Raw genomic sequence first — 57,671 nt, 5'->3', positions numbered from 1 at the left:
CTGGACGGTCAGCGCGAGGGTGCGGGCCTGCTTCGAGGCGACGTCGAGCAGCCGGGTGTTCACCGCCGGAATGACCGCGTAGTACGCGGCGCCGAACAGGAAGAGGAACGCCACGGCCGGCACCTTGACGGACGCCGTGGCGCCGAGCAGCAGCAGCGAGGCGCCCAGTGCCGCCACGGACACGGACACCGCGCCGAGCACCGAGCGGTCGGTGAGCCTGCCGCCGACGAGGTTGCCCACGGTGCCGCCGACGCCGAAGAGGAGCAGGAGCACGGTCACCGCGGACTCGCTGAAGCCGACGGTGCCGGTGAGCAGCGGGGTGACATAGGTGTACGCGGTGAAGGAGGCGGCCGCGGCGAGCGCGGTGATCCCGGTGACGACCTGCACCCTGCGGTCGCCCAGGACGCGCAGTTCACCGAGGCGTCCCCGGTCGTCCTCGGGGGAGAGGCCGGGAGTGTCCGGGGCGAGGGCGGCCACCGGGACCGTGACCGCGAGGGTCAGCACCGCCACGGCCCAGAAGGTGGCGCGCCAGTCGAGCCACTGGCCCAGGGCGGTGCCGATCGGCAGGCCCGCGATCATGGCCAGGCTGAAGCCGAGCGAGACCCGGGCGACCGCCGAGCCGCGCCGCTCCGGCGGGACGATGTCCGCGGCGATGCCGAAGAACAGGGGCATCAGGGCCGAGTGGGCGAGCGCCGCGACGATCCGGCCCGCGGCGAGCGGCAGGAACGACGGTGCGACGGCGGACAGGATGTTGCCCACGGCGTAGCAGGCCATGAGCGCGCCGAGCAGCCGCCTGCGCCGGGCCCGCCCGGTGGTCAGCGCGAGCACCGGGCCGCCCAGGACGACGGTCATGGCGAAGGAGCTGACCAGCAGGCCGGCGGTGGACAGGGACACGTCGGCGTCCGACGCGATGCCGGGCAGCAGACCGGCGATCATGATCTCGCCCGTGCCGAGGGTGAAGGAGCACAGGGTCAGCACGGCCAGTGCCCAGCTGGTGGCGCGGTCGGAGCGCGAGGGGGTGCGGTGGTCCGAAGTCTGCATGTCGTAGAGGGTCAACCTTCACGCCGGGGTCAAGGTCAAGTCGACGTCGCCGTGGGACGCCTGCGGAGCGGCGTCCCGGGGCGACCGGGACACCAGGGGGATCTCCGCGTCGACGCAGGTGCGTTCGTGCCGGCGGATCGTCACGGACACGTGGTCGGTGCCCGTCCGCCCGGCGCGGACCGGGCACGGCGCGTCGGACTCGGCGCACCGCGCGAAGCGGGGGCGCATCGCCACGGCCCGTACCGGGTGCGGCACGGGTGTCCACGGCGACATCGCGTGGTCCCGGGCGTTCCGGGGCACGGTCCCTCCCTGTGGTGACTTCCGGCGCGGCCCCGGGGCGGTGCCGCCGGACAGGGCCCGGACAGCCGGCCGACCGACATCCGGCATAATATAAAAAATGGTTGTTTTGTTTTTGTGAATCGGGCTGGACGAGGGAGACGGTGCGGTGGGGCGGCCCAGGCGGTGCGGACGCGGGAGGAGAGCAGGGCCCGCGGCGAACTGCTGCCCCAGGTCGACGCCGAGGAGTTCGCCCGTGTCCTGGTGGCCTCCTGCACCGGCACCCAGCTGATGTCCCGGCTGGAGTCCGACCGCCGCGACCTGCCCCGGCGCGTCGCCGTGCTGTGGTCCTACCTGCTGCCCGGCATCGCCACCCCCGCGGCCCTGGCGCGACTGATCGTCGACCCCGGACGCGGGGAGAAACCGGCGTGACCGGCCCGCCTCCCCGGTGAGCGGACCGGGGCGTCAGGGCTTGCGGGCCACCCCCGCGTACACCGGCACGATGCCCTCCGCCTGGACCGCCACGTCCTCGGGGTCCGGCCGCCACCCGGTCACCGGGATCACGCCGGGGCCCAGGAGTTCCAGGCCGTCGAAGAAGCGGGAGAACTCGGCGAGGGTGCGCGGGAAGAAGGGGGTGCCGCTGCGGGCGAACAGCCCGGCGGCCTTCTCCACGGCCTCGGGGTTCAGGTCGGCCGTGACCTGGGAGAGGATCAGATGACTGCCGGGGGCGAGGGCGTCGACGTACCGCTTCAGCAGGCCGTGGACGTCGTCGCCGTCCGCCGCGTCGCCGAGGTAGTGCGTGAGCGCCACCAGCGACAGCGCGACCGGCCGGCCGAGGTCCAGCACCTCGGCCGCCGACCGCAGGACGGCGTCGGGGTCGCGGACGTCGGCGTAGACGTAGTCGGTGGCGCCCTCGGGGGTGCCGCGCAGCAGCGCCTCGGCGTGCCGCAGCACGATCGGGTCGTTGTCCGCGTACACCACCCGGGCCTCGGGCGCGATCCGCTGGGCCACCTGGTGCAGGTTGGGCTCGGTGGGGATGCCCGTGCCGATGTCCAGGAACTGGCGCACCCCGGCCTCGGCGACGGTCCGCACGGCCCGGTGCATGAACCGGCGGTTGGCACGCGCCCCGCGCACCGCGGTCTCGTCCACGGCGAGGATCCTGCGGGCCAGCTCCTCGTCCACCGGGTAGTTGTCCTTGCCGCCCAGCCACCAGTCGTACACCCGCGCCGGATGCGGCCGGCTGGTGTCGACGGCGGGGGACGCGGCGTCGGATCCGGTCATGCGGTGTCGTCTCCTCGGGTACGGGAAGGGGGCGTCGGCGGGAGCGGGATCAGAGGGTCTCCCGATACTCCCGCAGGATCTTCTCGGTGCGCCGGGCGGAGGCGGCGCGTGCCGTCATGTGGTCCAGGACCTCCAGGTGCGTGGAGACCTCCGTGCGGGAGTCCAGGTACAGCGCACCGGTCAGGTACTCGGTGAACACCAGGTCGGGCAGCTCCGGTTCGGCGAAGCGGAACAGGGTGAACGGCGCGTACGTCCCCGGGTGCGGGCCGTCGGCGAACTCGGCGACCTGGAGCGTGACCCGCTCGCGGGAGGTGAGCTCCAGCAGCTTGTCGAGCTGACCGCGCATCACCTCGGCGTCGGCGCCCACCGGCCGCCGCAGCACCGTCTCGTCCATCACCACCCACAGGTGGGGCGGGTCCGGGCGCTGGAGGAGCCGCTGCCGCTCCATGCGCAGCGCCACGTGCCGCTCGACGGCCTGCGCGCCCGCGGTGCCGACCGTCCCGGCCGCCAGCACGGCCCGGGCGTACTCCTCGGTCTGCAGCAGCCCCGGTACGAAGTGCGGCTCGTAGGACCGGATGATGCGGGCGGCGCCCTCCAGGCTCACGTACAGGCTGAACCAGTCCGGCAGCACGTCGTGGTACCGCTGCCACCAGCCCGGCCGGTTGGCCTCCTCGGCCAGCGCGACCAGCGTGGCCGCCTCGTCCTCGGGCACGCCGTACGCCGTCAGCAGGACCTGCACGTACGGGATCTTCAGCGTGACCTCGGCCGTCTCCATCCGGCGGACGGTCGCGGGGGCGACCCGGAGCACCCCGGCGGCCTCCTCGCGCCGAAGCCCCGCGGCCTCCCGCAGTTCCCGCAGCCGCCTTCCGAGCACCACCTGGCCCACGGTGGGCGCGGCCCGCCGCTCACTCACGCCACGCCTCCCCAACGCGCCGAAGCATGTGAGCAGTGTGTCATGTTCCGCTTCGGCTCTCACGGGTTTCGCGGTACGGGGATCACCGGGCGGGACGCCGGGCGGCCGCCGCCCATGACCTCGCGGGTAATCGACCGGCCGGCCGGGGGAGGGGATCGTGGACGCACCGGGTTCCGGGGCGGCGCACTCCGCCGCGGGACCCGGCCCCGGCCCCGGCCGCGTCCCGATCCCGACGGAGGGTGATTCGTCATGTCCGCGATCCAGCTTGCCGCGCTCGCCCGGACCGCCGAGCCGCAGTCGATGCTGCGCCGGTTCCTGGCCCTCGACGCCGTCGTGACCGGCGTCAACGCACTCGCCTACCTCGCCCTGTCCGGCCCGCTCGGGCGGCTGCTCGGGGTCGGCTCCGGACTGCTGCTCGCCCTCGGCGCGTTCCTCGCGGTGTACGCGGCGGGCGTGGGCCTGCTGGCGGCCCGGCGACGGCCGCCGGCGCTCGGCGTACGGGCCGTGGTCGAACTCAACCTCGCCTGGTCGGCCGTCAGTTGCGTCGCCCTCGCCCTGTGGCTCACGCCCTCCGCGGCCGGCGCGGTGTGGGCCGTGCTGCAGGCGGTCGTGGTGGCCGCCTTCGCGCTGCTGCAGTACGGCGCCCTGAAAGCCCGTCAGGCCAGGAACGACTGAAGGTACTTGACCGTCGCCGGGTCGGCCGGGAGGAGCGTCTCGACGGCCAGCTCGGCGACGGTCACGTCCATCGGCGTGTTGAAGGTGGAGATCGAGGAGACGAACGACAGCGTGTGTCCCCCGTGCTCGATCCGCAGCGGCAGCGCGAAGTACGGCACGGGCTCGGCCGGCTCCTCGCCCGGCGCGGCCTCGGGCGCCGGGTACGCCGCCACCTCCTCGTACAGCGCGCGCAGCGGCCCGGAGCGGTGCAGGGCGAGCTGCCGTTCCATCTGGGCGAGCAGGTGGCCGCGCCACTCGCGCAGGTTGCGGATGCGCGGCGCCAGGCCCTCCGGGTGCAGGGTGAGCCGCATCGCGTTCAGCGGCGGCGCGAGCAGGTGCTCCGGGACGCCGTCGAGCAGCATGTGGACGCCCCGGTTGGCGGCCACCACGTCGTAGACGGCGTCCACCACCAGCGCCGGGTAGGGCTCGTAGCCCTGGATCAGCCGTTCGATTCCCGTGCGCAGGGCGTCCAGCGCCGGGTCGTCCAGCGGGGTCTGCGGGTAGCGCGGGGCGTAACCGGCCGCCAGCAGCAGCGCGTTGCGTTCCCGGACGGGCACGTCCAGGTGCTCGGCCAGCCGCAGCACCAGTTCCTCGCTCGGCCGGGAGCGGCCCGTCTCGACGAAGCTGATGTGCCGGGCGGAGGAGCCGGCGCGCAGCGCCAGCTCCAGCTGGCTGAGCCGCCGCCGCTCCCGCCAGATCCGCAGCAGCGGACCGGCGCCCTGGGCGGTGGAGGCGGTGCCGGAGGAGGGAGGGGTCATACGAGGACCGTAGCCGACGGGGCCGTACGGCGGGCGGGCGCACGTGCCGGACTAGAGCCGCGGCGGCCGTGCTGTGGCAGGCTGAGGACACGACCCCCCACGTACTCGCCCCTCACGGAAGGAGCGCGGCCCATGCCCGTCGAACCGCTGTCGCAGAAGGAGATCGAGGACCGGCTGGCCGGGCTGCCGGGCTGGTCGCTCGACGGGGACCGCCTCGCCCGCTCCTACCGGCTCGGCTCGCACTTCGCGGCGACGGCGATGGTCGTCCACATCGCCCAGGTGCAGGAGGAGCTCGACCACCACTCCGACCTGACCCTCGGCTACCGCACCGTCTCCCTCTCCGTGCACACGCACAGCGTGGGCGGCGCCGTCACCGAGAAGGACTTCGAGCTCGCCCGCAGGGTGGAGGACCTGGCCGCCGGGCACGGGGCACACTGACGCGCGTGCTCGACTACGACAAGGAAGCGGAGCGGTACGACGCCTTGCGCGGCGGCGAGCCCCGGGCCGCGGCCGCCGCCGGGGCCGTCCTCGGCCTCGTGCCGCCCCGGGCGCGCAGCCTCCTCGACGTCGCCTGCGGCACCGGCATCGTGACCCGCCGGCTCGCGGCCGGCCGGCCCGGTCTGCGGGTGACCGGCGTCGATCTCACCCCCGGCATGGCCCGGCGGGCCGCCGCCCGGCTGCCCGGCGCCGTCGTGCTGGCCGACAGCCGCCGGCTGCCGTTCCGGGACCGGGAGTTCGACGCCGTGAGCAGTGTGTGGCTGCTGCACCTGGCGCGGAGCGCCGAGGAGGCGCGGACCGTCGTCGGCGAGTGCGCCCGGGTGCTGCGGCCGGGCGGCGTGTACGTCACCACCGTCGACAAGGCCGCCGCCCACAACGTCGGCAGCGACATCGACGCCGTGCTCGCCGCCCGCCCCCGCCGGGCCGCCCGGGACGCCGCCGAAGTCGTCGACTCCTATGCCCTCGGTCACGGCCTCGTCCCCGCCGGGCAGGCCCGGTTCACCGGCCGCGGGCAGGGCCGCAGCCCTCGCCGCACCATCGCGGACCTGCGCCGGGGCTGGTTCATGACGCTGCCGCCCGGCAGCCCGCTCGCCGAGGAGTTCGCCGCCCGGCTCGCCGCCCTGCCCGACCAGGACCGGCCCCGGCCCGACCCGGTGTTCACCCTCCGGGCGTACCGGAAGCCGCCGGAACCCCCGGCCCCGCGGACCCCGTGACGCGGCCGGCCGGGCCCTCCCGCCCCGGGCGCCGCCGGGCCCGGGAGGTCCGGGCCCGCGCGCGGGCGTCGAGGCGGGCGGGCCGCCGGTACCGGCCGTGCCGTGCGGGCGGGCCGCCCGCACCGTCACCGAACCCGCGGCCGGGACGCGGCAACCCCCGCGCCCCCGGCGGCGACTGACGGACGCAATTCCCCCGTCCCCCTCCCAGGAGGTCCCTCCGTGAAGCACCCGCGCAGGCACCGCAGACGCCGCGTCTGGATCCCGGCCGTCGCCGCCGCGGCGGCCCTGGCCGGCGCCGCGGCGACCACCCTCGTCCCCGACACCGCCGAGGCCGCCACCGCCCGCCAGGCCGAGAAGCTCGACCGGGGCGTGGTCAGCGTCCACACCGGCAGCGGCAACCTGGTCAGCTGGCGCTGGCTGGGCACCGACCCGGACGACGTCTCCTTCAACGTCTACCGGGCCGGCACCAAGGTCAACTCCTCCCCGGTCACCGGCTCCACCAACTTCTTCCACTCCGGCGCGCCCGCCACGGCCGACTACACCGTGCGCGCGGTCGTCGATGGCGTGGAGCAAGGCGACTCGGTGCACGCCGTCCAGTTCCGCACCGGCTACAAGGACGTCCCCCTCAGCCCGCCCGCCGGCGGCACCACCCCGGACGGCGTCGCGTACACCTACGAGGCCAACGACGCCTCCGTCGGCGACCTCGACGGCGACGGCGCCCTCGACATCGTCCTGAAGTGGCAGCCCACCAACGCCAAGGACAACTCCCAGGCCGGCTACACCGGCAACACGATCGTCGACGGCGTCAAGCTCGACGGCACCCGGCTGTGGCGCGTCGACCTCGGCAGGAACATCCGCTCGGGCGCCCACTACACCCAGTTCCAGGTGTACGACTACGACGGCGACGGCAGGGCCGAGGTCGCCATGAAGACCGCCGACGGCACCAAGGACGGCACGGGCGCGGTGATCGGCAGCTCCTCCGCCGACCACCGCAACTCCAGCGGCTACGTCCTGACCGGCCCCGAGTACCTGACCATGTTCGACGGCCGGACCGGCAAGGCGATGGGCAGCGTCGACTACGTCCCGGCCCGCGGCACGGTCTCCTCCTGGGGCGACTCCTACGGCAACCGCGTCGACCGCTTCCTGGCCGGCACGGCGTACCTGGACGGCTCGCGCCCCTCGCTCATCATGGCGCGCGGCTACTACACCCGCACCGTCATCGCCGCCTGGGACTGGCGGAACGGCTCCTTCACCCGCCGCTGGACCTTCGACACCAGCTCCTCCACCAACAGCGGCAAGGGCTACGACGCGCAGGGCAACCACCAGCTGTCCGTGGCGGACGTCGACGCCGACGGCCGGGACGAGATCGTGTACGGCTCGATGGCCGTGGACGACAACGGCAGCGGCCTGTGGACCACGAGGAACGGCCACGGCGACGCGATGCACGTCGGCGACCTCGACCCGTCCCGCGCGGGACTGGAGGAGTTCAAGGTCGACGAGGACTCCGCCAAGCCGTCGTCGTGGATGGCGGACGCCAGGACCGGCCGGATCATCTGGTCCACGCCCGCCGGCGGCGACAACGGCCGCGGCGTGTCCGGCGACATCTGGTCCGGCAGCGCGGGCGCCGAGTCGTGGTCGTCGGCCGAGAGCGGCATCCGCGACCCCAAGGGCACCGTCGTCGCGAGCCGCAAGCCCTCCAGCGCCAACTTCCTGTCCTGGTGGGACGGCGACACCGTCCGCGAACTCCTGGACGGCACCCGCATCGACAAGTACGGCACCTCCGGCGACACCCGCCTGCTCACCGGCTCCGGGGTCTCCGCCAACAACGGCACCAAGGCCACCCCGGTCCTGTCCGGCGACATCCTCGGCGACTGGCGCGAGGAGGTCGTCTGGCGCACCAGCGACAACAAGAACCTGCGCATCTACTCGACCCCGGCCGAGACCGGCACGAAGATCACCACCCTGCTCCACGACACCCAGTACCGCACGGCCCTGGCCTGGCAGAATTCCGGCTACAACCAGCCGCCGCACCCGAGCTTCTTCATCGGCAGCGGCATGAGCACGGCGCCGCGCCCGGCGGTCTACACGCCGTAGGGCCCCGGCGGGAGAACACCTCCCGGCGTCCCCGTACACGGCCGGCCGCCGTCTCCGCACGCGGCCGGCCACCCGGCGTCTCCCCCCGGCCGGGGGCCGGCCGCTGTCCCCGCGGCCCCGTCGTCGCCGCACGTGACCGGTGTTGACCTTCAAGCCGGTCGAAGCCCCACGATGGCGGGGTGCCGAACTCCGAACTGATGCCGATCGGGATCTTCGCCCAGCGCACCGGTCTGACCTCCAGCGCGCTGCGGTTCTACGCCGACTCCGGGCTGCTGCCCCCCGCGGAGGTCGACCCGGTCTCGGGCTACCGCTACTACAGCGCCGACCAGGTGGCGCGGGCGACCGGGCTTCGCCGGCTCCGTGGGATCGCCATGCCCCTCACCGCTGTCGAGGCGGTCCTCGACGCCACGCCCGAGGAGGCGTCCCGGCTGATCGACGAGCACGTCGCGAAGGTCCTCGAGGACGCGGCGGCGGTGCGGCGGAGGGCCGCTTCGATCAAGGCGTCGCTCGCCGGCGTGCCGAGCCTGCCGGTCGCCGTGCTGAAGGGCCCCGTCCTGGCCGACGCCATCGAGCAGGTCCTGACCGCGACCGCACGGGATCCGGGGACACCGGTGCTCGGCGGACTGCGGGTGGAGGTGACCGGTGAGGCGGTCACGCTGACCGCGACCGACCGGTACCGGCTCTCGACACGCACCCTGGTCCCCGTCGAACCGGTGGTCACGGCGTGGGCCGCCACGGTCGACGGCGACGAACTGCGGGCGGCGGTCGCCGAGGTCCGCCGCAGCGTGCTGGTGCGGGTCGAGGCGACGCCGCACGGGATGCGGCTGCGCATGGCGGACCGGGAGGACCGGCACTGCCGGCTGCTGACGGGGGAGTTCCCCGACCACCGGCTGATGCTCGCGTCGCTGCCCGAGGCCACGACTCGTGTGACCGTCTCGAAGGGCCTCCTCCTGCGGGCTCTGGAGGACCGCCTGAGCGAGCGGGTCTCGCTGCGGGTGACCCGGCGCGGCCTGACCGTCCGGACCGCGGACGAGCACCCCGGCTTCCCGCTCCCGGCCACCGTGACGGGGCGGCGTCTGCGGATCTCCTTCGAACCGACCACGCTCTATCCGGCCGTCAGCACGGCCATCGGTCCCGACGTGATGCTCGACCTGCGCGGACTCGACCAGCCCGTCACGATCCGCTCCGCCGGCCGCGGCGATCTCACCACATGGGCCATGCCCGTCAGCCCCACCCCCTCCGCTTGACCAGAAGGACGAGGACTGCTCCCATGACCGCCACCCCCACCGGCCCCGACCCGACCATGGAAGCCATCGGCCGGGCCGTCGCCCGTCCAGCCCCACTGGTGGGCGTCGTCGTTGACGCGGGTCCAGCTCGCGCCCCGGTCCGTGGAGCGGAAGGTGCCGCGCACGCCGCCGCCGTCGATCCGGGCGTTCTTCCAGGTGCAGGTGTCGGCGGCGATCGAGACCTCGGCCCGTTCGGCGGCCGGGGCCGGCGGGGCGCCCGAGAGCAGGCCGCCGGCGCCGGCCCGGCCGTGAGGATGCGGGTCTTCGCACGGCGGGGGACCTTCCTTCCGCCGGGCGTGCGACGACCGGGCGGCCCCCCAGTGCGGAGGGGGGACCGCCCGGCGCGGTACGCGGAGAGCGGGGACTATTCGAGGAGCTCCGCGTACGAGCCCATGGCGGTGGCGATGTCCACCTGGGCCCAGAACCGGTGGTACGTGAAGACGGGCGCGGCGCCGCCCGCGAGGTAGCTCTCGATCTTCGACCAGGCCGGGTCGTCCTGGTAGAACGAGCGGATCGAGTCGAAGGTCGACGAGGAGTTGATCACGTCGCCGTTCGGCATGGTGCCGGTCCAGCCGCTCGGGACGTGGACCGGGTCGTCGAAGCGGTCGTAGTCGGCGCGGGTCTCCGGGACGGCGATGCCGAGGTCGTCCTGGTGGTGCTCCCACATGCCGTCCAGCAGCGCCTTCGCCGTGTTCGCGGCCTCGGTGTCACCGGAGCGGTCGGCGTAGTACGTCAGGGTCTTGGCGTACGCGCCCGCCACACCGACGTCGTTGGTGTAGTCGGCGACCGTGACGTGCAGTCCGCTGTTGCCGCCCGGGTTCGACGCGTTCCAGGTGTCGGGCTGCCCCGACCACTGCAGCGTCGAGGGGATGCGGAAGGTGCCGTCCGGGTTGATGGTGGTGTGCTCCAGCGCCCAGTCGACCCACTTGTCGAGGACCGTCTTGGCCTGCGCGTTCCCCGTCTGCTGGTACAGCTCGGCGACCCGCTCCATGGACCACGCCTGGAAGCCGAACCACTGGTTGGACGGCGGGTCGTGGTACACGGGCTTCTCGTCGTAGTACATGCCGTAGAACGTGGACTTCCCGGCCGGCGGGCTCGCGTACCGGCCCGCCCAGCTGTTGGTCGCGCCGCCCGCGATGGCGCCCTCGGCGGACTGCAGCCAGCGGTAGAACTCCAGCTGCCGGTCCATCGACTTGGCCCAGTCCGCCTGGCCGGTCGCCGACTTCGGCTTCAGCGGGGCGTAGGCGCCGAGCGCGTAGGCGGCCAGCGGGTTCTGGTAGCCGCCGTGCGCGTGGCTGGAGCCGATGCGCCAGGCCCAGCCCGCGGAGGTGTCCACCGCGCCGCCCCAGGCGTAGTACCAGGACAGCAGGTAGTGCGAGGCGTCCTTGCCGGTGCCCGCCGGGCACGACGGACTCGTGCAGTTGCCGATCTTCTTGAAGTACTTGTCGAACATGGCGTAGCGCAGGTAGTCGCCCATCTTGGCCGCCTTGGCGACCGTCGCGGAGACGTCGGAGCCCTTGCCCTGCTGCTTCGCCCAGATGTCCGCCCAGTACGCGGCCTGCACGGCCCGCGCGTCGGCGTCCGGGGCGTTGGTGAACTTCCACTGCTTGGCGTAGGAGGAGTCGCCGGTGAACAGGTCCAGGTACCCGTTCCTCCCGCCGTACTTGAAGGCGTCGCAGGTCGGTTGCGGCACCGTCTCCCACACCGATTCCTGCGGCCCGCGCTGGAAGGTGTTGATGTACGACGGCCCGGTGTCCGACGGGCCCGCCTCGCACTTGCCGGGCGAGTTGCCGTAGCCGTAGACGTTGTCGACGTCCTGCAGCCAGTGCATGCCGTAGACGTCGTCCGTGCCGTAGGCGCTCCTCAGCTCACCGGCGATCGGGTCCGGGCCGACCGGGACCCCGGTGTCGAGCCGGGAGGGGTACTGCTCGGGGGTGTCGTACTCGGGCGCGTAGGTCGCCGGCTTGGCGGGGTTGTAGGAGGAGTTGGTCGGCTGGTCGGCGTGGGTGGGGATCATGTACTTCTCCATGAGCTCCCACGCGCCGTTGAACTTCGACCAGTCGCCGGTCACCCTGCCGTACATCGCCTGGAGCCACAGCAGGTAGCTGTAGGCCTCCGAGGTGGTCTCGTGGCCGTGGTCCGGCGCCTCGACGATCAGCGTCTCGACCGAGTGGTAGGGGATGCCCTCGGGCGAGAAGTAGCCGTTCGCCGGGTTGGTGATCTTGCCGTAGAGCTCCAGGAAGCGGGCGTCGTACGCCTTGGTCGCCCCCAGCTGCGTCACGGTGACCGCGGCCTTGGCGTGTCCCGGGGCGGTCGACTCGAAGACGGCCGAGCCCGTGCCGGAGGAGTCGGCGGCGACGGTCACCTTCTGCGCGGTGTTCCAGTTCTGCGGGGTGAAGGTGAGGGTCGCGCCGCCGCTCACGGACAGGCCCGGGTTGCCGCTCGCGCGGGCCGTCGTCACGGTCACGTTCGCGGACGGCTGCTTCGACAGCCTCACCTCGTACGTGCCCGTCTTGCCCTGCTGGACGCCCAGCTGGGTCGGCGAGGCCACCACGGTGGGGCCGGAGGAGACGGTGATGCCGACCGGCGTGGACTCCCCGGAGGCGCCGAGGCTGTCGTACGCCTTCGCCACCAGGGAATGACTGCCCACGGTCAAGTCTGAGACGGAGAGCGCGTAGGGGGCGCTCGTGTCCGTGCCCAGCAGCCGGGTGTCGTCGTAGAACTCGACCTTGGTGATCGTGGCGTCGTCGGCGGCCGCGGCGGTGGCCGCCAGCGGGACCGCCTCGCCCTGCGTGTAGACCGCGCCCGCCGCGGGGCTGGTCAGCACGGTGATCGGCGGCTGGTGCGCGCCGGTGCAGGGGGTGCCGTTGATCGAGAAGGACGTCGGCGCGGTGTTGCTGCCGCTGTAGGTGAACTGCGCGCCGGTGGTGACCGCCTTGCCGGCGGCGATCGTCCCGTTGTACGCGGCGTTCTTCACGGTGACCGACCGGCCGGACTGGGACCAGGTGCCGTTCCAGCCGTTGGTGAGCTTCTGGTTGCCCGCGTAGCTGTACGTCAGGGTCCAGCCGTCGATGGTGTCCGTGCCGCGGTTGGTGAGGGACAGTTCCGCGGTGAAGCCCGAACCCCAGTCGTTGGTGCGGTAGTCGACGCTGCACTGGACCGCCGCCGCCTGCGCGGGCGCCGATCCCAGCGAGAGCGTCGTCAGCAGAAGCGCGGGGGCCGCCACGGCCGCGGTCCACAACCGCCGTACGGCTCCGCGTCTTCGGGGAGGGGGATGCATGGTGCTGGTTCCTCCTTGCGGCTCGGAGAAGTCAAGGCACGAACCAGTGGGAGCGCTCCCATAGTGGAGAGGGTGTGGTGAGGGGTCAAGGTGCGGGAGGGGTCGAAAAGATTCGACGCGGGGCGCCGGGCCAAAGTCGGTGACTCCCCTGTTCTTCACCGTCACTTGGCGCTAGCTTCGTGAACACCAGTGGGAGCGGTTCCATCGGTCGGCCACGTGTGTCACCGTGCGCCCGTACTGCAAGGAGTCGCTCATGCGACACCCCCCGCGTTCACGTCTTTGAGCCGCCGGCACGGCCCCGCCCTGCCGGACGCACGGGCGAAGGCCGCCTTCGCCGGCACCACCCGCACCCCTCGTCCCTGACGACGGCGTCGTGCCCCGACGCCGTACGGAACCGGGCCGCGCCACCCCCCGCGCGCGCCTTCGACGGACAGAAAGAGGAAAACCGCACTCATGAGCCGCAGCAGAACAGCGTTACTCGCCGCGCTGGCGCTCGTCGCCGGCGCATCGGGCACGGCGTTCGCCGTCCAGCCCGCGGACGTCGGCCCCGCCGCCGTCCCCTGCACCGTGGACTACAAGGTGCAGAACCAGTGGAGCACCGGCTTCACCGCCGCCGTCACCGTCACCAACCACGGCGCCGCCAAGTCGGGCTGGACGCTGAAGTGGTCGTACGCCGGGAACCAGAAGGTCACCAGCGGCTGGAACGCGAAGATCAGCCAGAGCGGTACCGGCGTCACCGTGACCAACGAGTCCTACAACGGCTCCCTGGCGACCGGCGGTTCGGCCGGCTTCGGCTTCCAGGCCTCCTACAGCGGCACCAACGCCGTCCCCGCCACCTTCACCCTCGACGGCGTGACCTGCAACGTCGACGACGGCAGCGGCGGCGGCCCCGGCCCCGGCCCGGACCCGGTCGGACCGCGCGTCGACAACCCCTACTCCGGCGCCAAGGTCTACGTGAACCCGGAGTGGTCCGCGAATGCCGCGGCGGAGCCCGGCGGCAGCCGGATCGCCAACCAGCCCACCGGTGTGTGGCTGGACCGGACCGCCGCCATCAACGGCGTGAACGGCGGCATGGGCCTGCGCGACCACCTCGACGAGGCACTGGAGCAGAAGGGCTCCGGCGAGCTGGTCGTCCAGCTCGTCATCTACAACCTGCCCGGACGCGACTGCTCGGCCCTCGCCTCCAACGGCGAGCTCAAGCCGGACGAGATCGACAAGTACAAGACGCAGTACATCGACCCGATCGCCGCGATCCTCGCCGACCCGAAGTACGCCTCGCTGCGGATCGTGACCACCGTCGAGATCGACTCGCTGCCCAACCTCGTCACCAACGCCGGCAGCCGGGCCACGGCCACCCCGCAGTGCGACACGATGCTCGCCAACGGCAACTACGTGAAGGGCGTCGGCTACGCGCTGAACAAGCTCGGTGACGTGCCCAACGTCTACAACTACGTGGACGCCGGCCACCATGGCTGGATCGGCTGGGACGACAACTTCGGCGCGTCCGCCAACGTGATCAAGCAGGCGGCCACCGCCGAGGGCGCCACCGTGAACGACGTGCACGGCTTCATCACCAACACGGCGAACTACAGCGCGCTGAAGGAGAACAACTTCTCCATCAACGACACCGTCAACGGCACCTCGGTGCGCCAGTCGAAGTGGGTCGACTGGAACCGGTACGTCGACGAGCTGTCCTTCGCCCAGGCCTTCCGCAACCAGCTGGTCTCGGTCGGCTTCAACTCCGGCATCGGCATGCTGATCGACACCTCCCGCAACGGCTGGGGCGGCTCGGCCCGGCCCGCCGGCCCCGGCCCGACCACCAGCGTCGACGCCTACGTCGACGGCGGCCGCTACGACCGCCGGATCCACCCCGGCAACTGGTGCAACCAGTCCGGAGCCGGCCTCGGCGAGCGCCCGCAGGCCAACCCCGCCGCCGGGATCGACGCGTACGTGTGGATGAAGCCGCCGGGCGAGTCCGACGGGGCGAGCAAGCAGATCCCGAACGACGAGGGCAAGGGCTTCGACCGCATGTGCGACCCGACGTACACGGGCAACTCGCGCAACGGCAACAACCCCTCGGGCGCCCTGCCCGACGCGCCGCTGTCCGGGAAGTGGTTCTCGGCCCAGTTCCAGGAGCTGATGCGCAACGCGTACCCGCCGCTGTCCTGACCGGGTGACGTGAGATCCGCCGGACCGGCCGCGAGGGGGCCGGGCCGGCGGATCGCGCTCTCGGCCTCCCGCCTGCCGGGACCGTCCGGATCGTGTCCCGCCTCCCCGCCCGGCTTTTGCCGTTCCGGCAACAGGAGTGGCCGCCCCGCGGGGCGGCGTCGCACCCTGGCGGCACCGCGAACGAGAGGCTGACCAGCATGGCGCACGACGAGAAGCACGAGCACGCACACCACCACGGACACCCTGACCACACCGACATCGACTGGGCCGGGATGGCCCCGCTGCTGGAGTCCCAGGCGGAGCTGTTCACCCCGCTGTACGCGCAGGCCATGGCCTGGCTGGGAGAGGAGGTGACCGATCCGGAACTGGTCGTCGACGCGGGCAGCGGACCCGGCGTGGTCTCCTGCCTGCTCGCCGAGACCTTCCCCGGGGCCCGGGTCGTCGCCGTGGACGGCGCCGCACCGCTGCTGGAGCGGGCCCGCGCCCGCGCCGAACGCCTCGGCGTCGCCGGCCGCTTCGACACCCTGGCCGGCGAACTCCCCGGCGTCCTGGACGACCTCGGCCGCCCGGCCGGCCTGCTGTGGGCCAGCCGCAGCCTGCACCACCTCGGCGACCAGCGCGCGGCCCTCGCCGCCTTCGCCGAGCGGCTGGCGCCCGGCGGCACGCTCGCCCTGCTGGAGGGCGGGCTGCCCGCGCGGTTCCTGCCGCGGGACATCGGGATCGGACGGCCGGGGCTCCAGGCGCGGCTGGACGCGGTGGAGGAGGAGTGGTTCGCCAGGATGCGGGCGAGCCTGCCCGGCTCGGTCGCCGAGACCGAGGACTGGCCGGCGCTGCTGACCGCCGCGGGCCTGAAGCACACCGGCACGCGCAGCTTCCTGCTGGACCTGCCCGCCCCGGCCTCGGAGCAGGCCCGCGCCTACGTGGCCGCGTCCCTGTCCCGCCTGCGCGACGCCTGCGGCGACGACCTCGACCCCACCGACCGCGCCACCCTGGACCGCCTCCTCGACCCGGACGACGAGGCGAGCGTGCACCGCCGGCCGGACGTGTTCCTCCTGGCGGCGCACACGGTGCACACGGGGGTGCGGGTGGCCTGACGGCCCTTCCGCGGCCGACGCCCTCCCCGCGCGGCGCCCGCCCGCCCCGCGTGACGCCGCCCGGCGGACCGCCGCCCGGCCACCGGCGGTCCGCCGGATCCGACTCGGCCACAGGGGTGATCCGGCAGCCGGCCGGAGGCGGACACCGGCGTGGTCGCCGTACGGCCGGACGGGGCAGGCGTCGGGATGGCCGCCGTACCGCCGTACGGCGGTGGCGCGCCGACGGCACGAAGAAGGGGCCCGGAGAAACCGGGCCCCTTCTTCGTGCCGTCGGCTCAGGCCATGTTGAACGTCGCCGGGTCCGGACCCAGCCGCCGGTCCTCGTTCAGCGCGCTGATCGCCGCGAGGTCCTCGTCGTCCAGGCTGAAGTCGAAGACCTCGATGTTCTCCTTGATCCGGGACGGCGTCACGGACTTCGGGATCACCACGTTGCCGAGCTGGAGGTGCCAGCGCAGCACGACCTGGGCCGGCGTGCGGTCGTGCTTCTGCGCGATCGCCACGATCGCCGGGACCTCCAGCAGGCCCTTGCCCTGGCCCAGCGGCGACCAGGCCTCGGTGGCGATGCCCTGCTCGGCGTGGTACTCGCGGGCGGCCCGCTGCTGCAGGTGCGGGTGCAGCTCGATCTGGTTGACCGCCGGGACGATCGACGTCTCGCCGATCAGCCGCTGGAGGTGCTCCGGCAGGAAGTTGGAGACGCCGATCGCGCGGATCAGGCCGTCGGCGTGCAGCTTCTCGAACGCCTTGTACGTGTCGACGTACCGGTCCTGGGCCGGCAGCGGCCAGTGGATCAGGTACAGGTCCACGTACTCCAGGCCGAGCTTCTTCAGGGACGCGTCGAAGGCGCGCAGCGTCGACTCGTACCCCTGCTCGCTGTTCCAGAGCTTGGTGGTGACGAAGATCTCCTCGCGGGGGAGGCCGGAGGCGGCGATGGCCTTGCCGGTGCCCTCTTCGTTGCCGTAGATCGCCGCTGTGTCGATGCTGCGGTACCCGGCCTCCAGCGCCGTCGCGACGGCCGCCTCCGCCTCGTCGTCCGGCACCTGCCAGACACCGAAGCCCAGCTGGGGCATCTCGACGCCGTTGTTCAGGGTGATCGGGGGGACCTTGCTGCTCACGAGCTCTCGATCCTTACGGTTGTCGTCAGGTGGTACGTCCATCGTCAACGATCACGGGCCGCGATGCATTCCTGACCCGGCGATCGGGGCGGGAAAGGTACCCGTGAGGGGATGATTCAGGCACGATACAGCGCCTCGACCTCGTTCGCGTACGCCTTCTCGATCGCCTTCCGCTTCAGTTTCAGCGACGGCGTGAGCAACCCGTGCTCCTCGGTGAACGGCTGCGCCAGGATGCGGAAGGTGCGGATCGACTCGGCGTGCGAGACCAGGGTGTTGGCGGCGACGACCGCGCGCCGCACCTCCGCCTCCAGCTCGGGGTCGCGCACCAGCCGGGCCGGCGACGCCGGCGGCTTGCCCCGCATCATCAGCCAGTGCTCGACGGCCTCCTGGTCGAGGGTGATGAGGGCGGCGATGTACGGGCGGTCGTTGCCGACGACGATGCACTGGCTGACCAGCGGATGGTTCCGGACGCGCTCCTCCAGCAGGCCGGGAAAGACGCTCTTGCCGCCGGAGGTGACGAGGATCTCCTTCTTGCGGCCGGTGATGGTGAGATAGCCGTCCTGGTCGAGGGAGCCCAGGTCGCCGGTGGCCAGCCAGCCGTCGTGCAGGGTCTCGTCGGTGGCCTTGGGGTTGTTGAGGTAGCCCTGGAAGACGTTGTCGCCGCGCAGCCAGATCTCGCCGTCGTCCGCGATGTGCACGGTGACGCCCGGGACGGGCTGCCCGACGGTGCCGTACCGGGTGCGCCCGGGCGGGTTGGCGGTGGCGGCGGCGGTGGACTCGGTCAGGCCGTATCCCTCGTAGATGTGCACGCCGGCGCCCGCGAAGAACAGCCCGAGCCTGCGGTCCATCGCGGAGCCGCCGGACATGGCGTGCCGCAGGCGGCCGCCGAGCGCGGCCCGCACCTTGGAGTAGACGAGCCGGTCGAACAGCTGGTGCTGCACGCGCAGCGCCGCCGACGGGCCGGGACCGGTGCCCCAGGCCTTGGCCTCCACGGCGTCCGCGTACCGCACGGCGACCTCGACGGCCTTCTCGAAGGCCTCGCCCCTGCCCTCCTTCTCCGCCCGGCGGCGGGCCACGTTGAGCACCTTCTCGAAGATGTACGGCACCGCGAGGACGAAGGTCGGCCGGAACGCGGCCAGGTCCGGCAGCAGGGCCGCCGCGTCGAGCTGCGGCTGGTGGCCGAACTTGACCCGGCCGCGGATCCCGGCCACCTCCACCATCCGGCCGAAGACGTGCGCGAGCGGCAGGAACAGCAGCGTCGACGCCTCGTCGCCCTTCCGGGAGTGGAACACCGGCTCCCAGCGCCGGACGACGGTGTCCGCCTCGTACATGAAGTTGCCGTGGGTGAGGACGCAGCCCTTGGGGCGGCCGGTGGTGCCCGAGGTGTAGATGACCGTGGCGACCGTGTCCGGGGTGACCGCCTGCCGGTGCCGGTGCACCACGTCGTCGTCGAGATGGGCGCCGGCCTCGTACAGCTCCCGCACGGCGCCGGTGTCCAGCTGCCACAGCCGGTGCAGCCGGGGCAGCCGGTCGATGACGGTGGCGATGGTCATCGCGTGGTCCTCGTGCTCCACGACCGCGGCCGTGCACTCGGCGTCGTACAGCATCCAGAAGCACTGCTCGGCCGAGGAGGTGGGGTAGAGCGGCACCACCTGGGCGCCGATCGTCCACAGCGCGAAGTCGAAGAGCGTCCACTCGTAGCGGGTGCGGGACATGATCGCGACCCGGTCGCCGAAGCGGACGCCCTGGGTGAGCAGGCCCTTGGCGAGGGCGAGCACCTCGTCGCGGAACTCGGCCGAGGTCACGTCCCGCCACCGCCCGGCCCGGTCCTTGCGGCCGAGCGCGACGCGCAGCGGGTCCTCCCGGGCGTACTCGAAGATCACGTCGGCCAGACCGCCCACCGGTGGTGCCAACGCCAGCGGAGGGTTGGTGAACTCGCGCAAACCCCGCTCCCCGTTCCTCGGCGTTCGGTTCGCCTGGTGGCGCCCCGCACAGCGCCGTGAAAGCTACCCCACCGGACGAAGGGGCGGGAGGGGGCCCGAAAGCGAACAATGCTCTGGTTCGCGCTGGTCAGCGGGGGGCGAATGCGTGCACATGCGGAAGGGTCGGGCGCGAACCCGACGGTCGGGTGAGGTTCGGCGCCGCAATCTCCACCGAATCTGTACGACCCGGCCGCCGCGCGCATCACCCCGGCGGGGGAGGGCGTCAGCGACGCGTCCCCTTCTCCTCCTCCAGCGTCGGCGCGGCCGATTCCGTCACACCGGCGCGGTGCCCGGCGTCTCCGGCCGGAGGCCCCTAGCCGCGCCGCTGCCGCTGGAGCCGGTCCCCGCCCGCCAGGATCGCCGCCGCCAGCGCGTCCGCCGCGCCCTGCGCCGCGGTCCGGCGGCGGCCGTGGACCAGCACGAAGTCGACGCGGCCCAGCTCCGGCAGCCCCGCCCGGTCCGGTACGCGCACCAGGCCCGGCGGGATCAGCCCGCGGGAGTGCGCCATCACGCCGAGGCCCGCGCGGGCCGCCGCGACCAGGCCGCTCAGGCTGCCGCTCGTGCAGACGACGCGCCATGCGCGGCCCTGGCGCTCCAGCGCCTCCAGGGCGAGGGCCCGGGTGATGCCCGGGGGCGGGTAGACGATGAGCGGGACCGGGCGGTCGGGGTCGAGACGGAGCCGCTCCGCGCCGATCCACACCAGCCGGTCGTGCCAGACCAGCTCCCCGCGCGGGTCCTCGGGGCGGCGTTTGGCGAGGACCAGGTCCAGCTTCCCGGCGGCCAGCCGCTCGTGCAGCGTGCCCGACAGCTCCACCGTCAGCTCCAGGTCGACCTCGGGGTGGTCGTGCCGGAACCCCTCCAGGATCTCCGGCAGCCGGGTCAGCACGAAGTCCTCGGACGCGCCGAACCGCAGCCGGCCGCGCAGCCGGGTGCCGGTGAAGAACGCCGCCGCCTGCTCGTGCACCTCCAGGATCCGGCGCGCGAAGCCGAGCATCGCCTCGCCGTCCTCGGTCAGCTCGACGGAGTGGGTGTCCCGGGTGAACAGCTGCCGCCCGGTGGCGTCCTCCAGGCGCCGCACGTGCTGGCTGACGGTCGACTGGCGCAGCCCGAGCCGCCGGGCGGCCTGCGTGAAGCTCAGCGTCTGGGCCACCGACAGGAAGGTCCGCAGGTGGGAGGGGTCGTACACGCCGCCACGTTATCGCGTGAGGCGATGGCAGTCAGTGCGGTGTACGGGATTCCCGATCGCCGGGCGAGGCAGCACGATGGAGGGGACCCGTGATCCGGGACCCCCGGCCCCGCGCCGCCCGGCCGCACCGGGCCGGCCGGGCGGACCCGGAGAACCGGACGAACCGAGCGAACCGAGCAAGTGGAGCACCGTGAAACGCCTGCGCCGGCCGAGTCGGCCGCCGATCGACCTCTACATCCTGCTGCTGCTCGGGACGGTGGGGCTCGCGGCGCTGCTGCCGGCCCGCGGGACGGCGGCCGACGCCGTCTCCGGCGCCTCCACGGCGGCGATCGCCTTCCTGTTCTTCCTCTACGGCGCCCGGCTGTCCACCCGTGAGGCCCTGGACGGCCTGAAGCACTGGCGGCTCCACGTCACCGTCCTGGCCTGCACCTTCGTCGTCTTCCCGCTGCTCGGCCTGGCCGCGCGCGGGCTGGTCCCGGTGCTCCTGACGCAGCCGCTCCACCAGGGCCTGCTCTTCCTCACCCTGGTCCCGTCGACCATCCAGTCGTCGATCGCCTTCACCTCGATCGCGCGCGGCAACGTACCCGCCGCGATCTGCGCGGGCTCCTTCTCCTCGCTGGCCGGCATCGTCGTCACCCCGCTGCTGGCGGCCGCCCTGCTCGGCGGCGCGGGCGGCGGGTTCTCCGCGGACTCGGTGCTGAAGATCGTGCTCCAGCTGCTGGTGCCGTTCGTCGCCGGGCAGCTGCTGCGGCGCTGGATCGGCGGCTTCGTCGCCCGGCACAAGAAGGCCCTCGGGCTCGTCGACCGCGGGTCGATCCTGCTGGTCGTCTACACCGCCTTCAGCGCGGGCATGGTCCAGGGCATCTGGCACCAGGTGAGCCCCGTCCGGCTGGCCGGACTGCTGGCCGTCGAGGCCGTGCTGCTCGCCGTGATGCTCGCCCTGACCTGGTACGGCGCCAAGGCGCTGCGGTTCGGCCGGGAGGACCGGATCGCGATCCAGTTCGCGGGCTCGAAGAAGTCCCTGGCCTCCGGGCTGCCCATGGCGAGCGTCCTGTTCGGCGCGCACGCCTCGCTCGCCGTGCTGCCGCTGATGCTGTTCCACCAGATGCAGCTGATGGTGTGCGCGGTGATCGCCAAGCGCCGGGCGCACGACCCCGTCGGGGACGTCACCGGGCCGGCGCCGGCCGCGGCGCCCCGGGCCGGGGCCAGCCCGGGAACACGCTCCGGCTGAGGCGGGCCGGCCCGCGCGCAGCGAAAGGCCGGCGCGGGGGCCGGGAGCGGGACCGCTCCCGGCCCCCGCGCTGCCGTGCTCGGGCACGCTCCGGGACGCCGGGGTCTCAGCCCACCCGGTCCAGGGGCAGCCACAGGACCGTGCCGCGGGTGACCGGGGTCGCGGTGCCGGAGGCGAGCTCCTCGTCGGTGAGCGCCCGGTCCCACACGTGCACGTCGTCGATCGCGCCGGTGAAGAAGGCCCGGCTGTCCATGCGCTGCCCGATGTGCACGCCGAACGGCGAGTTGCGGCTGACCGAGCCGGGCACGTCCGCGGTGCCGAGCTCCGTGCCGTCGACGGACAGCGTCAGCCGTCCGCCGCCGCGGCGCAGCACCAGACGGTGCCACTCGCCGTCGTTGTAGGCGCCGCTGGTGCGCACGGACGCCGTCCGCGGCGCCGCCGCCCCGTCGCGTGCGGTCATCAGGCCCTGGAGGCGGTCGTTCGCGGGCTCGGCGCGCAGCCACACCTGGGGCTGGGTGGTGCCGATCCCGCCCATCCACAGCAGCGGCTGCTCCCCGCTGGTGGCCGTGTACCGGAACCACAGCGAGACGGTGAAGTCCTTGGTGCCGAGCGGGAGCCGGCCGCGGTACGGCAGGCGTACGGCGTCGTCGGTGCCGTCGAACGACAGGGCGCCGCCGCGGACGCCGGGCGTGGGCCGGGCGCCGCCGAGCACGGCGGCGGGCCTGGCCCGCGGGGCGAGGTCGGGGGTGGCCGGGTCCGGGCCGCGGCGGGGGGCCAGCCAGTCCTCGGTGAAGCGGGCGAAGCGGATCTCGTCGCGCGCGTCGACCGCGCCGCCCTCGTACAGCAGTCCCACGGTGGACCCGCCGATCGCCACCATGTCGGAGTAGCCGGACCAGTCCGTGGTGACGACCGTGCCGCGGTCCACGCTGTCCCAGGTGGCGCCGCCGTCGTAGGAGGAGCGGATCATCATCGTCCGGCGGCGGTCGGGGTCGGCCGGGGCGGACAGCAGCATGCGGCCGCCGAGGCGCAGCACCGCGCCCTGCACCTGCGGGGTGTAGAGGTCGGGGAGGGCCCTGAAGGGCGCGGTGAAGGAGTCGCCGCCGTCGCGGCTGACGGCCTGGGTGCGGTGGCCGAGGTCGGTGCCGTCCTGCTCGCGGCCGCTGACCAGGAGGGAGCCGTCGGCGCGCTCGGTGAGGGTCAGCTCGGACGGTTTCTGCCGGAAGGAGCCGTCGGCGGCGATGGGCCAGGTGTCGGTGGCGCCGATCTTCCAGGTGTCGCCGCCGTCGTCGCTGACGACGAGCGCCGCGTGGTTGGCGGTGACCCGGGTGCCGTCCCAGGTCTCGGTGTTGACGCCGAACACCAGCCGCCCGGCGTGCCTGCCCCGGGTGAGCTGGATGCCGTGCACCGGGCCGGTGGCGTACCAGGAGTTCCAGTGGGCGGGCAGGATCTGGTCGCTCAGGTCGCGCGGCTTCGACCAGGTGCGGCCGTCGTCGTCGCTGTACTGCAGATGGGGGGTGCGGTCGCAGGGCACCGAGCAGTTCCCGCTGTCGGTGCGGCCCGTGTTGTACGTCTCGGCCAGCAGGATGCGGCCGGTGGTGCGGTCCACGACCGGGGCCGGGTTGCCGTGGGTGTCGCCGGCGCCCTCGTTGACGACCTGGAGCGGGCCCCAGGTGCGGCCGCCGTCGGTGGAGCGCTTGAGGACGATGTCGATGTCGGCGGCGTCCCCGCAGTTGAGGACGCGGCCCTCGGCGAAGGCGAGCAGGGTGCCGCTGGTGGTCCGCACGATCGCCGGGATCCGGAAGCAGGCGTAGCCGGGATCCTGGGCGGCCTTGAAGAGCACCTGCTCCTCCAGCCGGGGTGCGCCGGCGGAGGGCTGGGCGTGGGCGGGGTGCGGGAGCGCGGCCGTCGCGGCCAGGGCGAGCGCCGCGGTGAGGGTGGTTCTCAGACGGGTGCGAAGACGTGACGGCATGGAGCGGCCTGCCCTTCAGTCGTCTGCCAGGGGTCCAGTCGTGCTGGGTGCTGGGTGCTGGGTGCTGGGTGCGGGATGCGGTCGTGCGGGACGCGGTCGTGCACGGTGCGGTCATACAGACATTCGGACATCCCATGTCCGAGGTGAGGGCATCGACGTTAGTTGCGTCCCCGCGCGCCTCACAAGAAGCGTGCGCGTGTCACCGCCACGGAATCAGCACGACCTCGCCGGCGTCGCTCCGCGAGGTGAGGACCGCGTGCGCCGCGCCCGCCCCCGTCGGCGCGGACTCCCCGTGCGCCACGGGCCCGGCCTTTCCCCCGGCGAACGGCCGCCGCGGCTCCGCGCGCCACCGCCGGTACCCCTCGGGCTCCTCCCGCGCGGTCCACGCCATGTGAAAGCCCGTCACCGTCCTGGCGCCGGCGAGCGGGTCGTGTGCCCGGACGGTGCCGCCGCCCGAGCCGTACGCCACCGGCCGGCCGGGGCGGGCACCGCCTCGCCCGGCCGGAACCCCCGCCGCCGTGGAGCGGGCGGCCGGTCAGCCCCCGGCGGCCGCGGCCCGCAGGGCGACGCGCTCCTCGCCCGCGTACACGTTCATGGAGCTGCCCCGCAGGAAGCCCACCAGGGTCAGCCCGGTCTCCGCGGCCAGGTCCACCGCCAGGGAGGACGGCGCCGAGACCGCCGCCAGCACCGGGATCCCGGCCATGACCGCCTTCTGCGCCAGCTCGAAGGAGGCCCGGCCCGAGACCAGCAGGATCGCCCGGGACAGCGGCAGCTCCCCGTTCCGCAGGGCCCGGCCGACCAGCTTGTCGACCGCGTTGTGCCGGCCCACGTCCTCCCGCACGTCGAGCAGCTCGCCGTCCTCGGTGAACAGGGCGGCGGCGTGCAGGCCGCCGGTCCGGTCGAAGACCCGCTGGGCCGCCCGCAGCCGGTCGGGCAGGCCCGCCAGCAGTTCCGGCCCCACCCGGACCGGGGGCGTGTCGGCGAGGGGCCAGCGGGCCGTCGTGCGCACCGCGTCCAGGCTGGCCTTGCCGCACAGGCCGCAGGAGGAGGTGGTGTAGACGTTCCGTTCGAGGGTGATGTCGGGGATCGCGACGCCGGGCGCGGTCCTGACGTCGACCACGTTGTACGTGTTGGAGCCGTCGGCGGTCGCGCCCGCGCAGTAGACGATGTTCAGCAGGTCGGACGCGCTCGCCAGCACGCCCTCGCTGACCAGGAAGCCCGCCGCCAGCGCGAAGTCGTCCCCGGGCGTGCGCATGGTGATCGCCAGCGGCCTGCCGTTCAGCCGGATCTCCAGGGGCTCCTCGGCGACGAGCGTGTCGGGCCGGGCGGAGACCGCGCCGTCCCGGATGCGGATCACCCTGCGTCGTTCCGTGACTCGTCCCATGTCTCCACCCGTCCCGTCGGTTCCGGTCCTGGCCGGTCCCGGCTGCGGCCCGGTCCCGGTCGGTACCCGCGTGCGGCCGAGGCGGCCCCTGCCGCACGGGCTGCCGTGGGTCACCGGGCCGTCGCGCGGCGGGGCGGCCTTCACGGTCTCATTGTCCTGCACGTGCGGGGCGGGGCCGCGGCCCGCACCGCAGGGGGCGCGCACCGCCGTCGTCCAGGCCCGCCGCGCCCCGGCCGGGGCGCCCCCGACTCCTTCGGCGCCGGGATCCGCAAGGCGTCCGAAGGGCGGTTCAGCTCCCGCTCCACGAGATCCCGGGCCACTTGACGTACGGAACCGGACGGCCCGTGAACGCGTCCAGGAGAATGCGGTCGCCGACCGCCCGGTCCAGCTTCACCGTCACCTTCTCCCCGCGCATCTCGCTGGTGCAGACGCCGTCCGTGGCCCCCACGACGGATGCCGAGAGCACCACGCTGCCGCTCGTCTCCAGCGCGTCCACGGCGGGGCCGTCGTCACAGGACCCGTGGGTGGCCACGACGGTCACGGAGCGGCCGTCCTCCGCCACCTCGGTCAGCCCGCCGAGCGGTGCGAGCACATCGGTGGGCAGCTTCTGCCCCACCGGCTCGACGGGCGGCTCGGGCAGCTCCGACGGGCTGACGGCGGCCCGCTCGAGCGGTGTGTCGTAGCCCTCCAGGGTGAACAGCCAGGCCGGTACCGTCGCCGGGCCGCGGCTGGTGGCCACGGTCATTTCCCCCAGCCTGGCTCCGGTCACCGTCAGGCGCGGCCCGGGGCCGCTGTCGCGGTCCAGGGCCGCGTACGCCTTCGGGGCCCCGACGAGCCGCACGGTGAGCGAGCCGCCGCTGCGCCACCTCACCTCGCCGTCCTCGCGCGGGGTGGCGGGAAGGTGTCCGCGCAGGTCGAAGTTCCCGGTGTCGTAGGCCCGCTCGTCGGCCTCGCCGCGCAGGCCGCCCTCCGGCAGCCGGACCACTTCCCCCATCGGGTGGTAGCCCTCGTGCCACTTCGCGGCGGCCTCGGAGCCGTCCCAGGCGTCGGCGACCTGGCGGGCGCGTGCCTCCGGCAGCGGTGTCGACTCCGTGACGCGTTCCTCCGCGCCGCGGCTGCCGGCCTGCTCGCCGCCGCAGCCGACGACGGCAGTGGCTCCCACGGCGCACAGCGCGAGCGCGGTGAGCGAAGGGGCGGTACGCATGGCGTTCGCAGGCATGGGTCTCCCGAAGGCCGAGGGGGCGAGCTGCGCGGTGGAGCGGCGGAAGTCCCGCCGGTCCTGCGACGGGCCGGCCCTCGGACGGGTTCGGTCCGCTTCGCCGCCCGGCCGGGTTCGTTACCGCATCGTGACCGGCCGCCCTGGACGTCGGCGGGCCGCGCCGGGCGGATCCGGCCGCGGCGCACCGGTACGGGCCCGGAACAGCACCCCGTCGGTCATCCGCGGCGACCGGCCCGCCGCCGGCGGGCGGTGACGACCCGGTCCGCTGCCGCCGCGCGTCCGCGGGCTCGCGCCGCCGCACCGTGAGGCGCGCCGGTCCGGCCGGGGCGCCGGTCCGCGCGGCCCGGCAGGAGCCGCCGGAGACGTCCCGGCCGCCGGGGCCGACCGCCTTCGCCCGGCTGCGGGCGGGCGCGCCGCTCGCCCACGGGGTCCGCGAACCCGTACGGAAGGCGGCGCGGCTGCGCACGGGGTGACGGTCCGTCTCCCGGGGAGCCCCGCTCCCCGGAGGGGGTGCTGTCCCCGCGGAGCGGCTCCGTTCCCCGGGGCGACGGCGCCCGCGGGGGCGGCGGCCCGTCCGGGGGAAGGGAACTGCTCGGTCGTCCGAAGGCATGACGGAAGCCGACAAGCCGGGCACCTGATTCCTGTCGCTTCACCTGCCGCCCTACCCGCGAGTCACTGATCACACTGGGGGAGCCCGAGACCCGAGGCGACGAGGGGGACCCACCATGAACGGCTCGCGCATCACCGGCGTCGGCCACTACCAGCCCGCCCAGGTGCTCACCAACGAGGACCTGGCGGGCATGGTCGACACCAGCGACGAGTGGATCAGGAGCCGGGTGGGCATCCGCACCCGCCGCATCGGCGGGCCCGACGAGCCGGTCGACGAGCTCGCCGCGCACGCCGCCGCCAAGGCGCTGGCGGCGGCCGGCCTGGCGCCCGCGGACATCGACCTGGTGCTGGTCGCCACCTCCACCGCCGTCGACCGCTCCCCGAACACCGCCGCCCGGGTCGCGGCCCGGCTCGGCATCCCGCGGCCGGCCGTCATGGACCTCAACGTGGTGTGCGCCGGCTTCACCCACGCCCTGGCCACCGCCGACCACACCGTGCGCGCCGGCGCCGCGCGCCGCGCCCTGGTGATCGGGGCGGACCGGATGTCCGACGTGGCCGACTGGACCGACCGCACCGTGTGCGTGCTCGTCGGGGACGGGGCGGGCGCCGCCGTCGTGGAGGCCGCCGCGCAGCCCGGCATCGGGCCGGTGCTGTGGGGGTCGATGCCCGAGATGGGGCGGGCGGTGCGGATCGAGGGCACGCCGCCGCGGTTCGCGCAGGAGGGGCAGAGCGTCTACCGCTGGGCGACCACACAGCTGCCGCCGCTCGCCCGGCAGGCCTGCGAGCGGGCCGGCCTGGCGCCCGAGGACCTCGCCGCGGTCGTGCTGCACCAGGCGAACCTGCGCATCATCGAGCCCCTCGCCGCAAAGCTCGGCGCCGTCAACGCCGTCGTCGCGCGCGATGTGTCCGAGTCCGGCAACACCTCGGCGGCGAGCATCCCGCTCGCCCTGTCCAAGCTGGTCGAGCGCGGCGAGATCGGCACCGGCGACCCGGTCCTGCTGTTCGGCTTCGGCGGCAACCTGTCGTACGCCGGGCAGGTCGTGCGCTGCCCCTGAACCGCCGCCGCCAGGGCCCGCGGACGCCGGGCGGGGTGCGTCCCGCCCCCGGCGACGCGCCGCGCGCAGCCGCCTCTTTGTCCTGGGAGTGGAGAAAGTTGGCGGCAATTGCTGCGCGACTTCTTCCCAGCTCTGGCAGCCGCTGCTACGTTCCCTTCGAAAGCAGGCCACGCAAGTGGCCGGAAACCGGCGCGCAGAGGCCGATTGAGGCGGGGAGGGGCTCGTGAGACGCATGACCGCGCGACCCGCGAACGCCCACCAGGCCCGGCTGCTCAAGCTCCTGCGCGACGGCGGCCCCAACTCCCGCGCCCAGCTGGGCGACCAGGTCGACCTGTCGCGGTCCAAGCTGGCCGTGGAGGTGGACCGGCTGCTGGAGACGGGGCTGGTGGTGGCCGACGGACTCGCCGCCTCGCGCGGCGGCCGCCGCTCCCACAACGTCCGGCTCAACCCGCACCTGCGGTTCCTCGGCGTCGACATCGGCGCGACCTCGGTCGACGTCGCCGTCACCAACGCCGAGCTGGAGATCCTCGGGCACATCAACCAGCCCATGGACGTCCGCGAGGGCCCGGTCGCGGTCTTCGAGCAAGTCCTGTCCATGGCCGCGAAGTTGAGGGCGTCGGGGCTCGCGGAGGGCTTCGACGGCGCCGGCATCGGCGTCCCCGGACCGGTCCGCTTCCCCGAGGGCGTGCCGGTGGCTCCGCCGATCATGCCGGGCTGGGACGGCTTCCCCGTGCGGGAGGCGCTCAGCCAGGACCTCGGCTGCCCGGTCATGGTCGACAACGACGTGAACCTGATGGCGCTGGGGGAGCAGCACGCGGGCGTCGCCCGCACCGTGGCCGACTTCCTCTGCGTCAAGATCGGCACCGGCATCGGCTGCGGCATCGTCGTCGGCGGCCAGGTCTACCGGGGGACGACGGGCAGCGCGGGCGACATCGGGCACATCCAGGCCGTGCCCGACGGCCGCCCCTGCGCCTGCGGCAACCGGGGCTGCCTGGAAGCCCACTTCAGCGGCGCGGCCCTCGCCCGGGACGCCGTGGAGGCGGCCCAGCAGGGCCGGTCCGCCGAACTCGCCGCGCGACTGGAGACGCACGGCGCCCTCACCGCCGCGGACGTCGCCGCCGCGGCCGCCGCCGGCGACGCCACCTGCCTCGACCTGATCCGGGAGGGCGGCAGCCGCACCGGCCAGGTCATCGCCGGCCTGGTCAGCTTCTTCAACCCGGGCCTGGTGGTGATCGGCGGCGGGGTGACCGGCCTCGGCCACACCCTGCTCGCCGCGATCCGCACCCAGGTCTACCGCCAGTCACTGCCGCTCGCGACCGGCAACCTGCCCATCGTCCTCGGTGAGCTGGGCCCCACGGCCGGAGTCATCGGCGCCGCCCGCCTCATCAGCGACCACCTGTTCTCACCCGCATAACACCCACGAGAGCACCACCGAGCACCCGGCCCACCCGCACAGCGTTCCGCTCCGCCCTGCCTGAAAACCGCCTGCCCCGGCAAGCGGTTCGCCCTGACACCGGCCCGCACGCCCGCCGAGGGGACCACACATGGCATCAGAACCACCGCTGCTCAGCATGTCCGGCATCACCAAGTCGTTCCCCGGCGTCCGGGCCCTCGACGGCGTCGACCTCGACGTCCAGGCCGGCGAGGTGCACTGCCTGCTCGGCCAGAACGGGGCCGGCAAGTCCACCCTCATCAAGGTCCTGGCCGGTGCCCACCAGCCCGACGGGGGCACCATCCGCTGGCGCGGCGAACCCGTCACGCTCCGCTCGCCGATCGCCGCCATGCGCCTGGGCATCGCCACCATCTACCAGGAACTCGACCTGGTGGAGCACCTGTCGGTCGCCGAGAACGTCCACCTCGGCCACGAGCCGACCACCGCCGGATTCGTCGTCCGCGCAAGGGCGGCGAAGACGTCGACGGCCGGGCTGCTGGAACGGCTCGGCCATCCGGAGATCGACCCGGGCCGCCCGGTGGCGGAGCTGCCGGCGGCGCAGCGGCAGATCGTGTCCATGGCGCGGGCGCTCTCCCACGACGTACGGCTCATCGTGATGGACGAACCGTCCGCCGCCCTCGACCCCGACGAGGTCGACAACCTCTTCCGCATCGTCGGCGGCCTGACCGCCGACGGGGTCGCCGTCGTCTACATCTCGCACCGCCTGGAGGAGATCCGCCGCATCGGCGACCGGGTCACCGTGCTGAAGGACGGACGCGCCGTCGCCGGCGGACTGCCCGCGAGGACGACACCCACCCGCGAGGTGGTCGCGCTGATGACCGGACGCAACGTCGAGTACGTCTTCCCCGAGCGGCCCGCCGCGCCGGCCCGCGGCGAGGCGCTGCTGGAGACCCGGGGGCTCGCCCGGGAGGGCGAGTTCGCCCCCCTCGACCTGACGGTCCGCCCCGGTGAGATCGTCGGACTCGCCGGACTCGTCGGCTCGGGCCGCTCCGAGATCCTGGAGACGGTCTACGGCGCCCGCCGGCCGACGTCCGGTCAGGTGCTCGTCGACGGACGGCCGTTGCGGCCGGGCAGCGTGCGGGCGGCCGTGCGCGCCGGACTCGGGCTCGCCCCCGAGGAGCGCAAGGCGCAGGCGCTGCTGATGCTGGAGTCCGTCACCCGCAACGTCTCCGTCTCCTCCCTGTCCCGCTTCTCCCGCGGCGGCTGGATCGACCGGGGCGCCGAACGCGGCGCGGCCCGGGCCGCCGTCCGCGAGCTGTCCCTGCGGCCCGACGACCCGTCCGTGCCGGTCCGCACCCTGTCCGGCGGCAACCAGCAGAAAGCCGTCCTGGCCCGCTGGCTGCTGCGCGGCTGCCGCGTGCTGCTGCTCGACGAACCCACCCGCGGCGTCGACGTCGGCGCCCGCGCCGAACTGTACGCGGTCGTGCGGCGACTGGCCGACGAGGGCCTCGCCGTCCTGCTGGTCTCCAGCGAGGTGCCCGAGGTGCTCGGCCTCGCCGACCGCGTGCTGGTGCTGCGCGAGGGGCGCGTCGTGCACGAGGCGCCCGCCCGTGAGCTCGACGAACACCGCGTACTCGACCTCGTCATGGAAGGAAGCCCGGCGTCATGACGCAGCCCGTCTCCCCGCCCCGGGACAGCACCGGCAAGGTGCCGTCGGCCGCCCGACCCCCCGTCTGGCAGGGGCTGTCGGCCCGAGCCGACATCCGCACCCTCTCCCTGCTCGGCGTGCTCGCCGTCCTGCTCCTCATCGGCGGGATCACCAAGCCGGACGAATTCCTCGACACCCGCAACCTCCAGCTCGTCCTCACCCAGGCCTCCGTGATCGGCGTCGTCACCGTCGGCATGACCTTCGTCATCACCTCCGGCGGCATCGACCTGTCCGTCGGCGCGATCGTCGCCCTCGCCTCGGTGTGGGCGACCACGGTCGCCACCCAGGAGTACGGCTTCGGCGGCATCCTGTTCACCGCGGTCGCCGTCGGCGTGGGCTGCGGCCTGGTCAACGGGCTGCTCATCGCCTACGGCGGGATGGTCCCGTTCATCGCCACGCTCGCCATGCTGGCCTCGGCGCGCGGCCTCGCGCTGCAGATCACCGACGGCAGGACGCAGATCGTCACCGTCGACGGCGTGCTCGACCTCGGCGAACGCGACGCCTACGTGCTCGGCGTGCCGCCGCTGGTGCTGGTCTTCGCCGTCGTCACGGTCATCGGCTGGCTGGTGCTCAACCGCACCACCTTCGGGCGCCGCACGGTCGCCGTCGGCGGCAACGCCGAGGCGGCCCGGCTCGCCGGCATCGACGTCCGCCGCCAGCGCCTGTACCTGTACCTGCTGTCCGGGCTGTGCTGCGGCATCGCCGCGTTCCTGCTGATCGTCCTGTCCGGCTCCGGCCAGAACACCAACGGCAACCTCTACGAACTCGACGCCATCGCCGCCGCGATCATCGGCGGCACGCTGCTCAGCGGGGGCCGCGGCACCATCACCGGCTCCGTGCTCGGCGTCCTGATCTTCACCACGATCACCAACATCTTCGCCCTGAACAACCTGCAGAGCGACGTCCAGCAGATCGCCAAGGGCGCGATCATCGTCGCCGCCGTGCTGGTCCAGCGCCGTACCGCGAGCACGACCTGAGGAAAGGGTTCACCGCCATGCACGAGCTCACCAGTCGCAGAGGACTGCTCTTCGGAGCCGCCGCCGTGTCCGCCGGTGCCCTCCTCACCGGGTGCACCAGCAACGAGTCCGACGACGAGCCGGCCGCCAACGACCAGCCGGCCGCCGCCGACAAGCCCGGCAAGCCCGTCACCATCGGCTTCGCCGGCCCGCAGGCCGACCACGGCTGGCTCAACGCCATCAACGACAACGCCAAGCGCCGCGCCGAGAAGTACTCCGACGTCACCCTGGAGATCACCGAGGGCTCCAACGACACCGCCCAGCAGATCGGGCAGATCGAGACCCTGATCAACAAGAAGGTCGACGTCCTGGTGGTGCTGCCCGCCGACGGCAAGGCGCTCACCCAGGTCGGGCTGAAGGCGATGCGCGCCGGCATCCCCGTCGTCAACCTCGACCGCGTCTTCAACACCCCCCAGGCCTACCGCTGCTGGATCGGCGGCGACAACTACGGCATGGGCCTGAGCGCCGGGCACTACATCGGCGAGAAACTGAAGGACAAGCCGGACGCCCGGGTCGTCGAACTCGCCGGCCTGGACAACCTGGAGCTGACCAAGCAGCGCACCCAGGGCTTCGACGACGCCCTGAAGAACTACCCGAACATCAAGAAGGTGGCCCGCCAGGCCGCCGACTTCACCGTCGAGTCCGGACAGGCCAAGATGGCCCAACTGCTCCAGGCGCAGCGGAAGTTCGACGCGCTGTGGAACCACGACGACGACCAGGGCGTGGGCGCCCTGCGCGCCGTCGAGCAGGCCGGGCGCGACGACTTCCTGATGGTCGGCGGCGCGGGCGCGCTGTCCGCGTTCCAGGCGATCGAGCGGGACGACGGCGTGCTGAAGGCGACCGTCCTGTACCCGCCGACCATGGCCGCCTCCGCGATCGACCTCGCCCGCGCCCTCGGCCAGGGCAAGGGCGTCGGCGGCCTCGCCGAGTACGAGATCCCCGCCTCGATCACCCTGTACTCGGCCGTCGTCGACAAGACCAACGTCGGCCGGTACATGTCCACCGGCTTCAAGTGACCGCTCCGCCCGCACCCCCCACGTGCGCCACCCCGACGAGGACGAGGAGGACATCCGCATGGCACAGTCGCAGGCCCCGGAGGGGGCCGAGCCCGAGAAGCCGCCACTGCGCGTCGGCATGGTCGGCTACGCCTTCATGGGCGCCGCCCATTCCCAGGGCTGGCGCACCGCGGGCCGGGTCTTCGACCTGCCGCTGACCCCGGTGCTGGCCGCGATCTGCGGCCGGGACGCCACCGCCGCGCGCGCGGCGGCCGACCGGCACGGCTGGGCGACGGTCGAGACCGACTGGCGTGCCCTGGTCGCGCGGGACGACATCGACCTCGTCGACATCTGCACCCCCGGCGACAGCCACGCCGAGATCGCCCTCGCCGCCCTCGCCGCCGGCAAGCACGTCCTGTGCGAGAAGCCCCTCGCGAACACCGTCGAGGAGGCCGAGGCCATGACGCGGGCCGCCGAGGCGGCGTACCGGAGCGGCCGGGTGGCGATGGTCGGCTTCAACTACCGCCGGGTGCCCGCCACCGCGCTGGCCCGGCGCATGGTGGCCGAGGGCCGCATCGGCAGGCTGCGGCACGTGCGGGTGGCGTACCTCCAGGACTGGCTGGTGGACCCGCAGTTCCCGCTGACCTGGCGGCTGCGCAAGGAGCAGGCCGGCTCCGGCTCCCTCGGCGACCTGGGGGCGCACATCGTCGACCTCGCGCAGTACCTGGCGGGGGAGCGGCTGGCGGGCGTGTCCGCGCTGACGGAGACCTTCGTCCGCGAACGGCCCCTGCCCGCCGGGGCCGTTCGCGGTCTCTCGGCCGTCTCCGCGCACGGCACCGGGCAGGTCACCGTGGACGACGCCGCCCTGTTCACCGGCCGCTTCACCTCCGGCGCGCTCGCCTCCTTCGAGGCCACCCGGTACGCCACCGGCCGCAAGAACGCCCTGCGCATCGAACTCAACGGCGAACGCGGCTCGCTCGCCTTCGACCTGGAGCGCCTCAACGAACTGTCGTACCACGACGGCACGGAGCCCGGCGAACGGGCCGGCTTCCGCCGCATCCTCGTCACCGAACCCGACCACCCCTACCTGGACGCCTGGTGGCCGCCGGGCCACGGCCTCGGCTACGAGCACACCTTCGTCCACCAGGCCCGCGACCTGGTCCACGCCGTCGCCGAGGGGCGCCGGCCCGAACCCTCCTTCGCCGACGGGCTGCAGGTGCAGCGCGTGCTGGCGGCGGTGGAGGAGAGCGCCGAGAAGAACTCCGTCTACACGCCGATAGCAGCCTGAGGAGGCCGACACGGATGCCGCGCACCTTCACCTTGTTCACCGGCCAGTGGGCTGACCTGCCCCTGGAGGAGGTCTGCCGACTCGCCCGCGACTTCGGCTACGACGGCCTCGAACTCGCCTGCTGGGGCGACCACTTCGAGGTCGACAAGGCCCTCGCCGACCCCTCCTACCTCGACTCGCGCCGGGAACTGCTCGACAAGTACGGCCTGAAGTGCTGGGCGATCTCCAACCACCTGGTCGGCCAGGCCGTCTGCGACGCCATCATCGACGAACGCCACCGGGCGATCCTGCCCGCCCGCGTCTGGGGCGACGGCGACGCGGAGGGCGTGCGGCGGCGCGCCGCCGCCGAGATCGAGGACACCGCGCGCGCCGCGGCCGCCTTCGGCGTGGACACCGTCATCGGCTTCACCGGCTCCGCGATCTGGCACCTGGTCGCGATGTTCCCGCCCGCCCCCGAGGCGATGATCGACCGCGGCTACGAGGACTTCGCGGCGCGCTGGAACCCGATCCTAGACGTCTTCGACGCCGAGGGCGTGCGGTTCGCGCACGAGGTCCACCCGAGCGAGATCGCCTACGACTACTGGACGACCGTACGCACCCTGGAGGCGATCGACCGGCGGCCGGCCTTCGGCCTGAACTTCGACCCCTCCCACTTCGTGTGGCAGGACCTGGACCCGGTCGGCTTCCTGTGGGACTTCCGCGACCGCATCTACCACGTCGACTGCAAGGAGGCCCGCAGGCGCCTCGACGGACGCAACGGCCGCCTCGGCTCCCACCTGCCCTGGGGCGACCCGCGGCGCGGCTGGGACTTCGTCTCGGCCGGACACGGCGACGTCCCCTGGGAGGACGTCTTCCGGATGCTGCGCTCCATCGGCTACCAGGGCCCGGTCTCGGTCGAGTGGGAGGACGCCGGCATGGACCGGCTCCAGGGCGCCCCCGAGGCGCTGACCCGCCTGAAGGCGTACGACTTCGAGCCGCCGTCGGCCTCCTTCGACGCGGCGTTCGGCAACTGACGTCCGGGCCCCGGAGGGCTCCCCGGCTTCCGGGGCTCCCCAGCCCTCCGGGACGTCCGGCTCCGGGGTGACGGCGCACCCCGGCGTACGCACCCGCCCGTACAACCAGCCCCACTCTGGAGGCATTCGTGCACGGGAACGACCGCACCACCCGCACCGACGAAATAGGCACCCACAGACGACCCCCCCTGTTCCGCAAGGCGGTGGCCCTGCTCAGCGGCGCGCTGCTGGCGGGGGCCTCCCTCACCCTGGCCGCACCCCAGGCCGGCGCGGCCGCCGCCGACGAGGCGGCCGTCGCGGCGGAGGACTTCCAGCAGGTCGCCCTCGCCAAGGGCGAGGCGGAGGTCGGCGAGCCCATGTCGCTGGCCGTCCTCCCGGACCGCTCGGTCCTGCACACCTCCCGCGACGGCGAACTCCGCCTCACCGACGCCGCGGGGAACACGCGACTGGCCGGCAAGCTCGACGTGTACTCCCACGACGAGGAGGGCCTGCAAGGCGTCGGCGTCGACCCCGGATTCGCCGAGAATCGTTTCATCTACCTCTACTACGCGCCGCCGCTGGACACCCCGGCCGGCGACGCCCCCGAGACCGGCACCGCCGCCGACTTCGCCCCCTTCGACGGGGTCAACCGCCTGTCGCGGTTCGTGCTGACCGCCGACGGCACCCTCGACCTCGCCAGCGAGAAGAAGATCCTCGACGTGCCGACCACCCGCGGCATGTGCTGCCACGTCGGCGGCGACATCGACTTCGACGCGCAGGGCAACCTCTACCTGTCGACCGGTGACGACTCCAACCCGTTCCAGTCGGACGGCTACACCCCGATCGACGAGCGCGCGAACCGCAACCCGGCCTTCGACGCCCAGCGCACCTCCGGCAACACCAACGACCTGCGCGGCAAGATCCTGCGCATCAAGGTCAACGCCGACGGCTCCTACTCCATCCCCGAGGGCAACCTCTTCCCGCCCGGCACGGACAGGACGCGGCCCGAGATCTACGCCATGGGCTTCCGCAACCCGTTCCGGTTCAACGTCGACAAGGAGACCGGCATCCTCTACGTCGGCGACTACGGTCCCGACGCCGGTGCCGCCGACCCGGACCGGGGCCCGGCCGGCCAGGTCGAGTTCGCCCGCGTCACCGGCCCCGGCAACTTCGGCTGGCCGTACTGCACCGGCGACAACGACGCCTACGTCGACTACGACTTCGCCACCGGGCAGTCCGGCGAGACCTTCGACTGCGCCGCCCCGAAGAACGACTCCCCGCACAACACCGGCCTGACGGACCTGCCCCCGGCGCAGCCGGCCTGGATCCCGTACGACGGCCCGTCCGTACCCGAGTTCGGCGACGGCTCCGAGTCCCCGACGGGCGGCCCCGTCTACCACTACGACCCGGCCCTCGACTCGCCGGTGAAGTTCCCCGAGGCCTACGACGGCGACCTCTTCGTCGGCGAGTTCGGACGGCGCTGGATCAAGCGGATCACCAGCGACGCCGACGGGACCGTGCAGGCGATCAACGACGTGCCCTGGTCCGGCACCCAGGTGATGGACATGGAGTTCGGGCCCGACGGGGCGCTGTACGTCCTCGACTACGGCCTGTCCTGGTTCGGCGGCGACGAGCACTCCGCCCTGTACCGCATCGAGAACGCCACCGACGGCCACTCGCCCGTCGCCCAGGCCGCCGCGAACAAGACCTCCGGCCAGGCCCCGCTGCGGGTGAGCTTCTCCTCCGCGGGCACCACCGACCAGGACGGCGACGCCCTCACCTACAGCTGGGACTTCGGCGACGGCTCCACCTCCACCCAGGCCGACCCGACGCACCGGTACAAGAAGAACGGCACCTACACGGCGACGCTGACGGCGAAGGACCCCTCCGGCCGCACCGGCAGCGCGAGCGTGCAGATCGTCGTCGGCAACACCGCGCCCAAGGTGACGCTGGACCTGCCCAAGGACGGCCAGCTGTTCAGCTTCGGCGACGCCGTCCCGTTCAAGGTGCGGGTCACCGACCCCGAGGACGGCCGCTCCATCGACTGCTCCAAGGTCAAGGTCACCTTCGTCCTCGGCCACGACACCCACGGCCACCCGCTCACCTCGGCCAACGGCTGCTCCGGCACCATCCAGACCAGCGCCGACGGCGGCCACGACGAGAACGCCGACATCTTCGGCGTCTTCGACGCCGAGTACACCGACAACGGGGGCGGCGGCCAGGCCCCGCTGACCACGCACGACCAGAACGTCACCCAGCCCAGGCACCGACAGGCCGAGCACTTCAACGACTCCTCGGGCGTCTCGGTCGTCACCAAGGAGGCCGCGCACGGCGGCAGGACCGTCGGCGAGATCCACCACGGTGACTGGATCTCCTTCACCCCGTACGTCCTGAGCAACGCGGAGAAGGTCACCGCCCGCGTCTCCTCCGGCGGCGCCGGCGGCACACTGGAGTTCCGCGCCGGGTCCCCCACGGGCACGCTGCTCGGAAAGGCGGCCGTGCCGGTCACCGGCGGCTGGGAGACCTTCCAGGACGTCTCCGCCGACCTGTCCCGCGCCCCGCGCGGCACCACCGAGCTCTTCCTGGTCTTCAAGGGGAGCGGCACGGGTGCCCTGTTCGACGTGGACGACTTCACCTTCACGACCAGCTGAGAGGAGGTGGCACCATGCGTGCGACCGGACGAGTGACGACCGCCGCCGTGGGCGCCGCCCTGCTCCTGGGCACCGTCTCGGGGACGGCCGCCTCGCAGGCCGGGGACGAGGGCGGCAAGGCCGCCGAGAAGCGGGTGCTGGTCTTCTCCAAGACGGCCGGTTTCCGCCACGACTCGATCCCCGAGGGCGTCGCCACGGTGAAGCAGCTCGGCCAGGCGGGCGGCTTCAGGGTCGACGCCACCGAGGACGCGGGCGCGTTCACCCAGCGCAACCTGCGGCGCTACGCCGCCGTCGTGTTCATGTCCACCACGGGTGACGTCCTCGACGCCGCGCAGCAGCGCGCCTTCGAGGGCTACATCCGCGGCGGCGGCGCCTACGTCGGCGTGCACGCCGCGGCCGACACCGAGTACGACTGGGAGTTCTACGGCGGCCTGGCCGGCGCCTACTTCCAGTCCCACCCGGCGATCCAGCCGGCCACCGTGGACGTCGAGGACCGCGCCCACCCGGCGACGTCGGGGCTGGCGCGCACCTGGAACCGCACCGACGAGTGGTACAACTACCGCTCCAACCCGCGGGAGCGGGCCCACGTCCTCGCCTCGCTCGACGAGTCGTCGTACACCGGCGGCACCATGCACGGCGACCACCCGATCGCCTGGTGCCAGGAGTACCGGGGCGGCCGCGCCTTCTACACCGGCGGCGGCCACACCAAGGAGTCCTACGCCGACCCCGCCTTCCGGCAGCACCTGCTGGGCGGCATCCGCTGGGCCGTCGGCGACGCCCAGGCCGACTGCCGTCCGGAGAACGGCTACCGCCCGCTCCTGGACGGCGCCTCCCTGGACGGCTGGCGGCAGGCGGGCCCCGGCTCGTTCACGTCGGACGACGACGGCACGATCACCTCGTCGGGCGGCATGGGCCTGCTCTGGTACGCCGGGAAGAGCTTCACGTCCTACTCCCTGAAGCTCGACTGGAGGATGGCGAGCGAGTCCGGCGACGACAACTCGGGGGTGTTCGTGGGCTTCCCGGCCTCGGACGACCCGTGGTCGGCGGTGGACAACGGCTACGAGATCCAGATCGACGCCACGGACGTCCCCGAGCGCACCACCGGGTCCGTCTACGGCTTCCAATCCGCCGACCTGAACAAGCGCGACCGCGCGCTGAACCCGCCGGGGGAGTGGAACACGTACGAGATCCGCGTGGAGGGCGAACGGCTCCGCGTCTGGCTCAACGGCGTGAAGATCAACGATTTCACCAACACCGACCCGGCCCGGAGCCTGGCCGACGGACACATCGGCATCCAGAACCACGGAGCCGAGGACCGGGTGTCCTTCCGGGACGTCCGGATCAAGGAACTGCCCGTCCGAGGCGACTGAGCGGCGGCGGGCGGGGGACGCCGGACCCCCGCCCGCCGTCATCCCGCCCGTCCCGCCGCTGCCCCTCGGGGGCCCGTCGCCGTCCCCGGTCCTCCCGCCCGTCCCCGCTTCCCGCCGTTCCCGGTCTTCCCGGTCTTCCCGTCTTCCCGCCGTCTCTGTGGAGTCCACGCACGTACGTCGCATTCGGCGACGTCGACAAGGAGGCTGCCCATGTCCGCGTCCCGTCCAGGTTCCCCTTCGGACTCCGGTTCCCGTGTGGGGGTGTGGCTGATCGGAGCGCGCGGCTCCGTCGCCACCACCGTCGTGGCGGGCTGCGCCGCCGTGTCGGCGGGCCTGCACCCGCCGACGGGCATGGTGACCGAGACGCCCGTCTTCGCCGGCAGCGGCCTGCCGGCCCTGTCGTCCCTGGTCTTCGGCGGCCACGACACCCTCGACTGCCCCCTGCCCAAACGGGCGGAGGCCCTGGCGGCGGGCGGCGTACTGCCCCCCGGCCTCCCCGCGGCGGTCCGCGCCGAACTGGCCGCCGCCGACCGCGAGATCCGCCCCGGCGGCCCCCTGCCCGGCGACACCCGCGGCGAGGAGGAGCTGATCGCCGCCTTCGCCGCGGACATCCGGGACTTCGCACGGCGCTCGCGTGCGGCGCGGACGGTGGTGGTGAACGTGGCCTCCACCGAGCCCACCGCCACCGGGCGCGCGCTCCCGCCGAGCTCGCTGTACGCGGCGGCCGCCCTGCGCGCCGGCTGCCCCTACGTCAACTTCACCCCGTCCACCGGCCTCGACCACCCGGCCCTGGCCCCGCTGGCCGCCGCCTCCGGCCTGCCGTACGCGGGCCGCGACGGCAAGACCGGCCAGACGCTGCTCAGGTCGGTGCTGGGCCCCATGTTCGCGCAGCGGGCGCTCGCCGTGCGGGCCTGGTCCGGCACGAACCTGCTGGGCGGCGGCGACGGCGCCGCCCTGGCCGACCCGGCCGCCGCGGCGGCCAAGAACGCGGGCAAGGAACGGGTCCTCGCCGACACCCTCGGCACGACCCCCCAGGGCGAGGTCCACATCGACGACGTCCCCGCGCTCGGCGACTGGAAGACCGCGTGGGACCACATCGCCTTCGACGGCTTCCTCGGCGCCCGCATGATCCTCCAGACCATCTGGCAGGGCTGCGACTCGGCCCTGGCCGCCCCCCTGGTCCTCGACCTCGCCCGCCTGACCGCCCGCGCCCACGAGGCCGGCCTGTCCGGCCCGCTCGGCGACCTCGGCTTCTACTTCAAGGACCCGGCGGGGGACGGACCCGCCGGGCTCGCGGAGCAGTACGAGGCGCTGCGGGGGTTCGCGGGACGGCTGCGGGACGGCGGGGGAGCGGCGAGCGGGCGCGGCGACGGCGGTCCGGCAGGCACGGACCGCGGCGGGGAGCGGCGATGAGGCGGGGAGCGGCGGTGCGGCGGGAACGAGCCGGCAGGCGTCCCCAGGGGGCCGGGCCCGGAGCGACGGGAGCGGGGACGCCCGCCCCGGCCGCCGCGGCGGACCCGTCCCGGCCGCCGGGCCCCGCGCCCCGCCCCGGGTCCGGCCGAGCGGGAGATCCCGCACCCGGCGGGCCCGGAACCGGGCGCGGCCGGGGAGCCGGGCGCGCCTGGGCCGAACTGCTGCGCCTGCCCGCGCTGTTCACCGTCCCCGGCGACGCGCTCGCCGGTGCCGCCGCGACCGGCGCCCGCCCCACTGCCCGCACGCTGCTGGCCATCGGCTCCTCCCTCTGCCTGTACCAGGCCGGCATGGCCCTCAACGACTGGGCGGACCGCGAGGAGGACGCCGTCGAGCGCCCGCACCGGCCCCTCCCCTCCGGCCGCGTCCGGCCGGCCGCCGCCCTCACGGCGGCCTGCGCCCTCACCGGCGCCGGACTGGCCCTGGCCGCCCGCGCCGGCCGCCCCGCCCTCGCCGTCGCCGCCCCCCTCGCGGCGACCGTCTGGGCGTACGACCTCACCCTGAAGCACACGCCCGCCGGACCCGCGGCCATGGCCGCGGCCCGCGGACTCGACCTGCTCCTCGGCGCGGCGGCCACCACCGGCCGCGCCCGGCCGGCGCTGCCCTCCGCCGCTCTGCTCGGCACCCACACCCTCGCGGTGACGACCGTCTCCCGCGACGAGACCCGCGGCGGCTCGCCCCTGGCACCCCTGTCGGCCCTGGCCACGACCGCCCTGCTCACCGGCCTCCTGACCCGGGGCCGCGCACGGCGCGCGGCGGGGCGGGGGGACACGGCGCGGGCGCCGGGCGGCCGAGGCGGCGCGGCCGCCACCGCCGCTCTCGGCGCCGCCTACGCCGTGACGGCCGCCCGCCCCTGCTTCCACGCCGCCCTCAACCCGTCGCCCCCGCTCATCCAGCGAGCGGTCGGCGGCGGCATCCGCGCCACGATCCCCCTCCAGGCCGCCCTCACCGCCCGCTCCGGGGCCCCGGTCACCGCCCTGCTGATCGCGGCCCTCGCCCCGGCCGGACGGAAGTTCGCGAGGAAGGTGAGCATCACATGAGCCCGGACCGCACGAGCCCGGACCCCATGAGCCCGGACCACATGAGCCCGGACCCCATGAGCCCGGACCACATGAGCCCGGACCACATGAGCCCGGAACCGCTCCCCACGGCCCCGGCCGGCCCGGCCGGCTCCCCGGGAGCCCCCCGACACCCCGGCGCCGCCCCCCTCCGCTTCGGCTACGGCACCAACGGCCTCACCGACCTCCGCCTCGACGACGCCCTCGCCCTCCTCGCCGACCTCGGCTACGACGGGGTCGGTCTCACCCTCGACCACATGCACCTCGACCCGCTCGCCCCGGACCTCGCCGCCCGCACCCGCCGGGTCGCGCACCGGCTCCAGGCGCTGGGCCTGGGCGTCACCGTCGAGACCGGCGCCCGCTACGTGCTCGACCCGCGCCGCAAACACGGCCCCTCCCTCCTGGACCCGGACCCCGACGACCGGGCCCGCCGCGCCGGCCTGCTGCTGCGCGCCGTCCGGGTCGCCGCCGACCTCGGGGCCCACGCCGTCCACTGCTTCAGCGGCACCGTCCCCGCCGGCACCGACCCGGACACGGCCTGGAAACGCCTCGCCGAGGCGCTCGCACCGGTCCTGGACGCCGCCACCGCCGCCGGCGTCCCCCTCGCCGTCGAACCCGAACCGGGCCACCTCCTCGCCACCCTCGACGACTTCCACCGCCTGCGCCACGCCCTCGGCGACCCCGACGCCCTCGGCCTCACCCTCGACATCGGCCACTGCCAGTGCCTCGAACCCCTCCCGCCCGCCGACTGCGTACGCGCCGCCGCCCCCTGGCTGCGGCACGTCCAGATCGAGGACATGCGCCGCGGCGTCCACGAACACCTCCCCTTCGGAGACGGCGAGATCGACTTCCCGCCCGTCCTCGCGGCCCTCGCCGCCACCGGCTACCAGGGCCTGACCGTCGTCGAACTGCCCCGCCACTCCCACGCGGGCCCCCGCTTCGCCGAGCGCTCCCTCCCCTTCCTCCGCCGCGCGGCGACCACCGCCGCCCCCGCCCGGGCCACCGGGGACCGCGGGCCCGGCGCGGTCCCGGCGCCACCGGGCGGCTCCCGCCCCCCGGACGTCCCCCGCCCGGCCCCGCGCCCCGCCGCACCCGCCACCCCGGAAGGGAGCACCCCATGACCCGTCCCCGCACCACCCCGGCGACCACCGCGGCCACCGGCGGAACGACGGCCGACGGCGGCACCCCGAGCCCCGGGACCGCCCCCCTCGACACCCTGCGCGCCCACCTCGCCACCCGCCTCGACGGAGCCGCCCGCGCCTGGCTCGACCAGGCCCTGGACGAGGCGGCCGCCCACCCCGGCGGCCGCGGCCCCCTCGCCGTGTGGGAGCTGCGCCTCGCCGAGGCCGGCCGCCGCTGCGGCCCCGCCCACGCCGACGCCGCCCGCGTCCTCGTCCTGCACGCGGCCCGGGCCGACGCCGACGCCCTGACCCGGGTCTACGTCCAGGGCACCGCCGACGAACGCCGCGCCGTCCTGCACGCCCTGCCCCACCTCGTGCCCGGCCCCGACGCCCTCCCCCTCGTCGAGGACGCCCTGCGCACCAACGACACCCGGCTCCTCGCCGCCGCCGTCGGCCCCTACGCCGCCCGGCACCTCGACCCCCACACCTGGCGCCACGCCGTGCTCAAGTGCCTGTTCACCGGCGTCGGCGTCGACCACGTGGCGGACCTGCCCCGGCGCGCCCACGGCGACGCCGAACTCGCCCGCATGCTCGGCGACTACGCCGCCGAACGCACCGCCGCGGGCCGTCCCGTCCCCGAGGACCTGGACCGCGTCCTGGCCCTGACCCGGACCGGCACCCCGCCGGCCCCGCCGCACCGCACGGACGACCCCCACGGCAAGGAGTCCTGATGCGCATCTTCGACCCCCACATCCACATGACGTCGCGGACCACCGACGACTACGAGGCCATGTACGCCGCCGGTGTCCGCGCGGTCGTCGAGCCCTCCTTCTGGCTCGGCCAGCCCCGCACCTCGCCCGCCTCCTTCCTCGACTACTTCGACTCCCTCCTCGGCTGGGAGCCCTTCCGCGCCGCCCAGTACGGCATCGCCCACCACTGCACGCTCGCCCTCAACCCCAAGGAGGCCAACGACCCGCGCTGCGTCCCCGTCCTGGACGAACTGCCCCGCTACCTCGTCAAGGACCGGGTCGTCGCCGTCGGCGAGATCGGCTACGACTCGATGACGCCCGCCGAGGACACCGCCCTGGCCGCCCAGCTCCAGCTCGCCGCCGACCACGGCCTGCCCGCCCTGGTGCACACCCCGCACCGCGACAAGCTCACCGGCCTGCGCCGCACCCTCGACGTCGTCCGCGAGTCCGCCCTGCCCCCGGACCGGGTCCTGGTCGACCACCTCAACGAGACGACCGTGAAGGAGGCCCGCGACAGCGGCTGCTGGCTGGGCTTCTCCGTCTATCCCGACACCAAGATGGACGAGGAGCGGATGGTCGCGATCCTGCGCGCCCACGGACCCGAGCGGGTGCTGGTCAACTCCGCCGCCGACTGGGGCAGGAGCGACCCCCTCAAGACCCGCCGGGTCGCCGACCTGATGCTCGCCGAGGGCTTCACCGAGGACGACGTCGACCAGGTGCTGTGGCGCAACCCCGTCGCCTTCTACGGGCTCAGCGGCCGGCTCGTCCTCGACGTGCCCGCCCCGGAACCCACCCACGAGGGCAACTCCATCCTCCGCGGCGCCCCGAAGGACGACGGGCACGAGCCGGTCCGCGTCCCGGCCGCGGAGGTGTGAACCATGCGCTTCCGCCACCCCGACGGCTCCACGGTCCACCTCGCCTACTGCACCAACGTCCACCCCGCCGAAACCCTCGACGGCGTCCTCGCCCAGCTCCGCGACCACTGCGAGCCCGTCCGCCGCCGCCTCGGCCGCGACCGCCTCGGCATCGGCCTGTGGCTCGCCCGCGACGCCGCCCGCGCCCTGGTCACCGACCCGTCCGCGCTGCGCGGCCTGCGCGGCGAACTCGACCGGCGCGGCCTGGAGGTCGTCACCCTCAACGGCTTCCCCTACGAGGGCTTCGGCGCCGAGGAGGTCAAGTACCGCGTCTACCGGCCGGACTGGGCCGACCCCGAACGCCTCGGCCACACCACCGCCCTGGCCCGCGTCCTCACCGGACTCCTGCCCGACGACGTCACCGAGGGCAGCATCTCCACCCTGCCGCTGGCCTGGCGCACCGCCTACGACGACGCCCGCGCCGACCGGGCCCGCGCCGCGCTCACCACCCTCGCCGAACGCCTCGACGCCCTGCACGACCTCACCGGGCGCTCCATCCGCGTCGGCCTGGAACCGGAACCCGGCTGTGTCGTCGAGACCACCGCCGACGCCCTCGCCCCGCTGACCGCGATCGCCCACGACCGCATCGGCATCTGCGTCGACACCTGCCACCTCGCCACCTCCTTCGAGGACCCGCACACCGCGCTGGACGCCCTCGCCGACGCCCGCGTCCCCGTCGTCAAGTCGCAGCTGTCCGCCGCCCTGCACGCCGAACACCCCCACCGCCCCGAGGTCCGCGCCGCGCTCGCCGCCTTCGCCGAACCCCGCTTCCTGCACCAGACCCGCGCCTGCCCCCCGCCCGGCCCCGTCCGCGCGGGGGAGGGGCCCGCCGCGGGCCTGCTCGGCACCGACGACCTCGACGAGGCCCTCGCCGGCGGCGTCCTGCCCGACACGGCGCCCTGGCGCGCCCACTTCCACGTCCCGCTGCACGCGGCCCCCGCCGCGCCCCTCACCTCCACGCTCCCCGTCCTCAAGGCCGCGCTGACCCGGCTCGTCGGCGGCCCGCACCCGCTCACCCGCCACCTGGAGGTCGAGACCTACACCTGGCAGGCCCTCCCGCCCGAGCTGCGGCCCCGCGCCCGCGCCCAGCTCGCCGACGGCATCGCCGCCGAACTCGCCCTCGCCCGCGACCTGCTGACGGACCTCGGTCTGAAGGAACTGCCATGACCCGACCCGAAGGGCCGACCCCGCTCCTCGTCCTGGACGTCGTCGGCCTCACCCCCCGCCTGCTCGACCACATGCCGCACCTGAAGGCCCTGGCCCGGTCCGGCTCCCACGCCCCGCTCGGCACCGTGCTGCCCGCCGTCACCTGCGCCGCCCAGTCCACGTTCCTGACCGGCACCCACCCGTCCGAGCACGGCATCGTCGGCAACGGCTGGTACTTCCGCGAGCTCGGCGACGTCCTGCTGTGGCGCCAGCACAACGGACTCGTCGCCGGCGACAAGCTCTGGGACGCCGCCCGCCGCGCCCACCCCGGCTACACGGTCGCCAACATCTGCTGGTGGTACGCCATGGGCGCCGACACCGACATCACCGTCACCCCCCGCCCGGTCTACTACTCCGACGGCCGCAAGGAACCCGACTGCTACACCCGCCCCCCGGCGCTGCACGACGAACTCACCCGGGAGTTCGGCACCTTCCCCCTCTTCCACTTCTGGGGACCCGGCGCCGACCTGGTCTCCAGCCGGTGGATCATCGATGCCACCCGGCACGTCCTGCGCACCCGCCACCCCGACCTGACCCTCTGCTACCTCCCCCATCTTGACTACGACCTGCAGCGCTTCGGCCCCGACGACCCGCGCTCCCGGAAGGCGGCCACCGACCTCGACGCGGCCCTGGCCCCGCTCCTGGACGATGCCCGCGCCGAGGGCCGCACGGTGGTCGCCCTGTCCGAGTACGGCATCACCCGCGTCAGCCGGCCCGTCGACATCAACCGCGCCCTGCGCCGCGCCGGCCTGCTGGAGGTGCACACCCAGGACGGCATGGAGTACCTCGACCCGATGGCGTCCCGCGCCTTCGCGGTCGCCGACCACCAGATCGCCCACGTCTACGTGCGCCGCCCGGAGGATCTCGACGCCGCCCGGGCCGCCCTCGACGGCCTGCCCGGCATCGAGCAGCTCCTCGACGACCGGGGCAAGAAGGCCCACCACCTCGACCATCCACGCGCCGGCGAACTGGTCGCCGTGGCGGAGCCGGACGCCTGGTTCACGTACTACTACTGGCTCGACGACGCCCGCGCGCCCGACTTCGCGCAGCTCGTCGAGATCCACCGCAAACCCGGCTACGACCCGGTCGAGCTGTTCATGGACCCGCTCGACCCCTACGTCAAGGTCAAGGCGGCCACCGCCCTGGCCCGCAAGAAACTCGGCATGCGCTACCGCATGGCGGTCGTGCCCCTGGACCCCTCACCTATTCGCGGCAGCCACGGCCGCCTACCCGCGAGCGACGACGACGGTCCGCTCCTCATCTGCTCCACCCCCCGCGCCGTCGGCGACCGCGTCGCGGCCACCGACGTGAAATCACTGCTGCTCCGCCTCGCCGGACTCGGCTGACACGCAGGCCGACGAGCCGCGAGAACCGGCTACGGAGAGTGAAACACACGGCACTGACAGCGGCCGGATCCGGCGCCACCGGACCCGGCCACGACCCGGAAGGCAGGCACCCGTGACCTTGTTCCCCGAGTTGCCCGACACCCCGCGCCCCGACGCCGCCGCGGGCGGCAGACCCGACGAGGCCCTGCGCCGCACCCTCGGCGTGGACCGGCGCCGCTTCCTCGGCACCTGCACCGCCGTGGCGGCCGGAGCCGTCGCGGCCCCCGTCTTCGGCGCCGCCCCCGCCCTGGCCCGGGACGGCGGCGCGGACGCCGGCCACGGCCACGAACACGGACGGGACGGGCAGGTCCTCGTCCCGCCGCACAAGCGCGGCATCATCCTCTATACCGTGCGCGACGCGACCGGCCGCGACCCCCTCGCCAACGACCTGCCCTCCGGCTTCCGCGAGGTGTTCAAGCAGCTGGCCCGCCACGGCTACCGCCAGGTGGAGTTCGCCGGGTACCGCCAGCACGCGAACGCGCCCGGCGGCGCCGACCTGGGCACCGTCGAGGGCGCCAGGCTGCTGCGCTCCTGGCTCGACGACCACGGCCTGCGCGCCCAGGGCAACCACGGTTTCATCCCGTCCTCCTGGCCGCTGACCAGGGAGGACCTGGACACCTTCAAGAAGAACCTGGAGATCGCCAACATCCTCGGCATGGACCACATGGGCACCGGCGGCGACCCCACCGCAAGCTCCTACCGCGCCGACTGGGACGTGGCGGCGGACAAGTGGAACGCGCTCGGGGCGATCGCCCGGCGCGAGGGCATCAAGCTCTACACCCACAACCACGACAGCGCCTACGGCTTCCTGCTCGACGGCGGCCCGCTGGACGACCAGGGCCGGCCGACCCGCAGCTCGGGCATCCGGAAGCTGGAGTACTTCCTCCAGATCACCGACCCGAAGGCCGTCTGGCTGGAGATGGACATCTTCTGGGCGCACGTCGCGCAGTACAAGTTCCACACCTACACCGCGCACGACGGCTCCACCCGCAGGAACGTGTTCGACCCGGCCGGCCTGGTCGCCCGCAACAACAAGCGCTACCCGCTGTTCCACGCCAAGGACGGCGTGGTCAGCACGACCAACGGCATGGGCTACGAGATGGTGCCGTTCGGCACCGGCGTCATCGACTACACGACGTTCTTCTCACGGGTCGGGCAGCGCAACTACCACAACCCGATGATCGAGGACGACAACTCCCCGAGCGCCACCGACCCCGCGCAGTCGCTGCGGGAAGCCAAGATCAGCTACGACAACCTGGCGGCCCTGCGCAAGCGGCGGCGCTGACCCCGGACCGCGGACCGGGCGGCCCTCCCGCAGCGGGGGAGGGCCGCCCGGCCGCCGGTCCGCGCGGCGCCGGGGCCGACTGGCGAGCGGCCGCCCGGTGCCTTCCCGGACCACCGGACCGTGCCGCGACGCGAAGACGCACGGGTGATCGACCGGCCACCCGCAGTGCCCCGGGCGACGGCCCGCGGGGCCCGGCCGCGGACCGCCACCCGGGGCACGGAAACGCAGGTGAAAGGCACTGCGAAAGCTTGGTATGGTTGTTCCTGTCGCCGCGGGGGGAACACCCCGGCAGAGCGACAGACACCTTGTCCGGGTGGCGGAATGGCAGACGCGCTAGCTTGAGGTGCTAGTGCCCTTTATCGGGCGTGGGGGTTCAAGTCCCCCCTCGGACACTCTCTACAGTGACACGAAATCGAGAACCGCGACCGTCGGGTCGCGGTTCTCGTGGCGTTTCCGCACCTGATGGTGATGCCCGAGCGTCGCGGAGTGACGCCTGTGCGCTGGGACCGGTGCTCCCGGGACACCGCGCGACCTCTCCGAGGTACCCCACTTCCGCCGGTCCCGGCCCTCGCGAGGGGAAGCCCCGCCATGCGTTCGGGGCCAGGCGAGCGCCGGGACGAGGACTTCCCCTCCGGGACGACGATGACGGGCCCGGCGACCGGCCCCGCACCACCCGCAAGCACCGCCGGCCTCACGACCTGGACGGGGCCTGACAGGGCCGGGCGGCGACGAGCGCGGGGGCCGCGGAAAACCCCCGCTGCTCCTGCGCGCGTGGCGAGGAACGGGCGGGCGCTCACCCGCCCGGTTCGCCTCTCCGTTACTTCGGTTCCTCGGCCCGCAGGGTGTCGCCGCGCAGGGCCTTGTCCGTGGCCCGTCCGATGACAACGGTCGCCCCTGCGTCCACGGTCCCCCCGACGATGCCTCCCAGGATCGGGACTCCCTTGGCGAGCGTGACCGCCGCGCGCTTGGTCCCGTACTTCGAGACGAGATGGAACCCGGCCTTCTTGTTGATCGCACGGAGCATCGCGATCGGGATCTTTTTGATCATCTGCTCGCCGATCTTATGGCCGATCTTCACCCCGAAGGCCGCCAGGACGTTCTGCGCGCTCATCCCGATCGCGAGCATCATCGCGACGGTCCGCACGTGCGGATCACGGATGTCCCATCCCCGGAGGTGCGCGATGGCGCCGGCCAGGCGCATGTTGATGGCGAGGGACGCGGCCACGTTCGCCGGGATCGTCACGCCCGCGGTGAGCAGGCCTCCGAGCCCGGTGACGAACCCCTGCGTCCCGGCCGCGGCCATGGACTCCTTGATGAGGCGGGCGACGACCGCGTCGATGTCGTCCTTCATGTCCTCGGGGGAACGGCGCTCCTCGTCGTCGGGTGCCCGGTAATCGGCCCCCTGCCGGCGCGAGAGACGGTCCTCGGCCCAGGCCACCGATCCCGTGATCGGCCCCACGCCGTTCACCATGACCTTCTCCGCGAGCTCTGCGGCCCAGCGCCCGGCCTTCTCGACCGCTCCCTCGTCAGGAGTCTTCTCGTCGGCCATCACACACCCCTTCCGCGAGCGCCCCGCCGAGGGACGTCCCGCACTGCTGCGGGCAGGAGAAGGATTCCGGTACCGGGCATCCCCGGCAAGGCTGCGGGCGGCTGAAGCCGCATCCCCCTCGCTACCGCCCGTCCACCCCTTCGCGCCGCGACGTCCTTCGCCGCGCCGCCCTTCACGAGCTGAAGCGGCTACACCTTCCCATGAAAGTGAAAGCACCGTCAAACTGTCTCGATTTGCTCGCGTGCGCTCGACTCGAGGACGGCGAGCGGACCAGGCCGACTATCCCACCCCGCAGCCGGCCTCCACCAGGAACGGGCTCGGCTGCCTGGTCCACGAGACGTACAGGCCGTCCCGGGCCCGGGTGCAGGCGACGAACAGCAGGCAGCGCTCCGCGGCGAGGTCGGCCTCGTGCTGGAGCCGGTCGACCTCCTCCGGGGTGATGGCCGAAGGATTCGGCAGGGCACGGTCGTCGACGCCGACGACGGCGGTGTAGCGGTACTCGAGCCCTTTGAAGGTGTGCATGGTGCCCACGTTGACCGCGTCGTCGGTGCGGGCGGCTCCCGCGCGGACCCGGCTGGCGGGGACGCCGGCCGCGATCAGGCGGTCCCTGACCTTCTCGCAGGTCTTGTTGAACCGCGCGCAGATCCCGACCTCCCCGTACGCGGCGCCGCCGTCCACCCACGCGCGCACCTGCTCGACCAGGGCGTCGAGTTCGGCCTCCTCCGTCTTCGCCGCGTGGACGCGCGGCCCGGAGCCGTGCAGGGCGGAGCTGTATCCGATCAGGGTGTCGTGCCGTCCGCTGTCGGCCAGTTCGGCGTAGGGCCGGCCGAGCAGGAGTCCCGTCGCCCAGCTGAGGATCTCCTGGGTGGAGCGGTAGTTCTTGCGCAGCTTGGTCGAACGGCCGGCGACGTTGATGCCGAGGGACTTCAGCGACACCCGGTTGTCGTAGATCCGCTGGTGCGGGTCGCCCGCGATGAACAGGTCGTCGGGGCGGCGCGGGGCGGCCGCGCGGAGCATCCGCCACTGGGCCGGGTGGAGGTCCTGGGCCTCGTCGACGACGACGTGCCGGTAGCACGGCCCCTGCTCGGTCAGCAGGTCGGTGGCCTCCACGCAGGTGCCGAGGTAGGTGCGCAGCCCGTCCTCGGCCAGCCGCCGGGTGAACTCCTCCACGGTCCGCCACACCAGCGGCCGGGCGGAGGCGGGCAGCGCGCTGCCGCGGCCCCGGCGCTCGCAGCGCTCGTACTGCTCCCGGCTGCGGAGGTCCTGGGCGAGGACGACGTGCTTGTACTCCTGGGCGAGGAACTGCGGGGTGCCGGTGAAGCCGGTGGCCTCCGCGGCCTGCTCCCACCGGGCGATCTCCTCGTACCCGGTGAGCGGCCGGCGCGAGGTGTTGACCACGCGCCCGGCGAAGGCGTCGACGGTCATGACGTCGACCCGGTCGCGCAGGTCCGGGTCGTCGACGAGCAGGCAGAGCCCTTCGGTGAGGGAGTCCACGAGGGCGTTGGTGAAGGTGGTGAGCAGGATGCGGTCGCCGTCGCGCAGGTGCCGCAGCAGATGCCGCACCCGGTGGAGGGCGACGACGGACTTCCCGGTGCCGGGCCCGCCGGTCACCTGCGCGGGGCCGGAGTACGAGGGACGGTAGGCGACCTTGTGCTGGGCGGGATGCAGGAAGATCCGCCAGGCGGCGAACGGCTTGTCGAGGATGTCGCGCAGTTCGTCGGCGTCCGTGACGACGGCGATCCGGGTGCGGGTGTGCGCGATGGCGGTCGCGTAGTCGGTGGTGTCGACGGGCTCCTGGGAGGCCGCGTCGGCCAGCGCCGGCACGACGACCTCCTGCCACGTCTGCTCGACGCTCGCGCCGAGGGCCAGGTGCTCCAGCACCTTGTACTGGTCCGGCGGGAAGAACCGCCCGAAGACGTCGAGCTGTTCCAGGCTGGTCAGCACACGGGCCTGCGCGAGGGTGGTGGCGTCGATGCCGAGCGCGGCCATCTCCCCGTCGGAGATCTTCGCGAAGAGCCGCTGCTCCTCGGCGGGCGCGATGCGCTCGTAGGCGGGGGTCAGCTCCTCCAGGGTGGCGATCTCACGGAGCTCCACGGCGCCGGTGACGGCGTTGATGGTCGCCTTCTGCTTCACCGCCCACTCGGTGGCCTCGTCGTGCGGGCCGACCCGGAGCAGCACGAAGGTGTCGCCCGTTTCGGGCGCGAGGACCACGCCGCGGTATCCCTGGGAGATCCGGATGGTCCGGATCTGCCGGTCCTTGGCGCCCTTGAGGGATTCCAGCTTCAGGCCCGGGTCCTTGAAGAGCTGGTCGAGGGTGAGCCGCTCGAACTTCTCCCAGGCGTCGAACACGCCGTTCCTGACGTGCTTCTCGAGTTTCTCCAGCTGCTGGCAGAAGGCCTTGTCGAGGGCGAGGTGCGGCATGACGGGATTTTAGGCCGCCGTGGCGGGGCCGCAGGCCGTCCGGGCGTTCGCGCACCGGCTTTCCAACCGGGCCGCGCCGGTCACGCGCCGCCGAGTTCCCGGCGGAGCATGGCCAGGACCTCCGCGGCCTCGGCGGCCACGTCGTGACGCGGGCCGTGGACGAGCACCACGTCCTCGTACAGCGCCTCCAGCCAAGCCCGGGCCTCCTGCGGGTCGCCCTGGCTGAGCAGCAGCATGCCGATGTCGCGGCGCAGCTCCACGGCCGCGTCGCTGACGTCGCTCTCGACGGCCCGCTCCACTTCGAGGACCGCCCGCAGCTCCGCCAGCGCCTCGGTCACCTGGCCGAGTTCGCCGCGGCAGCGGGCGGCCTGGGCGCGGCAGTCGCGGGCGGCCTCGCCGGTCGGCCCGTTGATGCGGGCGAACGCCTCGGCCAGCGCCTCGAACTCGGGCAGAGCCGCCCGGTGGTCGCCCGCCAGCTGCCGGCTGACCGCCCGGCGCCGCCGCAGCCGCAGGACGGCCTTGTTCTCGGCGCCCAGGGCCCGCGCCAGCGGCTCGATCATCTCGCCCGCGACCTCGGCGGCCTGCGTGTAGCGCTCCTCCTCCATCAGGGCGATGTAGTGCTCGTCGACCTCCCGCAGCTGGGCCCGCAGCAGCTCCCGCTCGGGCGGCGAGACCACGTGCTCGGCGACCTGGCCGGGCGCCGCCGTGCCCGGGGCGACCCGGGGGCGGCTCTCGGCCCGGGCGCGGGGCGCGTAGGGGCGGCGGTAGAGCCCGGTCGGGTCCGGTGCTCCGGGCGGTCCGGCCTCCCCGAGGGCGGAGGACTCCCCGGGCGCGGGCAGGAAGGGCATCAGCCGTTCGTACACCTCCTGCACGTCCACCGGCCGGCTCTCCGGGGTCTTGCGGAGCAGGTGCAGGACCAGCGCCTCCAGCTCCTCCGGCACGTCCGCGCGCAGCCGCCGCAGCGGGGTGGGCGCGGCGCGGACGTGCCGGTCCATCAGCTCGAAGTCGCTGCGCGCGCTGAACAGCGGCTTGCCGCAGAGGAGTTCGTGGAGCACGCAGCCGAGGGCGTAGAGGTCGGTGCGCGGGGTGACCCGGGTGCCGCGCACCTGCTCGGGCGACATGTACTGGTGCGTGCCGATGGGCCGGCCGGAGGCCGTCAGCCGGGTGACGTCGGTCTGCAGGATCGCCGCGACGCCGAAGTCGAGGACCTTCACCGTGCCGTCCCGCGCGATCAGGATGTTGGACGGCTTCAGGTCGCGGTGCACCACGGGCACGTCGTGCGCGTACGACAGCACGGTGGCGACCTGCGCGGCGATCGCCACCGCCCAGCTGACGGGGAGGGGCCGCTCCTCGTGCACGTACCGGGTGAGGGGGACGCCCTCCACCAGTTCCATGACGAGGAACAGGTGCTCGTGGGTGCTGTCGAGGACGGCGTCGTACACCTGCGGCACGCCCGGGTGCTGGATGCGGGCGGTGATCCGCGCCTCGCGGCGGAAGCGCCGCTCCAGCTCCTCGGCCAGCTGCGGCGTGGCGGCGACGGTCTGCGGCCGGATCCGCTTCACGGCGACCGGCCGGTCGAGCACCGCGTCGTAACCCCGCCACACGTCGCCCATGCCGCCGTTGCCGAGCCGCTCCAGCAGCTCGTAGCGGCCCGCGATCGGTCTGTCCGGCACTTGTCCCCGCCCCGCGTCCTGCACTTGCGCTCGCCCGTTCCCCGAGCTTCGTCGGCCGCGGTCAGTTTCCCCGGAAAGGGATCACTGCGTCCAGCCCGGCCCTACGAGGGCGCGGCGGACGGCCCGTATCGCGCCACCGTGTCCAGCGTGTTCACCGTGTACTCGGCCCAGACCGTCTTGCCGGGGCCGTCCGGGCGCGGTGCGCAGCCCCAGCGGTCGGCGAGGGCCTTGACCAGGAGCAGGCCGCGTCCGCCGGTGAGAGGAGACTGGGCGATGCGACTTCTTGGCCTCTTGGACGAGAACAAGCTCTACATCGAACAAATGGCCGACAGTTCGAAACGCCAACAAGTGGCATCAGAGCTCGTCCGCGTAGGCTGGTGGCGCTGCTGCCACGAACGGGTGACAGCGGGAACCAGGTGTTCAGGGCTGAAGTTCTGTTCAAATGAGGGCGCAGGCACTATCCTCGATCTCCCCCTACCCTCAGTAGGGCTCCATCCTTTCTTGATCGCGTAGCGAGGTGCAAATGAGAGGCCCCTGAGTCCTAGTTGGATAAAATTTCCGAGCGTCATAGGAGAGTCATGCCGAGGTGATGATCGGCATGCAAATGAGCCGCAGTCATAATCTGTGCGCAACGAGCAAGTTTCTCAAGCCAAGTGGCAGAGGTGAAGCACATGACATTAAGACCAAACCTAAGGAGCGACCATGCACATTCGAACCTCGGACGACATTAGGCGGAGCGCCTTTCGGATCGCCGTTGCGATCCTCGCGACATCATTGACGGTATCGGTTATCATTGGGCTGCTTGCCCGCATTTTTCACAATCCATGGTGGGACTGCCTTTCTGTGGCGGGGGCTTCTTTCGGTCTCACGGGCACCCTGGGTTTCGCGGCAGGCACGTTCTACTACTACGTGAATCAGACTAAAATCACCATTGCAATCCTCCTTGTATCGCTGGCTGTATCGTCCATCACTGGGTTGCTTGCCCGCATTTTTCGCAATCCATGGTGGGACTGCCTCTGTGTAGCGGGAGTCTCTTTCTCGTTGACGGGCATTTTGGGATTTGCAGCAGGAACCTTCTATTACTACGTTATCCAAATGAAGACTGTATCCTAGTTCGCACAGCAGGAAGGCCCTCGGGGATGCGCACTCCGAGGGCCTTCTGATGTCTGCGGCGCCCTACGTGGCGGATGGCGCGCTGCTCTCCAAGATTATTTTCTATGCGAGTTGGTGCTGTCTCGGGCGTCGTCCTCATGGTGACCAACGGCAGCTAGACGCTCCCGACCGCGCCCGGATCGGATATGCGGCAGATCAGTGCAAAATCCGGATTATATGCGGAGGTGGCTCAGATCGCGGCCCGCCGACGCCTGCACCCATCCTCCTGGTTGACGGCTTGTGGTTTTGCTTTCACAGGAAAGGAGTGCCGCTGGGCTCGAATCTTCGCTTGGAATTTGTTCATCGCCTGCCGGCCGGGAGGAAACGTCTCCCACCGGCTGCGGCAGAGGACGCGGATGGTGCCCCGTGAACTCTGGTAGCCCTTGGCGACCCAGTAGTTCACTCCGGCCTCGGTGAGCGCGTCGACGATGCCCTGCTCGAGGGCCGCGCGGATGTTGCGGACGTCTCCGGGAAAGGTCGATGAGGCTCATATCGATCAGAAACTTATAGGGTTCTCGTCCAAGGCGTAGCGGACGTGCGGGCCACCGAAGTGGCCGCGGACAATGTGTGGCTGACGTTGGCGTCGACCGAAAAAACGACGGGTCTCGACGGCGAGTCTGGCCTGATCGCGGACCCGGTGTTGTTCGGGCAAGCTGTGCTTGAGGTCGGCGTTGACCAGCTTGTCAGGATTCAGCTCGGGGGAGTACGAGGGCAGGAAGCGCAACTTGATCTGATCCTCGTGGTCGGCCGGCCAGGCCTGGACAGTTTTCGAGCGGTGGGCCGAACGCCGGTCGATGATCAGGTGGACCTTACGGTCGAAGTGCCCGACGAGCCGGTTCAGAAAGCGGCACATGACCTTCGCGTCGAATGACTCGGTGAAGGCCATGAGGTGCATCCGCCTCCTCCTGTTGATGGCGGACCTCGCGTTCACCGAGAACCGGTTCCCCGTGTGGTGGGCGGGCCGTATCGCGCCACCGTGTATTCGGCCCAGACCGTCTTGCCGGGGCCGTCCGGGCGCGGTGCGCAGCCCCAGCGATCGGCGAGGGCCTCGACCAGGAGCAGACCGCGTCCGCCGGTACGGGCGGGACCGGCGGCGGAGTCGGCGGCAGGGGCGGCGGGCTCGGGAAGCGCGTCGCCCCGCGTGTCGGTGACTTCTACGCGGACGGTGAGGGACGGGGTGCCGGGCGCGGCGTGGGCGAGGAGGTGGACGCGGAAGTCGCGGCCGGCCACGTGGCCGTGGGTGACGGCGTTGGCGGCGAGCTCGGAGACGAGCAGGCTCAGCACGTCGTGGTCGTCGCTGCCGTACGGCACGCCCCAGGAGTCGAGCCGTTCCCCGCAGAGCCGACGGGCCAGGCGCGCGCCCCGGGGCGTGGAGCTGAAGCGGAGGGTGAAGCAGGCGTGGGCGGGGGTCGCCGGTGCGGGTTGTTCTGTGCGATTCACATACGCAGCGTCTCGGGCCGTGGCATAGCGTGACCAGTGGTGACGCGGGGACGGCCCAACTCCGTACGAGGTGCGGAGGGGCCGTGTACGTGAGAAGACAGAGCCTGTGAAAGGCGGGGTGATCCCGTGCAGGACGCTGAAGTTGCAACAGGTCAGGCGAAGGCCGAAGACGACACCGGGTCCGGAGTGGTGACTGCGTTTGGTCGTCAGCTGAAACTGCTGCGGACCCGGGCAGGATTGGACCGGCTTGAGTTTGGCAAGCAGGTGGGGTACTCCGCCGAGTCCATCGCCTCCTTCGAGCAGGGGCGACGCATTCCACAGCCTCGATTCATCGAGCGGGCTGATGAAGTACTGGGCGGCGGAGGTCTGCTGACCGCGTTGAAGGAAGAAGTTGCCAGGGCGCAGTATCCCGCGTATTTCCGGGATGCTGCGCGGCTGGAGGCCAGAGCCGTTGGCCTGAGTGTCTATGCCGTGTACGCAGTCCCTGGGCTGTTGCAGACGGAAGAGTACGCTCGGGCGGTCTTCCAAATGCAGCGTCCTCTGCTGAGTGACGAGGTCATCGACCAACGTCTGGAGGCCCGGCTGGCCCGGCAGGCGATCTTCGACCGCCGCCCTGCGCCACTGATGAGCTTCGTCATCGAGGAGGCCGTCCTACGTAGGCCCGTTGGTGGACGGGAAGTCATCAGGAAGACTCTGGAACACATCCTCCATGTCGGCCAGTTGCGCAATGTGGAGGTGCAGGTCATGCCGATCGACCGGGAGGACAACGCCGCCCTGGGCGGACCCTTCACGCTCATCGACACGGACAAGCGGCAGCGGATCGCGTATGCGGAAGTACAGGACGACAGTCGTCTCTACACCGATGCTACGAAGGTCCATGAACTGGAAGCTCGCTATGGCATCCTCCGGTCACAGGCACTGACGCCCAGCGAGTCATCCGCCTTCATTGAGCTACTGATGGGAGAGACATG

Annotated in this window: 47 protein-coding genes, 1 tRNA gene and 1 pseudogene (3 of these 49 cut by a window edge); 31 read left to right on the top strand and 18 right to left on the bottom strand. The window is 73.1% G+C overall.

The genetic code is table 11. The annotated features are described in order from the left end of the window. Nucleotides 1-1,041, bottom strand: the 5' portion of a protein-coding gene (locus ABD363_RS03975) for an MFS transporter (RefSeq protein ID WP_344599936.1). It extends 246 nt beyond the left edge of the window; the window shows 1,041 of its 1,287 coding nt (coding positions 1-1,041); the start codon lies at nt 1,039-1,041; its stop codon lies beyond the left edge, outside the window. 18 nt (nt 1,042-1,059) lie between these two features. Further along, entirely contained in the window at nt 1,060-1,341 is a 282-nt protein-coding gene (locus ABD363_RS03970) for a hypothetical protein (RefSeq protein ID WP_344599935.1), read from the bottom strand. A 162-nt stretch (nt 1,342-1,503) separates the two neighbouring features. On the opposite strand from ABD363_RS03970, the gene ABD363_RS03965 reads away from it, so the two are divergent. Beyond that, nucleotides 1,504-1,749 (top strand): hypothetical protein, encoded by a 246-nt coding sequence (locus ABD363_RS03965; protein WP_344599934.1) that lies wholly within the window; start codon nt 1,504-1,506, stop codon nt 1,747-1,749. Nucleotides 1,750-1,782: 33 nt separating this feature from the next. On the opposite strand, the gene ABD363_RS03960 is transcribed toward ABD363_RS03965, so the two are convergent. Both ABD363_RS03960 and ABD363_RS03955 read right to left on the bottom strand, forming a co-directional pair. Further along, complete coding sequence (locus ABD363_RS03960) at nt 1,783-2,598, bottom strand: SAM-dependent methyltransferase (protein WP_344599933.1); 816 nt, start codon at nt 2,596-2,598, stop codon at nt 1,783-1,785. Nucleotides 2,599-2,647: 49 nt separating this feature from the next. After that, a complete protein-coding gene (locus ABD363_RS03955) occupies nt 2,648-3,511 on the bottom strand; it encodes a helix-turn-helix domain-containing protein (RefSeq protein ID WP_344599932.1) in 864 nt (287 codons plus the stop codon). Nucleotides 3,512-3,760: 249 nt separating this feature from the next. Between ABD363_RS03955 and ABD363_RS03950 the strand changes: the two genes are divergently transcribed. Next, nucleotides 3,761-4,186: a hypothetical protein gene (locus ABD363_RS03950; protein WP_344599931.1), complete on the top strand. Its 426-nt coding sequence runs from the start codon at nt 3,761-3,763 to the stop codon at nt 4,184-4,186. On the opposite strand, the gene ABD363_RS03945 is transcribed toward ABD363_RS03950, so the two are convergent. Then, the gene (locus ABD363_RS03945) at nt 4,168-4,983 is read right to left on the bottom strand and encodes a helix-turn-helix domain-containing protein (protein ID WP_344599930.1); all 816 of its coding nucleotides are present in this window, start codon (nt 4,981-4,983) and stop codon (nt 4,168-4,170) included. The genes ABD363_RS03950 and ABD363_RS03945 overlap by 19 nt on opposite strands. A gap of 132 nt (nt 4,984-5,115) precedes the next feature. Here ABD363_RS03945 and ABD363_RS03940 point away from each other — a divergent pair, with 132 nt between their 5' ends. The 5 genes from ABD363_RS03940 to ABD363_RS03920 all read left to right on the top strand — a co-directional run bounded on the left by ABD363_RS03940 (nt 5,116) and on the right by ABD363_RS03920 (nt 9,826). Next, nucleotides 5,116-5,421: a 4a-hydroxytetrahydrobiopterin dehydratase gene (locus ABD363_RS03940; RefSeq protein WP_344599929.1), complete on the top strand. Its 306-nt coding sequence runs from the start codon at nt 5,116-5,118 to the stop codon at nt 5,419-5,421. Nucleotides 5,422-5,426: 5 nt separating this feature from the next. Continuing rightward, nucleotides 5,427-6,194, top strand: a complete 768-nt coding sequence (locus ABD363_RS03935; RefSeq protein ID WP_344599928.1) for a class I SAM-dependent methyltransferase — start codon at nt 5,427-5,429, stop codon at nt 6,192-6,194. 219 nt (nt 6,195-6,413) lie between these two features. Further along, entirely contained in the window at nt 6,414-8,288 is a 1,875-nt protein-coding gene (locus ABD363_RS03930; RefSeq protein WP_344599927.1) for a rhamnogalacturonan lyase, read from the top strand. Nucleotides 8,289-8,467: 179 nt separating this feature from the next. Next, nucleotides 8,468-9,535: a DNA polymerase III subunit beta family protein gene (locus ABD363_RS03925; RefSeq protein WP_344599926.1), complete on the top strand. Its 1,068-nt coding sequence runs from the start codon at nt 8,468-8,470 to the stop codon at nt 9,533-9,535. Between the two features lie 153 nt (nt 9,536-9,688). Then, nucleotides 9,689-9,826, top strand: coding sequence for a hypothetical protein (locus ABD363_RS03920; RefSeq protein WP_344599925.1), 138 nt, complete (start codon nt 9,689-9,691; stop codon nt 9,824-9,826). Nucleotides 9,827-9,938: 112 nt separating this feature from the next. Here the strand turns inward: ABD363_RS03920 and ABD363_RS03915 are convergent, their stop codons facing one another. Then, a complete protein-coding gene (locus ABD363_RS03915; RefSeq protein WP_344599924.1) occupies nt 9,939-12,854 on the bottom strand; it encodes a glycoside hydrolase family 48 protein in 2,916 nt (971 codons plus the stop codon). Nucleotides 12,855-13,307: 453 nt separating this feature from the next. On the opposite strand from ABD363_RS03915, the gene ABD363_RS03910 reads away from it, so the two are divergent. Both ABD363_RS03910 and ABD363_RS03905 read left to right on the top strand, forming a co-directional pair. Next, nucleotides 13,308-15,023: a glycoside hydrolase family 6 protein gene (locus ABD363_RS03910; RefSeq protein ID WP_344599923.1), complete on the top strand. Its 1,716-nt coding sequence runs from the start codon at nt 13,308-13,310 to the stop codon at nt 15,021-15,023. Between the two features lie 197 nt (nt 15,024-15,220). After that, on the top strand, nt 15,221-16,117 hold the full coding sequence (locus ABD363_RS03905; protein WP_344599922.1) for a class I SAM-dependent methyltransferase: 897 nt from the start codon (nt 15,221-15,223) through the stop codon (nt 16,115-16,117). 275 nt (nt 16,118-16,392) lie between these two features. Here ABD363_RS03905 and ABD363_RS03900 read toward each other — a convergent pair whose 3' ends face one another. The 3 genes from ABD363_RS03900 to ABD363_RS03890 form a co-directional block, all read right to left on the bottom strand. After that, nucleotides 16,393-17,229 (bottom strand): aldo/keto reductase, encoded by an 837-nt coding sequence (locus tag ABD363_RS03900; RefSeq protein WP_344599921.1) that lies wholly within the window; start codon nt 17,227-17,229, stop codon nt 16,393-16,395. 116 nt (nt 17,230-17,345) lie between these two features. Next, nucleotides 17,346-19,172 carry an AMP-dependent synthetase/ligase gene (locus ABD363_RS03895; protein ID WP_344599920.1) on the bottom strand — a complete coding sequence of 609 codons (1,827 nt, stop codon included), beginning with the start codon at nt 19,170-19,172 and terminating at the stop codon, nt 17,346-17,348. Nucleotides 19,173-19,524: 352 nt separating this feature from the next. After that, a complete protein-coding gene (locus ABD363_RS03890; RefSeq protein WP_344599919.1) occupies nt 19,525-20,397 on the bottom strand; it encodes a LysR substrate-binding domain-containing protein in 873 nt (290 codons plus the stop codon). Nucleotides 20,398-20,587: 190 nt separating this feature from the next. Between ABD363_RS03890 and ABD363_RS03885 the strand changes: the two genes are divergently transcribed. After that, nucleotides 20,588-21,628: a bile acid:sodium symporter family protein gene (locus tag ABD363_RS03885; protein ID WP_344599918.1), complete on the top strand. Its 1,041-nt coding sequence runs from the start codon at nt 20,588-20,590 to the stop codon at nt 21,626-21,628. A 106-nt stretch (nt 21,629-21,734) separates the two neighbouring features. On the opposite strand, the gene ABD363_RS03880 is transcribed toward ABD363_RS03885, so the two are convergent. From ABD363_RS03880 to ABD363_RS03870, 3 genes are all read right to left on the bottom strand, one after another. Further along, the gene (locus ABD363_RS03880; RefSeq protein WP_344599917.1) at nt 21,735-23,597 is read right to left on the bottom strand and encodes an exo-alpha-sialidase; all 1,863 of its coding nucleotides are present in this window, start codon (nt 23,595-23,597) and stop codon (nt 21,735-21,737) included. Nucleotides 23,598-24,132: 535 nt separating this feature from the next. Next, a complete protein-coding gene (gene fdhD, locus ABD363_RS03875; RefSeq protein ID WP_344599916.1) occupies nt 24,133-24,981 on the bottom strand; it encodes a formate dehydrogenase accessory sulfurtransferase FdhD in 849 nt (282 codons plus the stop codon). A gap of 289 nt (nt 24,982-25,270) precedes the next feature. Beyond that, on the bottom strand, nt 25,271-26,200 hold the full coding sequence (locus ABD363_RS03870; RefSeq protein ID WP_344599915.1) for a hypothetical protein: 930 nt from the start codon (nt 26,198-26,200) through the stop codon (nt 25,271-25,273). 725 nt (nt 26,201-26,925) lie between these two features. On the opposite strand from ABD363_RS03870, the gene ABD363_RS03865 reads away from it, so the two are divergent. The 18 genes from ABD363_RS03865 to ABD363_RS03780 all read left to right on the top strand — a co-directional run bounded on the left by ABD363_RS03865 (nt 26,926) and on the right by ABD363_RS03780 (nt 48,857). Further along, a complete protein-coding gene (locus ABD363_RS03865) occupies nt 26,926-27,864 on the top strand; it encodes a beta-ketoacyl-ACP synthase III (protein ID WP_344599914.1) in 939 nt (312 codons plus the stop codon). 232 nt (nt 27,865-28,096) lie between these two features. Then, nucleotides 28,097-29,278, top strand: a complete 1,182-nt coding sequence (locus ABD363_RS03860) for an ROK family transcriptional regulator (protein ID WP_344599913.1) — start codon at nt 28,097-28,099, stop codon at nt 29,276-29,278. 130 nt (nt 29,279-29,408) lie between these two features. Continuing rightward, nucleotides 29,409-30,926, top strand: a complete 1,518-nt coding sequence (locus ABD363_RS03855) for a sugar ABC transporter ATP-binding protein (RefSeq protein ID WP_344599912.1) — start codon at nt 29,409-29,411, stop codon at nt 30,924-30,926. Further along, nucleotides 30,923-31,942, top strand: a complete 1,020-nt coding sequence (locus ABD363_RS03850; protein ID WP_344599911.1) for an ABC transporter permease — start codon at nt 30,923-30,925, stop codon at nt 31,940-31,942. Before ABD363_RS03855 ends, ABD363_RS03850 begins: the two co-directional genes overlap by 4 nt. Nucleotides 31,943-31,959: 17 nt before the next feature. After that, a complete protein-coding gene (locus ABD363_RS03845; protein ID WP_344599910.1) occupies nt 31,960-32,997 on the top strand; it encodes a substrate-binding domain-containing protein in 1,038 nt (345 codons plus the stop codon). Between the two features lie 58 nt (nt 32,998-33,055). Continuing rightward, the gene (locus ABD363_RS03840) at nt 33,056-34,264 is read left to right on the top strand and encodes a Gfo/Idh/MocA family protein (protein WP_344599909.1); all 1,209 of its coding nucleotides are present in this window, start codon (nt 33,056-33,058) and stop codon (nt 34,262-34,264) included. Nucleotides 34,265-34,278: 14 nt separating this feature from the next. Continuing rightward, entirely contained in the window at nt 34,279-35,277 is a 999-nt protein-coding gene (locus tag ABD363_RS03835) for a sugar phosphate isomerase/epimerase family protein (protein ID WP_344599908.1), read from the top strand. Nucleotides 35,278-35,405: 128 nt separating this feature from the next. Beyond that, entirely contained in the window at nt 35,406-37,907 is a 2,502-nt protein-coding gene (locus tag ABD363_RS03830) for a PQQ-dependent sugar dehydrogenase (protein ID WP_344599907.1), read from the top strand. Between the two features lie 14 nt (nt 37,908-37,921). Continuing rightward, entirely contained in the window at nt 37,922-39,277 is a 1,356-nt protein-coding gene (locus ABD363_RS03825) for a ThuA domain-containing protein (RefSeq protein WP_344599906.1), read from the top strand. Between the two features lie 210 nt (nt 39,278-39,487). After that, nucleotides 39,488-40,690: an inositol-3-phosphate synthase gene (locus ABD363_RS03820; protein WP_344599905.1), complete on the top strand. Its 1,203-nt coding sequence runs from the start codon at nt 39,488-39,490 to the stop codon at nt 40,688-40,690. Continuing rightward, nucleotides 40,687-41,787: an SCO3242 family prenyltransferase gene (locus ABD363_RS03815; protein ID WP_344599904.1), complete on the top strand. Its 1,101-nt coding sequence runs from the start codon at nt 40,687-40,689 to the stop codon at nt 41,785-41,787. The genes ABD363_RS03820 and ABD363_RS03815 overlap by 4 nt, the downstream gene beginning before the upstream one ends. Nucleotides 41,788-41,858: 71 nt before the next feature. Next, nucleotides 41,859-42,926, top strand: a complete 1,068-nt coding sequence (locus ABD363_RS03810; protein WP_425577934.1) for a sugar phosphate isomerase/epimerase family protein — start codon at nt 41,859-41,861, stop codon at nt 42,924-42,926. Next, nucleotides 42,923-43,657 carry an EboA domain-containing protein gene (locus ABD363_RS03805; protein WP_344599902.1) on the top strand — a complete coding sequence of 245 codons (735 nt, stop codon included), beginning with the start codon at nt 42,923-42,925 and terminating at the stop codon, nt 43,655-43,657. Before ABD363_RS03810 ends, ABD363_RS03805 begins: the two co-directional genes overlap by 4 nt. Next, nucleotides 43,657-44,550 carry a TatD family hydrolase gene (locus ABD363_RS03800; RefSeq protein ID WP_344599901.1) on the top strand — a complete coding sequence of 298 codons (894 nt, stop codon included), beginning with the start codon at nt 43,657-43,659 and terminating at the stop codon, nt 44,548-44,550. The genes ABD363_RS03805 and ABD363_RS03800 overlap by 1 nt, the downstream gene beginning before the upstream one ends. Before the next feature lie 3 nt (nt 44,551-44,553). Next, the gene (eboE, locus tag ABD363_RS03795; RefSeq protein ID WP_344599900.1) at nt 44,554-45,756 is read left to right on the top strand and encodes a metabolite traffic protein EboE; all 1,203 of its coding nucleotides are present in this window, start codon (nt 44,554-44,556) and stop codon (nt 45,754-45,756) included. After that, a complete protein-coding gene (locus ABD363_RS03790) occupies nt 45,753-47,141 on the top strand; it encodes an alkaline phosphatase family protein (protein ID WP_344599899.1) in 1,389 nt (462 codons plus the stop codon). The genes eboE and ABD363_RS03790 overlap by 4 nt, the downstream gene beginning before the upstream one ends. A gap of 118 nt (nt 47,142-47,259) precedes the next feature. Beyond that, nucleotides 47,260-48,465: a sugar phosphate isomerase/epimerase family protein gene (locus ABD363_RS03785; protein ID WP_344599962.1), complete on the top strand. Its 1,206-nt coding sequence runs from the start codon at nt 47,260-47,262 to the stop codon at nt 48,463-48,465. A 307-nt stretch (nt 48,466-48,772) separates the two neighbouring features. Then, nucleotides 48,773-48,857 (top strand) — tRNA-Leu (locus ABD363_RS03780). A gap of 425 nt (nt 48,858-49,282) precedes the next feature. Here ABD363_RS03780 and ABD363_RS03775 read toward each other — a convergent pair. The 4 genes and pseudogenes from ABD363_RS03775 to ABD363_RS03760 all read right to left on the bottom strand — a co-directional run. Next, nucleotides 49,283-50,014 (bottom strand): EcsC family protein, encoded by a 732-nt coding sequence (locus ABD363_RS03775; RefSeq protein WP_344599898.1) that lies wholly within the window; start codon nt 50,012-50,014, stop codon nt 49,283-49,285. A gap of 279 nt (nt 50,015-50,293) precedes the next feature. Continuing rightward, nucleotides 50,294-52,435, bottom strand: a complete 2,142-nt coding sequence (locus ABD363_RS03770) for a UvrD-helicase domain-containing protein (RefSeq protein WP_344599897.1) — start codon at nt 52,433-52,435, stop codon at nt 50,294-50,296. An 80-nt stretch (nt 52,436-52,515) separates the two neighbouring features. Beyond that, a complete protein-coding gene (locus ABD363_RS03765; protein WP_344599896.1) occupies nt 52,516-54,108 on the bottom strand; it encodes a serine/threonine-protein kinase in 1,593 nt (530 codons plus the stop codon). Between the two features lie 101 nt (nt 54,109-54,209). After that, a pseudogene (locus ABD363_RS03760) lies at nt 54,210-54,359 on the bottom strand (ATP-binding protein); the annotation flags it as partial. A 451-nt stretch (nt 54,360-54,810) separates the two neighbouring features. Here ABD363_RS03760 and ABD363_RS03755 point away from each other — a divergent pair. Next, complete coding sequence (locus ABD363_RS03755; protein WP_344599895.1) at nt 54,811-55,221, top strand: hypothetical protein; 411 nt, start codon at nt 54,811-54,813, stop codon at nt 55,219-55,221. Nucleotides 55,222-55,756: 535 nt separating this feature from the next. On the opposite strand, the gene ABD363_RS03750 is transcribed toward ABD363_RS03755, so the two are convergent. After that, entirely contained in the window at nt 55,757-56,191 is a 435-nt protein-coding gene (locus ABD363_RS03750; protein WP_425577933.1) for a transposase, read from the bottom strand. After that, nucleotides 56,188-56,700, bottom strand: coding sequence for an ATP-binding protein (locus ABD363_RS03745; protein ID WP_344599894.1), 513 nt, complete (start codon nt 56,698-56,700; stop codon nt 56,188-56,190). Before ABD363_RS03745 ends, ABD363_RS03750 begins: the two co-directional genes overlap by 4 nt. Before the next feature lie 126 nt (nt 56,701-56,826). Between ABD363_RS03745 and ABD363_RS03740 the strand changes: the two genes are divergently transcribed. Continuing rightward, nucleotides 56,827-57,671: the 5' portion of a helix-turn-helix domain-containing protein gene (locus ABD363_RS03740; protein WP_344599893.1), read on the top strand. It continues 1 nt past the right edge of the window; the window shows 845 of its 846 coding nt (coding positions 1-845); the start codon lies at nt 56,827-56,829; the stop codon is cut by the window's right edge — 2 of its three bases fall inside, at nt 57,670-57,671. Further along, nucleotides 57,669-57,671, top strand: partial view of a DUF397 domain-containing protein gene (locus ABD363_RS03735; RefSeq protein WP_344599892.1) — the 5' portion only. The gene runs 201 nt beyond the window's last position; 3 of the gene's 204 nt are visible here — the first part of the coding sequence; it begins with the start codon at nt 57,669-57,671; the stop codon falls past the right edge of the window. Before ABD363_RS03740 ends, ABD363_RS03735 begins: the two co-directional genes overlap by 4 nt.

This window comes from Streptomyces glaucus (assembly GCF_039533365.1).
Classification (GTDB): Bacteria; Actinomycetota; Actinomycetes; order Streptomycetales; family Streptomycetaceae; genus Streptomyces; species Streptomyces glaucus.
This window is presented reverse-complemented; position numbering and strand designations above follow the sequence as displayed.

Coding starts and splice junctions, on each gene's coding strand:
- ABD363_RS03950 (WP_344599931.1), top strand. CDS start 3,761: ATGTCCGCGATCCAGCTTGCCGCGCTCGCCCGGACCGCCGAGCCGCAG.
- ABD363_RS03825 (WP_344599906.1), top strand. CDS start 37,922: ATGCGTGCGACCGGACGAGTGACGACCGCCGCCGTGGGCGCCGCCCTG.
- ABD363_RS03870 (WP_344599915.1), bottom strand. CDS start 26,200: ATGCCTGCGAACGCCATGCGTACCGCCCCTTCGCTCACCGCGCTCGCG.
- ABD363_RS03775 (WP_344599898.1), bottom strand. CDS start 50,014: ATGGCCGACGAGAAGACTCCTGACGAGGGAGCGGTCGAGAAGGCCGGG.
- ABD363_RS03960 (WP_344599933.1), bottom strand. CDS start 2,598: ATGACCGGATCCGACGCCGCGTCCCCCGCCGTCGACACCAGCCGGCCG.
- ABD363_RS03770 (WP_344599897.1), bottom strand. CDS start 52,435: ATGCCGCACCTCGCCCTCGACAAGGCCTTCTGCCAGCAGCTGGAGAAA.
- ABD363_RS03840 (WP_344599909.1), top strand. CDS start 33,056: ATGGCACAGTCGCAGGCCCCGGAGGGGGCCGAGCCCGAGAAGCCGCCA.
- ABD363_RS03855 (WP_344599912.1), top strand. CDS start 29,409: ATGGCATCAGAACCACCGCTGCTCAGCATGTCCGGCATCACCAAGTCG.
- ABD363_RS03910 (WP_344599923.1), top strand. CDS start 13,308: ATGAGCCGCAGCAGAACAGCGTTACTCGCCGCGCTGGCGCTCGTCGCC.
- eboE (WP_344599900.1), top strand. CDS start 44,554: ATGCGCTTCCGCCACCCCGACGGCTCCACGGTCCACCTCGCCTACTGC.
- ABD363_RS03790 (WP_344599899.1), top strand. CDS start 45,753: ATGACCCGACCCGAAGGGCCGACCCCGCTCCTCGTCCTGGACGTCGTC.
- ABD363_RS03915 (WP_344599924.1), bottom strand. CDS start 12,854: ATGCATCCCCCTCCCCGAAGACGCGGAGCCGTACGGCGGTTGTGGACC.
- ABD363_RS03835 (WP_344599908.1), top strand. CDS start 34,279: ATGCCGCGCACCTTCACCTTGTTCACCGGCCAGTGGGCTGACCTGCCC.
- ABD363_RS03845 (WP_344599910.1), top strand. CDS start 31,960: ATGCACGAGCTCACCAGTCGCAGAGGACTGCTCTTCGGAGCCGCCGCC.
- ABD363_RS03945 (WP_344599930.1), bottom strand. CDS start 4,983: ATGACCCCTCCCTCCTCCGGCACCGCCTCCACCGCCCAGGGCGCCGGT.
- ABD363_RS03865 (WP_344599914.1), top strand. CDS start 26,926: ATGAACGGCTCGCGCATCACCGGCGTCGGCCACTACCAGCCCGCCCAG.
- ABD363_RS03860 (WP_344599913.1), top strand. CDS start 28,097: ATGACCGCGCGACCCGCGAACGCCCACCAGGCCCGGCTGCTCAAGCTC.
- ABD363_RS03805 (WP_344599902.1), top strand. CDS start 42,923: ATGACCCGTCCCCGCACCACCCCGGCGACCACCGCGGCCACCGGCGGA.
- fdhD (WP_344599916.1), bottom strand. CDS start 24,981: ATGGGACGAGTCACGGAACGACGCAGGGTGATCCGCATCCGGGACGGC.
- ABD363_RS03820 (WP_344599905.1), top strand. CDS start 39,488: ATGTCCGCGTCCCGTCCAGGTTCCCCTTCGGACTCCGGTTCCCGTGTG.
- ABD363_RS03755 (WP_344599895.1), top strand. CDS start 54,811: ATGCACATTCGAACCTCGGACGACATTAGGCGGAGCGCCTTTCGGATC.
- ABD363_RS03815 (WP_344599904.1), top strand. CDS start 40,687: ATGAGGCGGGGAGCGGCGGTGCGGCGGGAACGAGCCGGCAGGCGTCCC.
- ABD363_RS03850 (WP_344599911.1), top strand. CDS start 30,923: ATGACGCAGCCCGTCTCCCCGCCCCGGGACAGCACCGGCAAGGTGCCG.
- ABD363_RS03880 (WP_344599917.1), bottom strand. CDS start 23,597: ATGCCGTCACGTCTTCGCACCCGTCTGAGAACCACCCTCACCGCGGCG.
- ABD363_RS03905 (WP_344599922.1), top strand. CDS start 15,221: ATGGCGCACGACGAGAAGCACGAGCACGCACACCACCACGGACACCCT.
- ABD363_RS03810 (WP_425577934.1), top strand. CDS start 41,859: ATGAGCCCGGACCACATGAGCCCGGAACCGCTCCCCACGGCCCCGGCC.
- ABD363_RS03940 (WP_344599929.1), top strand. CDS start 5,116: ATGCCCGTCGAACCGCTGTCGCAGAAGGAGATCGAGGACCGGCTGGCC.
- ABD363_RS03800 (WP_344599901.1), top strand. CDS start 43,657: ATGCGCATCTTCGACCCCCACATCCACATGACGTCGCGGACCACCGAC.